The organism is Labrenzia sp. THAF82, from assembly GCF_009363435.1.
Taxonomy (GTDB): Bacteria; Pseudomonadota; Alphaproteobacteria; order Rhizobiales; family Stappiaceae; genus Roseibium; species Roseibium porphyridii.
The window spans coordinates 57,672-115,154 of the sequence record NZ_CP045354.1 but is presented as its reverse complement, the minus strand read 5'-3'; the positions used below and the strand labels follow the sequence as shown (position 1 = coordinate 115,154).

Sequence of the window (57,483 nt, the reverse complement as noted above, 5' to 3'; positions counted from 1 at the left end):
AGCGCCAGGCAGAACAGCAGCATGATCGTCACTGACAGCATGACAAACCAGCCACGGCTGATGAAATACTGATTGACGATGCTTTCGGCGAAGACCAACAGGCTGTCGGGTGAGATAACGCCCCATATTCCGACGAATGCACAAAGGCTGATGGAAGTTGCCAGTAATATGCGGGAGTTTTTCATGCCGATTCCTCGCCTTGCACTAACCTGCAAGCTAAACGGCTAACACCCGGAACGCAAAAGCGAATCGGCAAAAGCAAAGCGCAGGCAAGGGAGGAGCCTGCCTGCGCTTCGATTTGCCGCCTGGGACGATGTCCTATTCGGCGGCTTCTGTGACCGCCATCGGATTGTTCGGATGGGTGGTCCAGTTGGCGTAGTCCTTTTCGACCATTTTCTTTGTGCGCGGATCGATGCTGCCGGGTTTCATCGCTTCCATGGTGATGCAGTCCTCCACGGGGCACACACTGACGCACAGATTACATCCGACGCATTCCTCGTCGATCACTTCAAACCTGCGCTCACCATTGACCATGTTTGTAATCGCCTGGTGGGAGGTGTCCTCGCAGGCAATGTGACAACGACCGCATTGGATACACAGATCCTGATCGATCTTGGCCTTGGCAATGTAGTTGAGGTTGAGATACTGCCAGTCGGAAACATTCGGCACCGCGCTGCCGATAAACTGATCGACGGATGTATATCCCTTTTGGTCCATCCAGTCGCTCAAACCGTCAATCATGTCTTCTACGACTTTGAAGCCGTAGGTCATGGCCGCTGTGCAAACTTGAACCGATCCAGCTCCAAGCGCCATAAATTCAGCAGCGTCACGCCAGGTCGTGACACCGCCGATCCCGGAAATCGGCAGGCCATGTGTGGACGGGTCTCGCGCGATTTCGGCAACCATGTTCAGAGCAATGGGTTTGACCGCCGGGCCGCAATAGCCGCCATGTGCGCCTTTGCCGTCGACAGTCGGCGCTGGCGACATCACATCAAGGTCCACACCCATGATCGAATTGATGGTGTTGATCAGCGAGACGGCATCTGCGCCCCCGGCCTTGGCCGCCTGCGCAGGTTTGCGGATATCGGTGATGTTGGGCGTCAGCTTGACGATGCAGGGCATTCTGGAATGCTGCTTCACCCACCGGGTTACCATCTCGATATACTCAGGCACCTGGCCAACCGCCGAGCCCATACCACGCTCGCTCATGCCGTGCGGACAGCCGAAGTTGAGCTCCACACCATCCGCGCCGGTGTCCTCGACCTGCTTCAGGATGCTGACCCAGTTCTGCTCTTCACAAGGAACCATCAACGACACGACAAGAGCCCTGTCGGGCCAGTCACGCTTTACCTGCTTGATTTCCCGCAGGTTGACCTCCAGCGGTCGGTCGGTGATCAGCTCGATGTTGTTCAATCCGATGAGCTGCCTGTCCTTGCCGTGAATGGCACCGTAGCGTGGGCCGTTGACATTGACGACGGCAGGGTCTTCGCCGAGCGTTTTCCAGACAACGCCACCCCATCCGGCCTTGAAAGCCCGGACAACGTTGTATTCCTTGTCGGTTGGTGGCGCTGATGCCAGCCAGAACGGGTTCGGCGATTTGATACCGATAAAGTCTGTACGCAAGTCAGCCATAATGGCTCTCCCTCAAATATACGAATGCCGGCGCCGTTCAGGCGCTCAGGGCAGCGTTGATGCTTTCAGCAGCGATTTTGCCGTCTTCAACAGCCGTGACCGTGAGGTCTTCGCCGCCAGAGATGCAGTCACCCCCTGCCCACACATCCGCCAGACTCGTCTGTCGGTCGTCACCGACAACGATCCGGCCCTTCTCAAGGGTTATTGATCCGCCCAGATCCGTTTGAACCAATGTCTGTCCGACGGCCTTGAAAACCATGTCGGCGGGCAACGTGATTGTTTCGCCGGTGCCACCGAAGGAACCGTTCTGGTCCTGGGTCCGCTCCAGTTCAATAGCCGTGATCGCACCATTGGCACCGACTAGTGCCTTGGGTTGGGCCCAGGTCATGATCTTGACGCCGCTTGTCTGCGCAAGATGTTGCTCATATTCAGAAGCGTTCATCCGGTCCTGACCACGGCGATAGGCGATGGTCACGTCCTCAGCGCCAAGCAGCTTGGTCTGCACCGCGATATCGACAGCTGTCATTCCGCCGCCAATGACAACGACCCGGCGTCCAACGGGTAGTTTGGAGAGATCCTTGGCCTGACGAAGGTCCGCAATGTAGCTGACCGCGTCCATCGACCCGGATTTGTCTTCACCTTCAAGACCAAGAGAATTAACGCCGCCAAGGCCGATGCCCAGGAACACGGCATCATAGGAGGCGCGTAGTTCCGAAAGCTCGAGGTTCTCGCCGAGGCGCATCCCGGTCTTTAGCTCGATACCGCCGATCGACAGAATGAATTCGACCTCCCGCGCGGCAAAGTTATCGACCGACTTATAGGACGCAATGCCGAATTCGTTCAGGCCGCCTGCCTTTTCTCGCGCGTCGAAAAGGGTCACATCGTGACCGTGAACCGCAAGCCTGTGGGCACAAGAAAGTCCGGCTGGACCAGCACCCACGACGGCGACTTTTTTTCCGGTGGCAGCGCCGCGGGTAAATGGCGTTGTGTCATTTTCAGCCATGTAGTGGTCGGTTGCGTAGCGCTGAAGCTGGCCGATCTTGACCGGCTTACCTTCTGCCACTTCGCGCACACAAACCTGTTCACACAGCGTTTCAGTCGGACAAACGCGCGCGCACATGCCACCAAGGATATTCTGGTCGAAAATGGTTTTCGCCGAACCCGTCGGATTTCCGGTGGAAATCTGTCGAATGAATTGCGGAATGTCGATGCTTGTCGGACAGGCCTGCATGCAGGGGGCATCGTAGCAAAAATAGCAGCGATCGGCTTCGACCTGGGCTTCATGCGGTTCCAGCAGCGGATGCAGGTCGCTGAAGTTTTCTGCGTAAACGTCCTCAGGCAAGCGCCCGGTGGTGATGTCCGGGCCGGCTTTGGTCTGGGTCATGGAGATCTCCGGAAGGTTGGCGATCAAATTTCAAAGGGGCCTTCTTCGTTGTTTGAGAAGGCTTAGAACTCCATTGGAAAAAAATTTGAACAATTAGTCAAATATTTTTAGAACGATTAAAAACTTGAAGATAAAATTCAGCAATAAAGTTGCCGAAATTACAGTATCTTAGATCAAATTCAGGGCATGACTAAAAATGCGTCATTTGGTCTCTAGGTGCCAAGATGCACGTTTATTGTTTAGGGATTTTGGAAAAAGCGTGCCCAAAACCGCACGGCACAACAGATTTGTCTGCAGCAAAGGCGTCAATTTTCAAAGGACAAGATCCAGGCTGCAAAGCGCTGCTGCCTCAATCGGACAAGTCGAATTTCGCTATCGCTTCAGTTCAGCTCTTGGGAAGCACCGAACGGTCCTTGCCATTCGATACTTTTGAGCTGCTTGTTCAGCGTCGTGGCCAGACTGGTGAAGCCGAGGACGACCAGTGTGATTGGCCAGAACACGGAAGTCACCAGAACGCCGAGAAGGCGACTGGGAGTGCTCAGTCTATTGCCCAGAAGCTCAGCTGAAGAAACAATCAGAAACAGCAGTGTGACGGCACCATATAAAATGGTTCCGGCGAAAAACCCGACCATCATTTGCAAGTCCCACCTTTAGCTATGCAATACCGCGTCCCATGCCCTGTCGCGATATCCTACCCAAACTCATCACACGCGCAATATTTGGTGTAAATGTGGCAGTCTCGCCTAAAGGTTGGATAAGTCGAATACCTTTTGTTCGCTCTGGATTGCGGGGATAACTGCCCCCAGATGACGCTAGCGCCAAAGCCAAACGGGAAAGCGGAAGATCTCAAAGCACGTCAACGGGTCTATTCCGGATACCATAACTTGGCCTTCTCGGCACCACGCTCGATGATGACGTGCCCGTTGGCGAACACCCGATAACCGTGGCTCCAATCACCATCCGGCCATTTGACCCGGACATTGGCGCGTTCTGCAACACCGAGACCAAAATGTACAAAGCCCATCTGGCCAGATGCATGACCTGCCCCGATTTGTATGTCCTTGACCACAGTCCGGTTGCCGGTCTTGACACTGATCTTGGCACCAACGGCCCTTGCGTTCGGCTGCCCGGGCTGCCGAATGTCGACGGCGAGCCAGTTTCCAAGCGGCTTGGGAGTGTCGACTGAGCCCTGACCCAGATTGCGGAACAAGCTAACGGGTGCGGCACGGTTCACGACAATCAGGTCGAGCAAACCGTCGGAATTGAAATCGGCCAGGCCTGCCCCGCGGCCCCTTCGGTCAAGGCCGATGCCCGCCTGATCGCCGACCTCGGTAAATTTGCCGTTCCATTGGCCAATCAGCAGATTGTCCGGGTCATAGGCAGCGAAGTCAGGCATGGCCTCGACGTTGCCCTTGGCAATGTAAAGATCCCAGAGCCCGTCATTGTTGACGTCCTGAAACTCCGAATGCCAACCGGTAGATGGTTTCAGGTCGTCTCCGGCATAGGGCCTGTGGGCAGTCACGCCGAGGTCGAAGGCGATATCCTGGTAAACGGGAACGGTTTCGTCGTCTTCACCATCGAGCTTCTGCAGCTTGGTGTCACCCATGCTTGTCAGGGCATATTCCGGGAACCCGTCTACGTCCAGGTCGATGGACGCAATGCCCATGCCCCAGATTTTCAGATGCTGCCATCCGTCTGCCCGCCGGAACGGCCGTGGAGGCCGTCCGGGAGGCACCGACCAGAGCTGCTCTTCACCGCCTCGGTAATAGTGTCGGTCATTCGATATTCTCAACGCGGTTTCGCCGGATCGGTTCCAGTCGGTAAAGAGAATTGAAAGTGTGCAGAAGCCGGGCGAAAGGCGATTGGCCTCAGAGTATTTCACGCTGCCATCAGCTGCGCTTTCCGGTCGAAAGAGAAAGTTGTCATGGCAGGTTCCCCAGGGTGAACCCGGAGCGGACCGATCCACATAGTTGCCAAAAGCAAGAGTTGGAAAATCCTGTTCTGCTTCGTAGGTGGCCGAGAAGGCAGTTGTCCATTCGCGCCCACCGTCAAAACCAAGGGCCCTGTTTGCAACCTCGAACCGGCAGTCGCCCTTGCCCTCCAGGAGCAGGTTTTCACCAAGTCGAAGCAGGACAAGGTCCAAAGTGTCGTCATTGTTGAAATCGAGCGGATAGGCACCGAGCACTTTGCTCGCCTGCTTGGCGGTCAAGCCGCTTTTAACCGGAACAAACTTCAAGGCTCCGGCGGTCTGACTTTCATTTCGAAACAGTGCAGCTGGATTTTTGCCCCCGGCGATAAATAGATCAGGGCTACGGTCACCGTTGCAGTCGAAAATGGCCGTGCCGCCACCGACAAAAAACTCCCACGCGCCGTCATAAGTGTGGTCGATACCGGCCGACTGTGCTTCTTCTGAAAAGACTGGAACGGGCGCAAGAGATGATGGGCGTTCTTCTGCGCCAGCTCCGATGAATGATCCGGAAGCCGCGTTTGCCAGAGCGCAGAGCGCAAGAGAAAGGCTCAATCGGGTCATTCGGCGATCTCCAGACTGCGCAGGAATGCAATTACAGCCTGCCGCTCGGCCTCCTCAAGGGTCTCATAGCTCTTCCGGCTTTCTGTGGCCTCGCCGCCATGGGCGCGGATCACTTCGTTCAGCGTCGTCAGATCACCGCGGTGTCCATATGGTGCCGTGCTGCCTATGCCCCAAAGTTCGGCGGTAATGAAGACATCCCGCGCGACGAAACGCTGCGCAAGAAGTTCGTTGCCAAACGTGTCGTTGGCCGCGTCCGCGATCTTATGACGTTTCAAATCGCCGTAAAGTGGCACCAGAACACGACCGTTTTCATCCCTTGGCAACGCCTGAACCCAGTCCAGAGTGGCCAGATCAAGCGCAAGCGGCGTCGCCATATCGCTTTGTCTCAGTGTCCCGGCAGTATCGATTGGTCCCGGATCATGAAATACAAGGCTATCGAGCGGTAAAGCGGGAATATGGCAGGAGGCACATCCGATATCTGCAAAGACCTTTTCACCTTTGTCGGCTGCCTCTTGCCAGACATCCGGCAGGTTTTCCTTGCGAGTTGGTGCTGGCAGCGTTGCCTGGAAAGCAACCAGGGCTGATATCTGTCCAGGCGACATTTCGTCAGCAAAGCCGTCCAGGTCGTGATCGTCCGTGCCCGTCCAGGTGCTACCGAAACGCTCACTTGGCTGTATCCCGTGGTGAGCGTTCATGGCGTTCACCGTAAACTGCCGGAGAGACGAGAATACCCCCTTCTGGCTGAAGGGCCGAAGGGTCAGATCATCGTCGATGCCTTCAAGGCCGGAAACATCCAGTGTGCCGTCAGGAAATGCGGTCAACGTGCCGAAGGTGACGCCCTTGGATACAAGGTCGATCTCCTCGGCTTGCCCGCTTTTGCGGGCCTCTGCCAGAACAGACTTTCTTTGAGCCCGCAATTCTGCGGTCATTTCACGCGCAAGCAGCTCAATCAGTCCCGCACCCTGCAACGCATTGGTGTTGCGTTCGTTGGAAAACTGCGGGTCGATCGTATCGAAGTCAGCGCTTTCAAAGCCCTCCGATACAAAGACATTTGCGGTAAATGACCCGGCACCGCCCGTCACCGGCTCATTGTGGCAGGAGGCACAGGCATTGGCGTCGGGCCCAGCCAAACGCTGAAACGCCAAATGCGAGCGCCTGCGCACCTTGGTTGGAACAATCGCGCCGGTGGCGTCCGGGCGTCCTGCGCCGTCAAGCGTGGTGAATTTGGCGGAAAACAGGCTTTCACCCAGGGGCAGCAGTATCTCAAGAGGATCCTGACCGGATGCGGCCAGTGCATCGATATCGACATCCTCCTGAATTGCCCTTTCGCTCCACGGCAGAACATCGGGGTCCGCGACCGCAGTGCTGGCCATCATGGTCGTCAGAACGGTTGCCGGTAGTGTGAGCTTTTTGGCGTACGTCATGCGGACACCTTCTTCCCAGAACTTGCCGCACGCTCTCCTGGCAGCGAATCTGTCCCCAGAAAGTCCTTGTCGAGCCGTTCCATGGACTGAGCGATAAGGCCACTGCGGATAAAATCTTCATTCCAGGGCATGACGTCGAGCGAAAAGTTGTTCCTCAGATCGGCCACAAGTGCTTCCTCGAGCCCTTCCCACATGCCCTTTTCCATGAATGAAAACGCACGCATTGCCGCACCGGTCAGAACCACCCGTTTCGGATCGATCATGGCAATCACCCGGGCAAGACCGTAACCCAGAACGCGGCCAGCCTCATGAAAGGCTGTGCGGGCGTCGTCGTCTCCAGAACTTGCGAGCTCTATCAGCCTTGCAAGACCACTGACGCCTGCATCAATGGTGATCGGATCGGTGGTTTCCGGCATGTGGGACGCTGCGCGAACCAGCGCATAGTCGGAAAGGTAGGCCTCAAGGCATCCCCTTTTGCCGCACCGGCAAAGAGCACCGCCCGGAATGTGGTTGGCGTGGCCGAATTCGGCCGCGGTGCCGCTTGCGCCGGAAAACAGCTGATTGTTGAGGTAGAGCCCCATTCCGACACCGTAGTCCAGCATGATCACCGCAAATGTGCCGCTATAGCGGTTGGGATCGGACCAGTGGAGCGCTTCGGTGATCATGTTGGTGTCGTTGGAGATGTAGCAGTCGGCACCAAAGGCTGTGCGCAGGGGGTCGACCACGGGGATTTTTCTACCCGCGAATGCAGGGCTCCACGACACAATTCCGCTTTCTGTTTCCACAACCCCTTGGGCGGCAACTCCGATTTCCCTGACACGCGACGGGCCGACACCGGCCTCCTGCAGAAAATCTCTGATGGCATCCACAAGCGTCTTGGGGAAACTCTGCGCGTCTGCGGTCGCACTGTCGAAATAGGCACGTTTGTCTTGCGTGACTTCTCCGGCAAAATTGACCAGAGACATGTCGATATGGTTCACCGACAAGCGCACGCCTACGGTGTAAACCGCATCGGGATTGAGTTTCAGCAAGGTGCGTGGACGGCCACGCGCCTGATGTGTTTTGGGCTCCTCACTTTCCAGACTGAGGATCAATCCCTGGTCCAGCAAGTCAGAGGTAATGGCCGTGACAGTCGCCGGACTGAGGCGTGTCATATGGCCGAGATCGATCCGTGCCATGGGACCGTTCCGGCGCAGGGCCTGAAGTACAATACTACGATTTTGCCGCCGGATCTGATCCCGGTCCGCCTTGCGTGTCATGCTCGCTCAGCTCTTCCCAAGGTGTTTCCTCTGCCCGGGTTTCTCCCGGTTTTTCTGCCCTCATGCGTCATTTTTTGATCTCTCGGAGCAGAGTTTTGCAAAACCATGTTGACAGGAGCGGCGCTTTACTGCAACTTTTTTTCGGACACCAAAAAAAATAACAACAAGGTTGTCCTAAATGAAGACGCCACAATCGGCGTTAGCGACATTGACGCATTTTAGGCGTGGCCGACCGACGTGGGCCGTGCCAACTGGAGGAAACATCGCGATGCGTAAAATCACCACTTTGCTGGCGGGCGCTCTGCTGTCCGCGACCGCTCTGACTGCCGCCAATGCAGACGACGTTGTTGTCGGCGTGAGCTGGTCCAACTTCCAGGAAGAGCGCTGGAAAACAGACGAAGCAGCCATCAAGGGCGCTTTGGATGCTGCTGGCGCGAAATACATCTCCGCCGATGCGCAGAGCTCTTCCGCAAAGCAGCTGTCTGACGTTGAAGCCCTGATTGCTCAGGGCGCGACCGCACTGATCATCCTGGCTCAGGATGCGCAGGCGATCGGCCCGGCTGTTCAGGCTGCAGCTGACGAAGGTATCCCGGTCGTGGGCTATGACCGCCTGATCGACGACCCGCGCGCTTTTTATCTGACTTTCGACAACGTCGAAGTTGGCCGTATGCAGGCTGCTGAAGTTCTGGCTGCTGCGCCGAAAGGCAACTACGTCATGATCAAGGGCTCCCCGACTGACCCGAATGCGGACTTCCTCCGCGGTGGTCAGCAGGAAGTTCTGCAGGCAGCTATCGACTCCGGCGACGTGAAGATCGTTGGCGAGGCCTACACCGACGGTTGGCTTCCGGCGAATGCTCAGCGGAACATGGAACAGATCCTGACGGCAAACGACAACAAGGTTGACGCCGTTGTTGCTTCCAATGACGGCACCGCAGGTGGTGTTGTCGCAGCTCTGACAGCTCAGGGCATGGAAGGCATCCCGGTCTCCGGTCAGGACGGCGACCACGCCGCACTGAACCGTGTTGCCAAGGGCACTCAAACGGTTTCCGTTTGGAAAGACGCTCGTGAGCTCGGCAAGGCTGCCGGTGAAATCGCAGTGTCGCTCGCTAACGGCACCGAAATGAGCGGTGTTGACGGTGCAGCCGCATGGTCGTCTCCGTCCGGTTCCGAGCTGACAGCCAAATTCCTGGCTCCGCTGCCGATCACCAAGGACAACTTGAGCGCTGTTGTAGATGCAGGCTGGATCACCAAGGACGACCTCTGCCAGGGCGTTTCCGGTGGCCCGGCACCTTGTAACTAATAACAGTACGCCAAACGCGCGGCCCCGGTTAAACTAACCGGGGCCTCTTCACAGGGATCGCTTGAAACAGAGCATTCCACGGGATGGGCCACCCGATGCGAAAGCGTAATGGGCTCCAAGCAGGAGTAACCTCTATGTCCGACACTGCACTGTCGGGGTCCAAAGGCCCGACAGCACGAAACATCTTTGCCGCGTTGCAGCTCGATACTCGGCTGCTTGGCATGATCGGCGCGTTCATTGTCCTTTGTCTTGCGTTCAATGTGTTCACGGACGGCCGGTTTCTTACACCGCGTAACATCTTCAACCTGACGATCCAGACCGTATCCGTGGCCATCATGGCGACCGGCATGGTGTTCGTCATCGTCACCCGACACATCGATTTGTCCGTCGGCTCCCTGCTTGCAACCGTCGCGGCGGTCATGGCGGTCGTGCAGACAGACATCCTGCCGCCAATCCTCGGGCTGGGTCATCCAGGTATCTGGATCCTGGCGATCGTGATCGGCGTGGTCGTCGGTGCCACCATCGGTGCCTTTCAGGGATGGATGATCGGTTATCTGGGCATCCCGGCTTTCATCGTCACGCTCGGCGGCCTTCTGGTCTGGCGAAATGTGGCATGGTTCATCACCTCCGGCCAGACAATCGGTCCGCTCGATGAAACCTTCACGATGATCGGCGGCATCGGCGGCACGATGGGCGAAACCGCATCGTGGATCTTCGGACTGTTGGCCGTTGCTGCTGCAATTTGGCTGCAGGTGGCATCCAGGCGCCGCAAGTCCGCGCACGGATTTCCGGTGAAACCCGCATGGGCCGAAGCCACGATGGGGGCGATCACAACGATTGCGATCCTCGGTTTCGTCTGGATCCTGAATTCCTACGACATTCCAAAGGCGCGCCTGAAGCGGATCTTCGAAGCCAATGGCGAGACCCTCCCTGAAGGGCTCACAATGGGCTACGGCATCCCCTATTCGGTGCTGCTTTTGATCGTGGTTGCGGTGGTGATGACCATCGTTGCGCGTCGAACCCGGCTCGGACGCTATATCTTTGCAACGGGTGGAAACCCGGATGCAGCCGAGTTGTCGGGCATCAACACCCGGTTCCTGACAGTCAAGGTCTTCGCGCTTATGGGCGGTCTCGCCGCTCTGGCGGGTGCGGTTGCAGCAGCACGCCTCGGCTTTTCGACCAACGATATCGGCACGCTCGATGAGCTTCGTGTCATTGCAGCAGCCGTAATTGGTGGAACCGCGCTGGCGGGTGGTGTCGGGACGATCTACGGCGCGATCCTGGGGGCATTGATCATGCAATCATTGCAATCGGGAATGGCCATGGTCGGCGTCGATGCACCGCTTCAGAACATCGTGGTCGGAACCGTCCTGGTTCTCGCGGTTCTGGTCGACATCATCTATCGCAAGCGCACGGGGGACTGATCAATGGACGCACCTCTCGTAGAACTGAAAGACATGTGCATCTCCTTTGGCGGTGTGCGCGCGGTGGACCATGTGTCTGTCGATCTTTACCCGGGCGAAGTCGTTGGTCTTCTGGGCCACAACGGCGCCGGCAAGTCCACACTGATCAAGATGCTGTCGGGTGCTTACAAGTCCGACAGCGGCGAGATCCGCATCAATGGCAAGGAAGTTCATATTCATTCGCCGCGGGACGCGCGCGCGCAAAACATCGAGACCATCTACCAGACGCTGGCTTTGGCGGACAATCTCGATGCAGCGTCGAACATGTTCCTCGGCCGCGAACTGACATCGCCGCTCGGCTTTGTCGATGACGATGCGATGGAAGCCGAAACCCGCAAGATCATGGGGCGTCTCAATCCGAATTTCAAAAAGTTCCATGCGCCGGTGAAGGCTCTTTCTGGCGGTCAGCGTCAGTCTGTGGCAATTGCCCGTGCGGTCTACTTCAACGCCAAGATCCTGATCATGGACGAACCGACGGCAGCGCTCGGGGTTCATGAAACGCAAATGGTTGCGGAGTTGATCCAGGAACTGAAGAAGCAGGGTCTGGGCATCTTCCTGATCAGCCACGACATTCATGATGTCTTTCAGCTGTGTGACCGGATTGCCGTCATGAAAAACGGCCAACTGGTCGGGACAGCCAAAACGACGGATGTCACCGATGACGACGTGCTTGGCATGATCATCCTCGGCAAATGCCCCTCCGGCGCGACACCGGGCCCTGGTGCCCTTGTCGATGACACGGTGGTCGGATAAACCAACAGGACCCGCGATCATGGTGTCGCGGGTCCATGGTCTTCGCGCATGCGCCGGTCACTCCGGTCGGCCAGGCGCGAGATACGTCGTGCCGATACCCGGTCCGGGGATTCGGCCTTCTTTTTGATGCAGTTTGAGGAACGCACCTCATGTATATCGGTCTCGATATCGGCACAAGCTCGGTCAAAGCCATTCTTCTTGATGAGGACCAGTCTCTGGTTGCCTCGGCAACGTCGGACCTGACCGTTGAGCGTCCGCATCCCGGTTGGTCGGAGCAGGACCCGGACAGCTGGTGGACAGCGTGTGAAAACGTTCTTGATGCCTTGAAGGCTGAAGCTCCAGAGGCGCTGGCTGCAGTGAAGGGCATCGGCCTTTCCGGTCATATGCACGGGGCAACTTTGCTGGATGACGCCGGCAAACCGCTCAGGCCCTGCATCCTCTGGAACGATGGCCGTTCAAGCAAGCAGTGTGCAGAACTGCAGGACGCTGAGCCGAAATTCTTGTCGCTTGGCGGCAACCTGGTCATGCCGGGCTTTACCGCACCGAAACTTCAATGGGTGCGTGAAAACGAAACTGAGATCTTTGCACGAACCGCCAAAGTGCTGCTGCCGAAAGACTATGTCCGGTTCAGACTGACCGGTGAATACGCGGGGGACATGTCGGACAGCGCAGGGACGCTTTGGCTGGATGTTGCAAAGCGGGATTGGAGCGACGACCTTCTTGCAGCAACAGGTCTGACACGCGCTCACATGCCACGGCTTGTGGAAGGCTCATCACCATCCGGCGTGCTGAAGCCGGATCTTTGCGCCCGCTGGGGTATTGAAAAAGCTCCTGTCGTTGCGGGCGGTGGTGGCGACAACGCAGCCTCCGCATGTGGAGTAGGGGCCGTCGAACCAGGGTCGGCCTTTGTATCGCTGGGGACGTCGGGCGTTCTCTTCGTTACAAATGACCGGTTTTCACCAAATGTTGCAGGCGCAGTTCACGCATTTTGCCATGCCGTACCGGACACGTGGCACCAGATGGGAGTGATCCTGTCGGCAACCGACAGTCTGAATTGGCTGGCGGGTGTCTTGAAAAAGACACCAGCGGCACTGACCGGTGAACTTTCGAAAGTGTCGGCGCCTTCGGCGGTTTCATTCCTGCCCTATCTGGGCGGTGAGCGGACGCCGCATAATGACGTCGACATCCGTGCGGGGTTTTTCGGGATCTCGCATGACACCGGCGATGCAGAACTGACCCATGCAGTGCTCGATGGTGTTGCCTTCGCTTTGAAGGATTGCCTTGAGGCCTTGAGTGTCGCAGGCACGCGTGTCGACCGGCTGCTGGCGGTGGGCGGTGGATCGCGCTCCGATACCTGGCTGGAAATCATTGCCAGCCTGTTGAACGTGACCGTGGACGTTCCGGTCGACGGAGATTTTGGCGGATCGCTCGGGGCTGCACGCCTTGGCCAAGCAGCTGCTCTTGGGACGACGGAGGGTATTTTTTCAAAGCCATCCATCAAGGCCAGCATAGAGCCCCGTCCCGCACTGACAGAATCATACGCTGAGGCCTATGGGCGCTGGCGCAAGCTTTATCCGGCTCTGAAGCAGTCCGGTTTCTGAAATTCCAAGGAGATTTGATTATGAGCACTGGGTTTTTTGGCGATTTGCAGCCGATTCAATATGCCGGTTCGTCGAGCAGCGATCCGCTGACATACCGCCATTACAACAAGGACGAAATCGTTCTGGGCAAGCGCATGGAAGACCATTTGCGCCTCGCGGTTTGCTACTGGCACAATTTCTGTTGGCCCGGGTCCGATCCATTCGGCGGCGAAACCTTCATGAGAGCCTGGATGACTGCCGGCGGCGACCCGATGGATCAGGCCCGGCTGAAGGCTGATGTTGCGTTTGAGATGTTCCAGATCCTGGGCATGCCGTTCTTCACATTCCATGACCGGGATATCGCTCCTGAAGGCAAGACGCTCGCCGAGAGCAATGCCAACGTAAACGCGATTGCCGATATCTTTGAAAAGAAAATGGCCGATACCGGCATCGGCCTGTTGTGGGGAACGGCGAACATGTTCTCCAACCGCAGGTTCATGAGCGGCGCTGCCACGAACCCGGACCCGGATGTCTTCGCTTACGCGGCGGCGCAGGTGAAGAACGCCATGGACGTAACCCAACGCCTCAACGGTGCCAACTATGTCCTTTGGGGTGGGCGCGAGGGCTATGAAACCCTGCTCAACACCAACATCAAGCAAGAGCTTGATCAGCTCGGCCGGTTCCTCAACATGGTGGTCGAGTACAAACACAAGATCGGCTTCAAAGGCGCTATCCTGATTGAACCAAAACCTCAGGAACCGTCCAAACACCAGTACGACTATGATGTCGCGACCGTCTATGGCTTCCTGAAGGCCTATGGGCTGGAAAACGAAGTCAAGATGAACATCGAACAGGGCCATGCGATCCTGGCCGGTCATTCCTTCGAACACGAACTGCATATGGCGCGTTCACTCGGCATTTTCGGATCCGTGGATATGAACCGGAACGATTATCAGTGTGGCTGGGACACCGATCATTTCGGCATGAACGTTCCTGAGCTGGCACTGGCCTATTATGAAATCCTGTTGGCTGGCGGGTTTACCAGCGGCGGTACGAATTTCGATGCCAAACTGCGACGTCAGTCGCTTGATCCAGTTGATCTGATCCAGGCGCATGTCGGCTCTGCAGACGCAATTGCGCGTGGCTTGAAGGCGGCAGCCGAAATGATCGAGGACGGTCGGATGAAAGGCTTCGTCGATGACCGCTATGCCGGTTGGCAAAAGCCGGAAAACGCCGAAATACTTAAGGGCGGTTCTTCTCTTGAAGCTCTGGCTGAAAGGGTGCACACCAGCGATCTGGAGCCTCAGCCGAAATCCGGCAAGCAGGAATATCTGGAAAGCCTCGCCAATCTGTTTGTCTAAGAGAACGGCACATTTCTGCGCTGGTCAGTCGGTCCGGCCAGCGCAGTCTTCAACAGGCGACCGCTGACGGCGGCAACGTTCGGAACAATATCGAACGCTTTCCCACGTCTTCACCCATTTTCTGCGCCACGAGAACGGGCGACCGCAGAAAGCGCATAGCTTTTCGGGCAGGTCGCCTTTCTTGCGCATCTTCATACGCCGTCTCCAAAGAGGTCCGATTGCCTCGGATCCTTCCGGCGGGTGTTGCGGCGGCGCGCACTCTGTCCGCGCATTGGAATCCCGCTTTTTCGACTGCCATGTTTCGATTGGATATCGGCGGCCTTTCCTCGAAAGGCATAGCCCTTGCGAACGGCCCAGACTTTTTCCCGTGCTTCCTTTGCTGCGCTCAGGTGATCAACCACAGGAAACGGATATGTTTTGTCGAGCACTTTGGATGCGTTGTCCGCTTTCCAGGGCTCATGAACAAAGGCTGGATCAATTTGGGCCAGTTCAGGCACCCAGCGTCGAACAAAGTCGCCGGTGGGATCCTGATCTTGTCCCTGTTTCACCGGATTGTAGATCCTGATCGTATTGATGCCGGTCGTCCCGGATTGCATCTGCACTTGCGGCCAGTGGATACCCGGCTCGTAGTCTGTAAACAGTCTGGCGAGATGGAGCCCCGGAGCTCTCCAGTCAAGCCAAAGGTGATAACTGGCAACTGCCATCAGCATGGCTCGCATGCGGAAATTCATCCAGCCGGTTTGATGAAGCGCACGCATGCATGCGTCGACAAAAGGTAGGCCGGATTCACCGGTTTGCCAGGCCCTCAGACGTGTCTGGTCCGGCTCCCTTGATCTCAGTCCGTCATAGGCGCGATGCAGGTTGTCAAATTCCAGACGTGGCTCGTCTTCCAGTTTCTGCATGAAGTGGCAATGCCAGTGGAGGCGTCCGGAAAAGGAGCGCATGGCACCCTGCCACGTGCTTTTGCCAGGTTCGTTTGAGTGCTTCAGGTTGCGCTGTCGGTCCCATGTTGCCTGTGCGACTTCACGCATGGAAAGCGTTCCGAACGCAAGGTGCGGGGACAGGCGGGAGCAAGCATCAAAGGCCTTGACCGGTGTCGCCATTGCAGCGCGATAGGGTTTTCCGCGCTTGAAAAGGAAGCTCTCCAGTGTGTCCAGAGCAGCCTTTCTACCGCCAATTTGTCGTCCTTTGCACGGGTCTGGCGAAAGGCCAATCTCACTTGCTGTCGGCACATGTCCGGGATCAATGCCGGACAAGGTTTTGAGACAGGGCGTTTCAATAGGCTCGACGGCCATGAAAGTGTCCCAGCGATTTGCCCATCCGTCTCTGGACTCAAGGCGGCGAATGACACCGGTTTGTCGACATTCAGTCCAGACGATCCCGTTTGTGCGGCACCAGTCAGCAACCTGTTTGTCCCTCTGATAGGTCCAGCCGTTTCCCGTCTCCTCGTGAGACCAAAGACCCGCGATTGATGTCTGTTGCAAAAGTCGGGTCAAAACATCAGTCACAGCGCCAACGCGAACGATCAACGGCTGGCCTTGCAACGCAAGATCTTCCTTAAGGCCTTCAAGGCATTCCTGTAGAAATGAATACTGCCGTGCGGAAAAATCCGGCTGGGTCCAAAGTGAAGGCTCAACGACATATAGCGGCAGGACCTGGCCTCTCAGCACAGCACGTTTTAGTGGTTCATGATCCTGTATTCGCAGATCTCTTTTGAACCAGACAACTTGAACTGAAGGTGACACTGTTGAGCAGACCCGACGATTGACCTTGTTATCTTTACGCCGCGCACTGCATTCGGATTTGCGGAGCGCGTCCTTACATCCAGTCGAGCATCTGAGTGCCGTCGGGGTCCGACAGGGAATGCAGGCGATTGGCAGCATGGCGTGCAAATCTGTGAGTGACTGATTTGCGCGTCGCGGCAGCGAGTTTGTGTTCAGGCGCATTGCGCAGGATTTCGGCGCCATAGCCGTCGGAAACAATCAGCCCCGCTTCATCCGGAAAAATGTCCAGCGGGACGTCAGGATGAGTTGCAAAAAAAAGACGGTCGCAGTGCTCCCGATAGTCTGGCCATTTGCTGTCTGCTCGGAAGTCGGCGATCGAGGATTTGACTTCGACAATCCATATTTCGTGTTTTGGTCCGAGCGCAATCAGATCAGCGCGACGGGAAGAGGCAAGCGTGACTTCTGCAAGCGAAGCGAAGTTGAGCTGCCGGAGCAAACGCGCCGTCCCGCGCCAAACCTTGAGCGCTGTGTCGGACTGACGCCCGTCTTTCAATGGATCGTCGAGTTGTAGCCTGCCTGGGGATTGCCCAATATCGTTATTCATTCTAATTTTGTTCCATGTTTGTTCGATTTTTTCAAGGGTCATTGAGAAGTTGCACAAACGATGGAGTTGACCTGACGTGAGAAATTGCGTGTCCTAGAAGTCGTTTCGGGCGGCACACACACGGAGGTGTCGACCGATTGGATATGCCAAACCGGGAGGGAACTGGCGCTTGCGAAAACTATTGAATGTTGTCTTTCTGGCGAGCCTGTTTGCTGCCCTCTCGTCTGCAGCGCATGCAGGCAAGGGAGATCGTCTTTTCCAGGTGCCCAAATCCGCCCCGCTTTTGCAGGGCAAGACGCTTGATTTGAGATTTGCTGAATTTGCCCAGGGGATCTGGGTTCGTGAACTGGAAAATTGCCCTGTGCCGCGTGTTGACCGAAGCGAACCGGGATCCGCCCTGGTGATCTATCGGGGATTGCTGGAAACGCCGGGCAGGATTTGCCAGGTCTATGGGGCCGAGCGCGCCGGTCGCATGACACAACGTGCCGCAATCAACTGCCTTTTGAACGATGGTGGTGAATCCATCGAGCTGGTGACCGTCCAGCCACGTGGCACGGATGGGTTGCTCGTACAGGAAGGCGAAAAAGTGCCTGTTCACTTCAGATTTTGCCGTAAGATCATCCCGATCCTGCAGTCTCAAAAAAGCAACTGACCCTGAAACTAGATCTCGGGTCCCGACCAGACGGCTGATCGAGCCGGTTTCTTGGGCGTGCGCGATTCCGCGATATGAGCCGTCAAAGGATCGAGCGCGCACAGGGCGTCGTATTGGCTCAAGAACACCTGACCAGTCAGGTGATCCAGAAAATCGGTGCGCTTCAATCGATCCATGACCGGACCTTTGACTTCCGACAGATGAAACGTGACGTCCGAATCCCAGAGCCTGAGATTGATTTCTTCAAGGCTTTCAAGCGCACTGGCATCAACGGCATTCACTGCGGGACACATCAGAACCACATGATCGATATCCGGATTTTCTGCCACAAGGGCATAGGCCCGATCTTCCAGATACCGTGAATTGGCGAAAAAGAGGCTTTCATCGACCCGCAATGTCAGAACACTGTCTCCGGTAATCACCTTGTGTCTGTCGATATTACGAAAGTGTTCGGTGCCAGGAACGATTCCGACAATCGCGGTGTGGGGCCGGCTGGAACGATAAAGATAAAGCGCTATCGACAGGCCGACGCCTGTCACCACGCCCTGTTCGACACCAAAAAACAGAGTGACAAGGATGGTGGCCGCCATGGCTGCGAAGTCGCTCTTGGAATAGGCGTAGGTGCGTCGAATGGCACCAAAATCAACAAGCGATAGAACGGCGACGATGATTGTGGCTGCAAGTGTGGCCTGTGGCAGAAAGGTCAAAAGCGGCGTCAGAAACAGCGTCGCAAGCGCGATGCCGACGGCCGTGAATGCGCCGGCTGCAGGTGTTGCGGCACCAGCATCGAAATTGACCACCGAGCGCGCGAAACCGCCGGTGACCGGGTAGCCGCCGGAGACCGCTGAAGCAATGTTGGACGCACCAAGGCCGATCAGTTCCTGATCCGGTTCGATACGTTGGCGTTTCTTGGCCGCAAGGGTCTGTGCGACAGAAACCGACTCCACGAAACCGATGACCGAAATCAGGAGCGCAGGCCCGGCCATGGCCAGCCAAAGGTCACTGTCAAAGGATGGCAGTTGCGGTACCGGCAAACCGGAGGGAATATCGCCAACAATCCTGACACCGCGCTCACCCAATTCAAATGCCGCAGAAAGGATCGTCGTTGCAGCGACCGCTGCCACTGGCCCGGCCTTGGTTAGGATGTCGGCCAGAAAAGGCTTCAGCCCAATACCGAGCAACATCTTTTTCAGGCTTTTCCTGACCCAGAACAGAAACCCTGTCGCGCTGAACCCGATAGCGAAAGTGATCCAGTTGACCTCATTGAGGTGAGACACAATCGACAGAACAATGTCGTATAACGTGTGGCCATGTGCTTGAACACCGAGAAGATGTTTCAGCTGGCTGGAAGCAATCAGAAGGCCTGAGGCGGTTATGAAGCCCGAGATGACCGGGTGACTGAGGAGGTTGGCCAGAAATCCGAGGCGAAACAGCCCCATGAGCACAAGCATCAGACCCGAGACAAACGCCAGCACGATAGCCGCGCCCAGATATTCCGGCGTACCCTGCTGAGCAAATTCACCCACCGCGGAAGCAGTCATGAGCGACACGACGGCAACGGGGCCGACGGCCAATGCCCGGCTGGTGCCGAAAATTGCATAGGCGACCAAAGGAAGAATGGAAGCGTAGAGCCCGACCTCCGGGGGAAGTCCCGCGAGCAGCGCATAGGCCAACGACTGCGGGATCAGCATGATCGTCACGATCACCGCGGCAACCAGGTCGCTGGTCGCCGTCTCCCTGTCGTAGCGGCTGCCCCAGTCAAGTATGGGCAAATAACGCTGAAACCGGATCATCTTGTGCCTTTTCGAGAGCAAAACGAGCCGGAAATCCGGCCCGAAGGAGGTTGGGAAAGAACTCTTCGACTGCGGTCAGGCAGCACTGACCTTTTCAGGTTTTGCCATCCATTCCTTGCCACGCAACATGGCGCGCCAATAGACGGGTGGCAAAATGCGTTCTTTCAAGAGCCATGCAGTCCGCGTTGGCCTGGTCCCGTCCACCAGCCAACGCGGAAAGCTCGGCAACAGCGTTCCGCCATAACCGAACTCGGCAAGTACAATCTTGCCGCGCTCAACCGTTAGCGGACAGGATCCATAACCGTCATACTGTGCCGTGGCGCTGTGTCCTTGTATGTCGGAAACGATGTTCTCTGCCACAACGGGTGCCTGCTTGCGCGCAGCTGCAGCGGTTTTGGCATTTGGTGCATTCATGACATCACCCAGAGACCAGATATTCTCGAACGTCTTGTGCCTGAGTGTCGACTGGTCGACGTCGATCCAGCCTGCCGCGTCGGCGAGAGGTGATACCCGGACAAAATCCGGTGCGACTTGGGGTGGGGTCACATGGATCATGTCAAACTCGACATCAATCTGCCTGGGCACCGCATCGGGGACCTTGACCTCGAAAACAGCTTTCTTGGAGGGCCCGTCGATGGCAATCAGGTTGTGAAAGAAATTCAGGTCAGCGCCGTAAAGCTCTATGTATTCCATCAAGGCGGGAACGTAGTCCTTGACCCCGAACAGTGCACCACCGGCATTCATGAACTGAATATCGATCTTGCCGAGCCGTCCTGACTTGTTCCAGTGATCTGCTGACAGATACATCGCCTTTTGCGGCGCACCGGCACATTTGATCGGCATGGGTGGCTGCGTGAAGACGGCACGGCCTTCCTGCATTTTTTGAACCAGCTGCCAGGTGTAAGGGGCCATGTCGTAGCGATAATTCGATGTGACACCGTTCTTGCCGAGCGTGTCGACCAGCCCTTCGACCTTGTGCCAATCGAGTTTGAGGCCTGGGCAAACTACGAGGCGGCTGTATTTCACAACGCGGCAACCATCGAGTAGGATGGCATTGTCTTTCGGTTCGAAAGCTGCAACCGCCGACTTGATCCAGTGCACGCCTTTCGGAATGAGTGAGCCCATGGTCCGGGCCGTATCGGAAGCTTGGAAAATACCGCCACCGACCATGGTCCATCCGGGCTGGTAGTAGTGCACATCAGCCGGATCAATTATGGCGATGTCCAGATCGGATTTTCTGGAGAGGAGGCTGGAAGCAACCGAAATGCCCGCCGCTCCGCCGCCGACAACCACGACATCGAACCTGGCATCTTCCACTGCATCCGTCGGCGTCCGTCCGCCATTGGCGATCCGACGCACAACACCTGCCATGTCGTAACCGGCAGCCTTTGTCTGGGCCAGAATATCGGCCAATGGCAGCGTTTCAGCCTGCGACAAGGACCAAAGTGTTGCCGAGCGGGTGCCTGTGCGGCAATAGGCCAGAATCGGCTTTGGCAATTCCTCCATCAATTTGCCGAAGTCGTCCGCATCCTCGTCTCGCACCTTGCCCGCAACAATAGGCAGATAACGTGCCTCGAGACCGAGCTTCATCGCGGCGGCCTCGATTTCCTCAAAGACCGGTTGATCCGCGCCTTCCCCGTCGGGTCTGTTACAGATAACGGATCGAAATCCCTGCTGTGCGATTTCTGCCAGGTCTTGCGGGCGGATTTGCGGTGCTACCGAAATACGTTCATTGATGGGGTTCATGGATTGCCGCCTCCTGCCGGCACCGACCAAAAATCGTCAGCTCACATCAGCCCGCATCCCCACGTTCCGGGGAAGCAGGCTGGCACTTTGTTCTTTTCCGGGTTTCAAAGACCGTTTACCGGCACCTTCAGGAAGGTTTTGCCATTGTCTTCCGACGGGGGAAGCTGTCCGGCACGCATATTCACCTGAAGTGAGGGAATAATGAGCTTCGGCATGTCCAATACGGCGTCGCGTTCCGTCCGGAACTTGACGAATTCGGATTTCGACTTGCCGCCACCGACATGAATGTTGTGTTCTTTTTCGTCTCCAACGGTCGTTTCCCACTGGATGTCCCGGCCATTCGGGCCGTAGTCGTGGCACATGAACAAACGCATCGCGTCCGGCAGAGCCAGCAGCTTTTGAATGGAATCGTAAAGCATTGCGGCATCGCCACCGGGAAAGTCAGCGCGAGCGGATCCGCCATCCGGCATGAACAGCGTGTCGCCAACAAAGGCCGCGTCGCCCATGACGTGAACCATGCAGGCGGGCGTATGGCCGGGCGTGTAAATCACGAACGCAGTAAGTTCACCGATCTGATAGGTATCGCCGTCCTTGAACAGCTTGTCGAACTGGCTTCCGTCACGCTGGAACTCGGTGCCTTCGTTGAACACCTTTCCGAAGGTTTCCTGAACCACCGTGATTTTTTCACCGATACCCAATTTTCCGCCGAGCTTTTGCTGAATGTAGGGAGCGGCTGAAAGATGATCCGCGTGTACGTGCGTCTCGATCAACCATTCCAGTTTCAGGTCTTTTTCCTGGATATAGGCGATGATCTCGTCGGCATGATCGTATGTGATCCGCCCCGCCGCGTAGTCGATATCCATAACGCTGTCGACAACGGCGCAGGCATTGGTGGCCGGGTCCTTGACCACATAGCTGATCGTATTTGTGGCCGGGTCAAAGAAAGCTTTGACTTCCGGTTTGCTGGTCATGTCGACCGGGTAATTCGATGTGCTCATCTTCATCTCCCTATATCTTGGTGCTGCCTGGATCAGGCTTGCGCCGTGTCTGATCGATAACGTGTTGAGATTGCCCATCTTGCTGCCAGCATGCCTGCGATGATCGCAGCGAATGTCAGCAAGGGTTCCATCAGTCCAATTCCCAGGACCGGCACCAGACCGCCGGGGCAGAAGCCGCTCAATCCCCAGCCAATTCCGAAAATTGCCGAGCCGCCGACAAGTCTGGTGTCCAGATCCTGCTTTGTTGGAAGCGCGAATGCCTGGGCCAGAAGCGGTTGTTGCATGCGGAAAATCAGCCGATAGCCGATAGCTGTCACAAGCAGGGCGCCCCCCATCACGAAGGCAAGGCTCGGATCCCAGGTTCCGGCGACATCGAAGAAGTTCAGAACCTTGGCCGGGTTGCCCATCCCGGAAATCAGAATGCCGCATCCAAAGAGGAGGCCGAAAGCGAATGCAAAGAGAAGTCTCATTTCGTCAGCCTCCGAAAACGTGTCTGGTCAGATAAACGGTGATTGCTGCTGTCATCATGAAGGTCATGGTCGCAACGATTGAACGGCCGGACAGCCTGGACATTCCGCACACACCGTGCCCGCTGGTGCACCCGGAACCGAATGTTGTGCCGACACCTGTCAGAAAGCCGCCGACGACCAAAAGCAGTGGAGAGGACGGTATTGAGATTTCCGGAAGCTGACCGCTGAGACCAAGAAAGATCAGAGGGCTTGCAACCATGCCCGCCAGAAAGGCCGCTCGCCACGCCCAATCCTTGTTGAGCTGCGTTGTCAGGAAACCGCTGACGATGCCATTGATGCCGGCAATTCGGCCGTGAACTGCCATAAGAGCAACAGCGGCAAGACCAATCAGGACGCCGCCGCCGAAGCTGAGTAAGGGTGTGAATTCGGTCATGATGAGCCTTTTGTTACCATATGTTCGAATATATGAATATAATAAGAAAGTAGCAAGGGCCTTCGGTATCAACCAACTGCGGACCTGGCGAAAAAGAACAATCTGGCGAGATGCAGGATTTTGCGGCAACCTGCCGTGAATGCTGTTTAACGGCTGATGGACGACCTGGGGAAGGGGCGCAAATGAAGATCAATCTGGCTTTGTCGGCCGCATATATTCTTGTCTTGAGCTTGGCCGGTGGCAACATGGCCTTGGCCGCGGATGATGACATCAAGGTCTCTTTGAAACTCTTCGGCAAGGAAGATATCGAACAGGGAATTGATCCTTGCCGTTTTTCGCTTTGGCAAGATGACAGGGACCCGGAAACTGACCGATACGCATTTCTGTTTCATGCCAACGCGATAAATGATGGATATCAGGGCCCGGCCCGTATCAAGGCAGGAGAAACTGTTCACGCGCTCTACCAGCTGGCGGAGGGTGGTGAGAGCATCAACGGTCTTTCTTCGCACTACCTCTATGCCACCGAAGACCGGGAAATCCGCGTGCATGTCGAGATTGGTGACGCGGGACTTTCTGGCGAACTTTATCGAATCAAAGATGCCGATATGACCGTCATTCAGAAAGGCAAGGTCCCGTTTGTTGCCAGCGCAAAAGGTCATCTGGGGTGTTTGCAGCCGCGCACGCAATCGGCCAAGGCAGCGCCGGTTCGCGAACCTGAAACGCGCGTGCCGGGACCGCCGAATGGCATTCCGATCGGGCGTCAGACAATTCTGGATGACATGTCTCAATTGCCACCGGAAGCTGTTCAGCTTGTGCGTGAAAATGCCGGTGATGAATGCGATGTCGACGGGTTTCACGCCTGGGTGGAGCACGGTATGTCATCAATGATTACTATCTACTCTGGGAAGTGCCCTGCATCTCGGCTGCCTATCAAGCCGCGACAGCGCTCGTGATCACGCAAAACCCGCCACAAGGCTGGGGCAATCTTCTGACCCTGCCCAATCCGCCTGGTGAAAACGGCGAAATCTATCAGGCCATGAATGCGGATATTCTCGGTCCGAAGGGGTTCATCCGCACGACCAGCCTCAATCGTGGTGTTGGCGATTGCGGCAGCTATCGTGTCCACCGGTTGATAGATGCACCGGGTGAGGTTCTGGAGCTCGAGCTTTTGGAATTCAGAGAGAAGTCCGACTGCGACGGTATAGAAATGGCTCCGAAGGACTGGCCGCTTATTTTTCAGGCGTACTGACACGCTTGGCCGAACCGGCTGGTTGTTCAGCCAGCACGACTTCGGTTCCGTCCACACGTTTGCGGGTCATTGCGCCCGACACCAGGAGCGCGGGATTGTCGGCAGGGTCCGGGATATGTAGATCGGTCCTAGGGCCTGAAAACTCACCCATCGGCCGCAAAATGTCTTCATGCACGACACTGCCGACGAACAACGGGCTGATCTGGCCTGCATCAAGGATTTCGTAGCGGCTTGGCCAGAGGCGAAGCACCCACCGGCCGCTTTCTGTTCCCGTGTCGTCATTGCGTATCAGAACAAGATCAGGCTGGCGCCCATTTTGGGTCCGCGGCAGAATAGGGAGTGAGTCGGGTGGCGTCTTGCCTTCAACGAAACCGCCTGCGGTTGTCAGGGACCATTTCGGCGGTTGCTGCCAGCCATGCTTTTCCGCAGCAGTTGCGAAGGATCCCAGCGGACCCGAATACTGGATGACCAAGGGCTCTTCCCTGTCGCCGTTCAATTCGATCCGATTGGCTGGCAGGGCCATCCAGCCGCCCTCACGCCAACTGGTGGCGGTCATGATTTCCTTGTGGTCGCGCGGTTGATAGGTCACAAGCGCCTGATCGAAGCTTGTCGACAGATGCCAACCGCCAAAAACCGTCAGTGTGAGAACCACGAGGGAGCCTATCGTCAACTGGCCGATTTTCTCATTGTGAATTGGTCCGAATACAAACGCGAACGCAGACACCATGGCTGTTCCGAACAGCAGGCCCGCCAACACATCGGACATCCAATGCGCGCCGAGATAGACGCGTGAAAAGCCGATCGTGATGACGAAGGCGGCGGTAATGGTGAATATGGCGGCTTTTGCCCATCGATTGAGGTCATGAGCGGCCAGGACGGCGCAAATGCCGAATAGAACGGCGTTGAGCGTGGCATGGCCGCTTGGAAAGCTGTAGGCGTCGGCCCCACTGTAGAGTTCGATCGGTCTTGAACGGTGCAAAAGCAGTTTGAACAAAGGCACGAACATCGCGGTGCCCGCCATTGCGATGACAAAACCGATGCCGCGCCGCCAGGCTTTTCGAACAAAGAGATATCCTGCGACGACAACCGCGACAGCTGTCACCACGATCCCGTCGCCGAGCGTCGTCATGAACACCATGATCTTGTCGCCGGCAGGCGTGCGTAGGCTGTCGAATAGGTTCAAAATCGCCAGGTCTGCGCGCACCAACGGCTCGCCTGGAGCAACTTCGCTCACGACCCAGAAAAATGCCGGCATGCTGATCAGCAGCAACAAGGCCGAGGCAAGCATGCCGCTTGACCGTGGGTGCGCTGGGTCAAAGTTTCGTGCGATCCATTGTGACGCCGGGTTCCCGTGCCTTGCGAACCAGTTGACGATTGCCGCATGGGCATTGGGAAAAAGGGGCAGGATAATCAGGATCAGCCAACGGCCCAGCATGACGGCCAGGAAAATGATCACCAGCAGGACACCGAGCACGAGCGCAAGACGACCGCTGATTTCACCGATCGCACTCAGAGCGGACCCTGCAATGATACCGGGCCCCAGATGCGCCGCTGCCCAGGCAAATGCAGACGTGACGTTCACGACGGTAAAGCGGGAGAAATTCATGCCTGCCATTCCGGCAATGCCGGGAACCACCGATTTTACGCCCGGCACGAAGCGGCCGATGAAGACACTTTTGCCGCCATGCTGTTTGAAGAACGCCTCACCGCTGTCGAGCATGTGGGTATAATTTCGAAGCGGCCACATGCTTCTGATCTTGTCTTTGAACTTCCAGCCAATCCAATATGAAATGGCATCGCCTGCCGTCGCGCCGAGTGTTGTCCATATGAAGATCGGCACCGGATCCAGGTTGCCGAGCCCTATCAGAGTTCCTGCTCCCACAAGAACGACAGTCGTCGGCACGAACAAACCGATGATGAACAGCGCTTCACCCATGGCGGCCAGAAAACAGATTATGCCGGCCAGAGATGGGTTTTCAGCTATGAACGTCAGAACTGGATCAAGAAATTCGGTCACAGAAATCTGTCTGTTGGATCAGGTATCAAAATCAATTGCAGAAACTGCCCGACCTTGCTTTTCAGGCAGCATCAACTGTTGCTTCATATAAGCGCACATGCGTTCATCCAATAGCGAAAAATCGGTTTGTCATGTCGCGCGGCGCTCTGACATGAAACAAAGTTATATACTTTCAGGTGCTCAACGATGCGTGCGCCATGCTTTTTCTGGAGGCTTTGATGTTTGAATCGGCACGTTTACCGCAGAAAATGACAAAGAAGACTTTCAAGAAAATGGAGCCGGAGATTCGCGAGGCCTTGCTGTCAGCTCAGCTGCCGGTTGTTGAAAAGCAGTCTTTTTCCACGCTGATTCTGGTCGATGGTCTGGACGGCGCAGGTAAGGGTGAGGCGGTCGCCAGGCTCTATGGTTGGATGGACGCACGTCACCTTGTTTGCAATGCTTACGGTGAGCCGATGGACGAAGCGCGATTGCGTCCGCCTCTTTGGCGTTACTGGCGCGATCTTCCGGCCAAGGGTGAAACAGCCATCGTCTTCGGCAGCTGGTACCAGTCGATCCTGCGCGATCTGATTTACAAGAAGATCGACGAAGACGCTTTCGAAAAGGCGCTGGTGCGAATCCGCCGCTTTGAAGAGATGCTGTCAAACGAAGATGTGCTCATCCTCAAATTCTGGTTCTACCTGCCGAAAAAAGAGCAGGAAAAACGTCTCTCTTCGATTCCGAAGAAGCATGCCGCCCGTCATGTTCTCGCTGATTGGGCAGCGCTCAAGCACCACAAGAAAGCCAGTGAAGCAGGTGAAAAGATCATCCTTGAAACCTCCAAGGGATATGCACCCTGGTTCGTGATCCCCTCCCAAGATCCCGAATATCGGGATGTCGCCTTGGCTCAAACCGTTGCCCGGTCAATGAAGCTGAAAATCGAAGACGGTGAGCCCCGATCTGTGGCAGCTCCGCCGGTCGTTGGCGGCCTGACACGCGAAACAGCAGTCGACACAATTGACCTGACCGAATCGCTCGAAAAGGCCGAATATGTAGAACACCGGGAACGCTACCAGAAGATCCTGTCGGAACTTTCGGACCGCAAGGCGATGACTAAAACGGGCGTGGTTCTTGTCTTTCAAGGCAACGATGCAGCCGGCAAGGGCGGGGCCATCCGTCGTGTGATCCGTCCGCTGGACCCGCGTATCTACAAAGTCCATCCTATTTCGGCTCCCACCGATGAGGAAAAGGCGCGTCCTTATCTTTGGCGGTTCTGGCGTCGCTTGCCGCGCAAGGGTCATTTCGCAATCTTTGACCGGTCCTGGTACGAGCGCGTTCTGGTTGAACGTGTCGAGGGATTTGCCGGTCATGAAGACTGGTTGCGGGCCTACAATGAAATCAATGAATTCGAACAGGAGCTGACGGATTTCGGGTTTATCGTCTGCAAATTCTGGCTGGCGATCTCTGAGGATGAGCAGTTGCGCCGTTTCAAGGCGCGGGAAGATACGGCCTACAAGCAGCACAAGATCACCGACGAGGATTGGCGCAACAGATTGAAATGGGATCAATATGCGATTGCGGCAGGTGATATGGTCGACCGGACGTCCACGCACTATGCCCCTTGGACACTTGTCTCATCAGAAGACAAGCGCCACGCCCGGGTCAAAGTTCTCAAGACAATTTGTGAACGGCTGGAAGACCGGCTTGAGGCCTGACCAGTTGGGCGTGCGTTGCATTTGGGAATTTTCGGAGACCAGCAAGGGAACGATCGAACTGCACGAATAGGGTCAAAGCGACTGCGCCAGATAGTCCATGGCTGCCTGTGCACCACCTTTGCCGTGCGGAATTCCAAGTCTTTGGAAACCGAGTTCCACGGCCGAAAGCGTGCCAAGCAGCATGACCGCATTGACATGACCCATATGCGCGATCCGGATACCTTTCCCGGACAAGTCTCCTATGGTGCCGCCAACAGTCACACCGCAGACCTCCTTGGTGAAATCGCGCAACGCGGCTGCATTTCCTTCACCAATCTTCAGCACCGTGACGCTGTTGGAGCGGGCATTCGACTCGCTGACGTTGAAGCTGACGGCGCCACCTTCCGACCACACCTCAATCGCTCGGCGCGTCGCTTCACCTAGAAGTGCATGCCTGCGCCAGGCTTTTTCCAGACCTTCTTCAAAAAGGAGCTCCAGAGCCTTTCGGAATCCGAACAGGAGGTGCTCTGGTGGGGTGCCGCAGTATTTCTGGTAGTGTTCTGCTCCCTGACGGAATGTCCAGTCAGTGTAGTTTGTCCTGAGGTCCGCGGTCTTGTGCGCCTCGTCTGCTTTCGAACCAGCGGCAACAAAGGACAGCCCGGGAGGGCACATCAGACCTTTTTGGGATCCGGTGAGTGCCACATCGACGCCCCAGGCATCCATTTCAAACGGCATGCAGCCAAGCGATGCAATGGTATCGACCATGAAAAGAGCGGGGTGTCCGGCGGCATCAATTGCTTGCCTCAGTGCCGCGATGTCATTCCAGACACCAGACGCCGTGTCGACTTGCACCACCAGTACGGCCCGAATTTCGTGCGACTTGTCCATGGCAAGACGGTTCTCAAGGAGTTTGGGATCGACGCTCTTCTCCCAAGACCCCGGCAGGACTTCGACATTCAGCCCATTGATCTGCCCGGCCTCGCCCCAGCCGAGTGCAAAACGACCGGACTCCAGAACCAATACCTTGTCGCCCCGACGAAGTGTGTTGCACAGGGCAGCATCCCAGGCTCCATGGCCGTTGGAAGCGTAAATGTAGGTCTTGCCTTTGGTTCGGAATGTTTCCTTGAGCTTGGCAAGGCAATAATCTGTGGTTTCCAACAGAGGACCTTCGTAAATGTCCACGGCGGGGCGGTGCATGGCGCGCAGCACCTCGTCGGGCACATTCGTTGGACCGGGGATCATCAAAAACTCTTTGCCATTGCGCAGCGTCACGGGGAGATCCTTGTTTTTCCAGTGGAGATCAGAACGGACTTGTCGTAGGGATTGGTATGTAGCCGGATGCCAAAATTGTCGCTACGGACCGATCCGTCAAGACTGCAACACCTCTGGGACTGAACGTCGAATGTCGGCTCAATCGCTACCTTGCTGCAATTGCGAACAAGTGGATGGAGCAATTGTGATAGGAGCATCTCGACGGAGCAAATTGCGTCCGCGAGCCCCGTCAGGGTTTAACACACTGAAAAAACAATTGATTAGATAGCTGGTTGAAATAATGAAGGAGGCTGCGCCCTGCGGTTGAACAGAAAACACCTTGTCTCCGTAAAGCAATTTCTTCAAGTTACAACCGGTCGGTATCGTCAGTTAGGCGTTGCAGCATGATCCTGGTGAATGAAGGTGAAAGCCCTGTTATTCTGTGCCTGCCTCACAGCGGTACGGACATGCCCGAAGCTGTGTCAAAACGGCTGAATGCAACTGGACGTCTGCAGGCCGATTTGTCCTGGCAGCTGGACCGCGTTTTTGACTTTCACCATATCTTGAACGTAACGGTGATCCGTTCGACTGTGTCTCGATATGTGATCGATCTGGACAAGGCCGTTGAAAATGGTGACGGCGAACATTGTCCCGTCACGACACTTGATGGAAAACGGATTTATCAGGAAGGTGAGGAACCTGGTCCAACCGAGATCGAGCAACGTGAACTGTTGTTTTATGAGCCGTTCCACAAGGCTTTGAGACACCAACTGGATCGGTTGATGAAGAAGCATGGCAAGGTCATTCTTCTGGATTGCCAATCCATGCGCTCCCATATCAAGGGCGTTACCGGCAAAGGTCTGCCGCTGGTCAGCGTCGGCAGCATGGACGGCAAATCGACCGACCCCGACCTGCGCAATCTTCTGGTGGGGTCGTTTCAAGGGCTTCCAGGCTTCACAATCAGCGTTGACGAACACGCAAAAGGTGGCTTGATAACGCGCACTTTAGGGCAGCCGGATCATGGTGTGCACGCCATGTCGCTCCTTCTGGCTCAACGGGCCTACCTGCGACATGAATCCCCGCCATTTGAACCTGACAAGACCCGCGTTGAACGTTTGCGTGAAGTACTCCAGGACATGTTGACCAGACTGATCGACTGGACTGCACTTCCGGACAAAAATGGGAATGAGGCAAGTTCCGGCGAAGTCAGCCAAGAACCGGAGGCTGACAGCGATCCATCTGGCGAGATGTCTGACGATGAGGTCGTTGCACCAAATGCTGAAGAGACGGAGCATCGTCAGGAAGCAGAAATCGAGGTGGATCCGGTAGATGCCTCGCAGTCGACTTCAAATGACAGTGACGAACCGGAAAGCGGCGTATCCGACGAACTGCCGGAAAAACCGCTTCTGGTTGCTGAATAGCACCGTCACTCCGCCAAACGATTGAGGCAGACCAACGAACCATCGCCGTTGCACTGATCAGCGCCTTTCCGGCTCTCAATCGTTGCATGCTTCAGCTCGCATCCTTGAGTGAAGGGGAATGAAGCATTCCTCGAAGCAATCTGCGTATCGGAGCATCCGGCAAGACGCCGATGGCAAAGTTTAGATGTTCGACGTCGTTAGAAGAAAGCCTGCAGGCCGGTCTGTGCCCGACCGAGGATCAGCGCATGGATGTCATGCGTTCCTTCATAGGTGTTCACCGTTTCCAGGTTCTGTGCATGGCGCATGACATGATACTCTTCCTGGATACCGTTGCCGCCGTGCATGTCGCGAGCCTGACGGGCAATATCCAGCGCCTTGCCGCAATTGTTGCGCTTGATGAGCGAGATCATCTCCGGAGCAACATTGCCAGCGTCGAACAGACGACCGACGCGGAGCGCTGCCTGAAGGCCGAGCGTTATCTCGGTCTGCATATCCGCTAGTTTTTTCTGAAAAAGCTGTGTCTGGGCCAGCGGTCTGCCAAACTGTTCCCTATCGAGGCCATATTGCAAGGCACGGGTCCAACAGTCTTCAGCTGCGCCCATGGAACCCCACGCAATGCCGTAGCGAGCCCGATTCAAGCAACCAAACGGCCCTTTCAGACCCGAAACATTCGGCAACAGGGCATCTTCGCCAACGTCTACGCCGTCCATGACGATTTCGCCCGTGATCGAAGCGCGCAGGGAGAGTTTGCCGCCGACTTTCGGAGCGCTGAGGCCTTTCGTGCCCTTGTCGAGCACAAATCCGCGGATGGCGCCGTCATGTGCTTCAGACTTTGCCCACACAACAAAGACATCGGCGATCGGAGCGTTGGAGATCCACATTTTGGTGCCAGTCAACCGGTAACCGCCATCTGTCTTTTCCGCACGCGTGCGCATACCGGCAGGGTCTGAACCGGCGTCAGGTTCGGTTAGGCCGAAACATCCAACATATTCGCCGGTGGCAAGCTTTGGCAGGTATTTCTGCCGCTGTTCTTCCGAACCATAAGCGTAGATTGGATACATGACCAACGATGATTGAACGCTCATCATGGATCGGTAACCGCTGTCGACACGTTCAATTTCCCGCGCGACAACACCATAAGAAACGTAAGATGCCCCCGCGCAACCGTAGTCTTCCGGTAACGTTACGCCGAGCAGGCCAAGTTCACCCATTTCATTGAAGATTTCCCGGTCGGTCTTTTCTTCCCGGTAGGCCTCAATGATGCGCGGCTGAAGTTTGTCTTGCGCAAAGGCGCGCGCCGTGTCCTGGATCAGCTGTTCATCTTCGTTTAGCTGGCTTCTCAGCTGGAACGGATCCTGCCAATCGAATGTGCCGCCGCCTGCTGGCGAGGATTTAATTTGAGCCGGTGCATTCATGACTGTGTTCTCCCGCGGGGCTGTCGAGGCTTCTGAATTCGGTGTCTCGTACCGGTGTTCATTCTGTTTCCTCTGGTTTTAGTGCAGTTTCGTTTGCAGAAAAGCGAAACCTGCTCCATCATTCATGACAAAATGGAATGATCTGAAGGCAATTGCTATGCGCCGTGCATTCGTCCCGACTGCCGATACGCTGATCGCCTTTGAATGCGCAGCTCGACATTTGAGTTTCACGCGTGCCGCAGAAGAGCTGCACCTGACACAGGGCGCGATCTCAAAACAGGTGCGCCAACTGGAAGACAGACTTGGCGTGGAGCTGTTTCGCCGTGTGCGGCAGCGCATAGTGCTGACTGACGCCGGCCGGCTTTATCTGCACGACATCCGCGGCGCCCTGGAGCAGATGACTGCTGCCACGCGCCAGGTCATGTCCTATGCCGGTAGCGCAGACGTCCTGAACCTTGCCGTTCTGCCGACCTTCGGCACACGATGGCTTGCTCCCCGGCTCGCAGGCTTTGCGCGCCGTTATCCGGATGCCGGATTGAACTTGAGTGTTCGCCTGCAGCCTTTCGATTTTAGTGAAGAACCGTTCGATGGAGCAATTCATCATGGAGATCCGGTCTGGGCCGGAGCGATCGCCGAACACTTGTTCGACGAAGAGGTTATTCCGGTTGCGTCCCGGGCATTTCGGGACAGGCACGAGATTCGGTCGCCCATGGACCTTGTCCGCGTGCCGCGACTGCAACTGGCGACGAGACCGTTTGCCTGGAGGCAATGGTTCGAACTTGCCGGTGTGGAAACCGATGCAGCGTTCCAAGGCGCGCGTTTCGAACAGTTTGTCATGATCTCGGAGGCCGCCATCCATCATGCGGGTGCTGCGCTCATTCCCCGCTTTTTCGTCGAGGCGGAACTCTCTTCCGGCCGTCTGGTGCGCCTGTTCGACCTTTCTGTGCAGCAACAAAGTGCTTATTATTTTGTCTATCCGGAAGGGCGCACCATGCGACCGGTTGTTTCCGCATTTCGCCAATGGTTGATGGAAGAAGCCCGTGCTGCGCGTACCGCACGGGACACCATGCTCCCTGGCTGACCTTCAAAGACGGCTATGCTTGCGAATGTTCCGGGCACGACGTTGCCGCCGCGTCTCAACGGTCGGAGTGCTGCACCTTGAAACTGGACTGCCGCTTGATCTGGCTCGAAACATCTCCACATGCGCCGTGCAATCGGTTATCTGAACCGGATCTGAAGACATCACCGCGAACACCCGGGCAGAAAGGACAGAACCTTGGACAAACAGCATCTGCGTCTGATCCTAAACGGTAAATCTGCTGGCCGGAGCGACGTACGTTCTGCTGTTGAGGCGGTGCGGGCCATGGGACACGAGGTATCCGTTCGGGTCACCTTCGAAGCCGGAGATTTCACCCGGTTGGCTCAGGAAGCCCTCAGGGATCATGAAGATCAAAAGATCGACACGCTGGTCAGTGGTGGCGGCGATGGAACGCTTCACGAGGTAGTGGATGCCGTTCTGCACAGCGTGCCGGAGGGTGAAAGCCCCCCTTTCGCCTTTGCCGTTTTGCCACTTGGTACCGCCAATGATTTTGCACGGCACATTCGCCTTGACCCTTCAGACATCACTTCCTGTTTGCGATTTGCCGCCAGGGCCAGCGCCAAACCGATGGATATCGGAGAGGTCAACGGTTGTTCCTTCGTCAATATGGCAACTGGAGGGTTCGGCACGCAGGTCACGGCACAGACCGATCCCAACCTGAAGCGCGTGCTGGGCGGGGCTGCCTATCTATTTACCGGTCTCAACCGCTTTTCCGAGCTAGCAGCCTGCCAGGCACGGATCGAGGCAGAAGGGTTTGAGTGGGAAGGCGCTTTTCTTGCGCTTGCCATCGGCAACGGCCGCCGCGCCGGAGGCGGCATTCGCCTCTGCCCCCGTGCCAAACTGGATGACGGTTTCCTCGACCTGACAATCCTGCCTTTCCCAAAATCGGGAAAGGCCATCGACCTCCTCCAAACTCTCCTCGACAGAGGAGCTGACGATCTGACGCATGGTCTAATCATGCGAAGAGTTCGCCATGTTCAGATCGAAACCGAAAAATCAGTCCAGTTCAATCTCGACGGCGAACCCAGAAATGGACAGTCCTGGCAGATTGCGATAAGGCATCACTGCATCGACATGAGGCGGTGAGGTTCTCTCATCGTTGCAACCCGTGTTGGAGGGTTTGAGCAACTAATGCAGAATGAAGAATCGGTTCTATACGGTCCGATTGAACAATGAAAAAGAAGAAGAAACCGGCGGTATGGACGAGTATCAACTTAAGAATTTCTTGAAATTCGTGCCAGTTAGGTTGGGCCTTGTTCCAAGAAAACGACTGTTTGTTCATATTCCCAAAAATGGTGGAATGGCGATCAGGCACGCCGCAGAACTGCAAAGATGTTTGATCATAGCCAACCGAAGAAGATTGGTTAGCAAGAACTATGCAGATGGCCTCAAGGAACACATGTCGAAAAAGGGCGCGACGCCAGCCTATGAACACGCCCGCTATCGCGATATTGATGTTTGTGTCAGACAAGCGTGCCGCGCATTTGCCATTGTCCGAAACCCGTGGTCCAGAACGGTATCTCGTTTTAAGTTTGCGCTACAGACGCGCAATAATGGTGCCGGAAAGGCAGACTACAACAAATCCACTTTTGAGAGGTTCTTAGCGGAGCGCTACTCTTTTGGTACGGAGCCATATTATTGGCACAGAGCAATCCGAAGTTGGTATCCACAACGAGACTATGTCGTCGATGAAAATGAAAGAATTGTGCCTGACATCCTTCGCCAAGAATATTTGGGTGACGAACTTGGGCGTTATTTAGGCCTGAAATCTAGTCTGAAACGCAGAAACATCAGCACAGGTGCGCAGACCGATTATCGTGAAATCTATACACGCGAAACGCTGCAAATTGTTGCAGACTGGTACGCCGTCGACATTGAATTGTTCGGATTCGATTTCGATACACCAGCGACCAGAAACCTCTTTTTTGCCGGCTAGGTGCGATCAATGATCGATCAGTCAACCGGAACGTTGATCCAGCATCGTATTATGGAAGCATTCGGAGCGCTCGATGCCGACGCGCTTATCATTCCGGCCGACGGTGTCGTTGCAGTGATACTAGCGTTCAATGAAGCTCTCCGTTTCCCATTTTTTCTAAAACACTATCGCGAACTCGGCATTCGTCACTTCGTTGTAGTCGATAACATGTCGAATGACGGCACGTCAGACTTCCTTGCGGCCCAATCAGATGTGAGTGTTATTCGAACTGAAAAACCCTACAGCGAATACAAATCGGTTTGGCGGCAGTTGCTATGTGAACGGTATTTGCTTGGGCGTTGGACGCTGTTCCCAGACGTTGATGAACTTTTGGTCTATCCTGGTTGGCCCGGGCGGAAGATTGATGATCTGGTCAGCTCATTGGACAATCGGCAATTTCAAGCACTTTTTTGTCCAATGGTCGACATGTATCCCAAGGGCCCGCTGAAGCAATTTAGCTATAAAGCCGGTGATAGCTTTCTTGACGGGTGCTCATATTTTGACCCCAAGGGATATCGATACAATCCACTTAAAGGAAGCCACGGTAAGCGTTACAAGACGCCCGCGCGGCATATTTTTGGAGGAACTCGTGAAAGGCTGTTTCACCAGAATGCGAAACGGCGAAAGACTTGGCTGGACAAGGGACTCCTTTCCCTCATTTTTTCGATCCGCACACGGGCTCCAGAAAGCGATCTAGGACGAAGGTGCGATCAATTTCTGTTCAAGTTGGTGAAGAGCGCCGTACCGGATACGGCTGCGGTACAGAGCAAAGTCCCACTTCTGAAATGGGATCATGGCTACATGTTCTCCGGCGGGGTTCATGGAATTGACAAGAAGATCAGCATTGCACCTGAGTGGGGTGTTCTTCTGCATTTCAAGTATTTGGACGATTTCCAGAGTAAGGTTACAGAAGCACTGGAGAGAAAGCAACATACTGACAATGCGGGTCACTATCGGGACTACAAAACCCAACTGAACAGGCTTATGAATGAAGGATTGTTTATCAGCGGAAGTAAGAAATTCACTGGAGTAGACTCGCTCATTGAATGCGGGCTCATGCGCGATATCGGTGGTTAATTATCGCCATCACTTTCGATCATCGTATTAACTGTTAAATGATTTGTTCCTGAACAGTGCGCAAATTCGTCGATGGCCGACCTCGATCAGTTCGAAATCTCGAGCTAGTAAATAGTTGATTACTGGAACAAGTGTGCTTTCCTGTCTAACGCCTCGTTCAAATCCAAGATCGGCAGTAATATACTCGATTTTGTCTAAATTTTCCCCTATTCCATTCAATATTTCGGGCTCGGCACCTTCGGCTTCAAGTTTGAGGAGTTTGATTTTTCTATCTATGTATTGTTCTAGGCGCCGGCTCTGTACGACAACCATCTCATCATAATCCGGTGGCTCTATCAGGCTTGAATCGGCACCTTGGGAACTGACATAGAATGTCATCTCCCCGTCGCGATCCCAAAGTCCGACATTGTGGGCGACGCCCGGTTTTACATTTACCTGGAGACACGCAAATTCGTTCGGACTTGGCTCAAAACCGAAATAATCGACTTTGAGTTTATTGATCTCGAACCAGAGCTTAAAATCACCAACATTCGCACCGCAATCAAAAACGCAGTCTCCATCTTTGAAATCAATTTTCGAAAGAAAGTAGGCGGCTCCCAAGTTGTTCGCACGTGTTATAAGTCCGTTTGCGTAGGCAAGATGCCCTTGTCGTTCATGACAAAAGTTGTACGAGAAGTCGGGTAGAGTTTCATCGCGAACCGTATAAAAACATCCATTCCACTCTACGCGAACTGTCAGGTTCAGTTGACGGGCCTTTTTGTTGAACTGAACAGCATACGCTTCTCCACGAGCCTTCAGAATACTTTTTGTTAGGTGCCTAAGGCGACGATTTTTGAATTTTTGGATAATTTTCACGAAAGAGCTTCCACGGCTGTAGCGCGGCTTAGAACGCCTTCAAGTTTTTTGATCAGGGCTCTATTATCAAGGTACTGGACTGAGTGCTCCCTAGACTGCTTGGCGATCCGGCAAACATCGATTTCATCCTGTAGTGCGGATTTGATCAATCCCTGGAAACCGGCTTGATCCAACTCGTCGACTAAAAAGCCAGTTTCTCCATCGGTCACCAATTCTGGAATTCCGGCGTGCCGCGTTGAAAGCACCACGCAACCGCACGCCAAGGCCTCTTGAATTGCCGTAGGAGCTCCTTCGCCGTCGCCATTGGAGCCAGTTACCGAGTGTTGCAGAAAGAATTCGGACTTTCGTAGGTAATTCATCACTATGTCATGCGGTTGTTCGCCCAGAAATTGAACCTGATCTTCCATGTCATGCTCTTTGACAATCGCTAGACACTGTGTAAGCATCCGACCACCACCAATTATTGTTAGCCTCGCTCTCGGGTGTGTTTTTGCTTCGCGGCAAAAAGCCCCAACGGTGATGTCTGGCCGTTTTTTCTCGATGAGGCTTCCTACCGCTAAAAATGTGCCCTTGTTCTTTTGGCCGGGAACAAATTCGTCAGTGTTGACTCCGCTTGGAATGACGTGACTGTTAGGGTTTCTGATCCCGTACTGGGCGAGGTTGTTAAGAAGGTAGCGAGAAACGAAGAATGCTCCTTTTAGCTTTGGGACTGTACGCGCCAAGAACCGGCGTTCTTTTGCTGAGCTGAGGCGCGCTGTTGCATCATAGCCGCGGAAATAAGAATAGATCGGTATTCCCGTGCCGCTAATGCTTTCAGCCACTTCCGAGCCGATACAACCGAATTCGCAGAGCACGACATCGATCTTTTCAGCCTGAAGAAAGTTGATTATAGCAGAGCGTTCCGAACCATAGATGCCCCGGATTGGTAGTTTTCGGCGTTTTCTGACGAACGTCCCCAGCTTCACTTGAAGCTTGTGCCATGGAGATCTTGCGACATTGGTTCTAACAAGCAGATTGCGAGTGGAGCCCTGATTGCCTATCTCTTCAGTACAGCAGACACTTGCGCTACCTTCGAAAAGGTTTTCAATATGAAAGTTCACAAAGGTATGATGGGCTTCTCTATAGGCCGCGGTAAAAATGCAAATCTTTGTCAAATCGGTATCCTCTGACCGTTCACCAGCTTCGCTCTGTTAGGAAGAAGCGGCGTCTTTCATGAAAACTGTCCGATCACCAAATTTTAAAAATGGATTTCTTCTTCTTTCGAACCGCTCTAGTATTTGTAGATTGTGCAGAATTTGAGCGGGTAAATCCGAAGCCAATCTTTTGGTTTTCTTTTACTTGAAATTCCTGTGCATCCAAGTACTCCCGAATAACAGATTTGTATTGGTTGTTTTTGATATCTGCCTTCAGGTTTAGAAACTCCTGTACGACTGCTAGGTCAAGAAATGGGTAGCGCGCTTCCATGCCGAAGGAACCTGCGACCATTTCTTCCTTCGCAAGATAAGCGGCCTGAGTGCTTCCGTAGAAGGAGGACCAGGGAAAACGTCCGAGCAGACTGTTAGGGAACATGCCGCCAAAGTTGCTGTGCGCAAAGTATTTTCGTCCACCGTGGCCGTAGTCGGAATAGATTTCGTCGGCCCCGCTCCCAGAAAGATAAACTAGCGCGCCGTCATTTTTTGCCCTCATGCAGACGCCTGCGAGTATGAGTGCCGCGTTGTCTCTGTGGATACTTTTGCCCGAACTGAAGCTTTCGCCAGAATCGTTGACTATGTTGTATGGCTGATCTTCGACGTAGTTTTCAATCCATTCACGGAGTTCTTCTAGTTTTAGTTCAGTTTCATGGATTCTAATCGCTTGATTTCCTGAACGTTCCACCGCCTCGATCCGCCAATTGACAATGTCGGGATCTTCGCGCCCTTCAACAGTGACAGTCATAAAGCTTTTCTTTTGAGCGATCAGGGATGCAGTGATCGCCCCACTATCGTAACCGCTAGACATGCCAACAAAAGCTTTTCCACGCATGTGTTTGACGCGTTTTGCGACAGCCTGATCGAAGGCTGCCATCCAGTCGCTTGAGTCTGATTTGTATTGGGCGATGTTGAAGGTATAGATTTGGCGTTCAACAATTCTCGAGCCGTCGAGGCTCATTTCGATAAGGTGGTTGGGTTTAAGCTGTCTAATCTCATCAAAACCCAGAACTTCCAGGGGGTCTCGATAGCTAGCGAATCCAAATTCATCACCATGAGCGCCAAAAAACAAGGGTTTCGTTCCAAAACAGTCTCTTGCAACGGACACCAATTTATCTTTAAAGTCAGCGATAATTATCGCAAATTCGCCATCTAATTTGGCGAAGCATTCCGAGCCAAACTCTAAGTATAGATCAAAAAGGTAGTGAGCTTCACTGGCGTATTCTTCCGGACAATTGTATATTTCTCCATTGAACATTACGATTATGGTTTCGTCTTCGGATATATACGGCTGGGGAACATAGTTTCCCCGCATTGAGAGCAGGTTGTGGCAAAAGAACATGCCGCCAATTGTGTTACTTTGGGTATAGTCCGGGCCGCGCAAAGTCATAATCCGATTGAAGTCGGACGAAGTTGGGGCGATTGTTGAGAAAATAAAGCTGCACATCTGGGGCTGATTTTTACCTTTGCGCAGTGTGAACTGGTTGTGTGAAGTCGGAATCTATTAGTCGAGTTGAATATACCCCGACAAATCACAGATCTTAGGGGTATCCGCAATTGCGCCTCTGGCTCATAATTTGCACAGCTGCAATTCCGAAGCAAGCACACAATCCTGGGTGAAGTCTGGTGTTTGTGAGTGGGGGCGTGTAAAGCCGATCCAAGCTTGGTTTTTTCGCAGCGTTATTGCGAATGAAGGTCAGGGTAATCCACGGCTGACACGGCACAATACTTGGACCAAATGACACATTACGACAAGACTGTAGTGCTTTGCCATGTGCGCGACTTGGACTGCGTGCAGGACTTTCTACGCGACGGCTATCGGATCGCTGCCGGCACTGCGCATATTGCACACGAGTTGCGAATCCGACGAGTTGACTATCTTTGTTTGAGTAACTTCGTGTCCGATGATCTTCTCTCTGAAAACCTCGATCAGGCATGGCGTGTGCTGGAAGCCGTCTGCGGCAAGACCGAAGGGTCTTGGCCAGCAGATCTCAGATCGGCAGTGCTGACAAAGGTAGCGAAGGCTTTGCTTGCGTTCTATTTCAGGGAGCGTCTCAGGAATCGTCTTGAAACCGAAATCTATTACACAGCAGGCGATGCGCTCGATAGGTATCTACCAATTGAAAAGCCTGTACCTCTCTCTGCAGCTCCAGCAGCACCAGAATATAATCTGAGTGCTATCGAAGGGCCTGGAGTGATCTGGGGCCGGGAATACAGGCTGGACTTTCGCTCGCTGAGTGGCAAACAGTTACCCCTTTCTGAGGAGGGGCTGATAAACATTGCCATCAAACCATCACCTGGCAAGAAATCGGTGTCCTTGCATCGCATAGCGCTTCGGAGCGCTTGGAAACAAAGAACGTTTCGACCTAGCTTTGAAGTGGCGCTGGACGTGCCGAAAGCCCTTGTGCCCGACTGTGTGGAGCGACTCGACTTGTCGAACGTTGGTCTTTCCGCAACAGAGTATGATTATGTGCTGCAGACTATCCAGCAAGCGGCGACGGGTTTTTCATCGTATCGTGCTGCAATGGCGGGATTTCTGAAAAGGAACGGTTTGCCAAGGAGCGCCATTCTAAACCACGTTCGCGACGAAGGGTTGGCAGGCTTTGCGTCTGCCTTACACGAAACAAATGTCGAATGCCGTTTGTACAGTCACGGCGCGCTAATGTCCTATGGGAATACGCCTCGGCACAAGATTGTCGATACGATTGGCGCAGGCCACTTTAACAGCGCTCCTTCTATGTCTCACTTGGTGCCGCGTTCACCGCTTCAGGTTCAAAAATCCGACAACCGGCAAATGGTTGAGAAACTTCCACATGTCACCGTGCTTGCGAACGTGCCGACTGAAAATGGATCCACCTTCAAATTGTACTATGCGCCAAACTTCCTTCCCTGGCCGCAGAACCTTTGGGGTATATCGCCAAGTTGTTTCGACACGGTCCGGTGCATCGAAAAGTTCTGTGCAGTCGTTGCCGACATATCTCAAATCGAGTTATTTTTGCGGATTAAAACAACCACCAGAGACACAGCACAAAAGGGTCGATTTTTCGAAAATAGGGGACTCTACCCGCAAGATGTCCAGCATGTCCTGGACCCTTCCAATGGCATCATTGATGCGTCTTTCGGTTCGCACAAAACGTATTTGGAAAATGCGGATTTGGTTGTGACTGAGGGGCTAACATCTGTTATGTTTGACGCTCTTGAAGGCCGCAAACCCGTCCTTCTGCTTAACCGTTCAGCTCTTGTCGTGCCCTCGATGCCTGCCTGGTCGATCAAAGATCTGCTGGAAAGCGATGGGCGTGCGGCGGTTTATGCCGCTAGCCTCGACGACCCCTTGCGTAAAGTGATCGAAACGATACATCGCAAGCATAAAGGGCGACCATTGGTGGATAAAGAATTGGAGCGATACGTTTGGCTGCCATGACATCGACCAGCCAAGTCAGCGGTTTGTATTGAGCGCATCCACATACTTCAGAAAAACCTCATTTTCCATCGATGGTTGCCAGTCTCTCGAACTCGGATGCGATGTCCTGCCAGGTCCAACCGAAAACGAAGTCCTGAGCGAGCAGACCGATCCTGTTACGAAGTTCATTGTCTGTGACAAAATCGTCCATGCGTTTCGCCAAACCTTGAACGTCACCTTGCTCTAGCAGAAAACCAGTTTTGCCGTTGCGGATGGCATCTTCGTTACCGCAGTTCAGACTGCCGATTGTCGGCACAGCCAACAAACCCGCTTCCAAGTGAACAAAACCAAAACCTTCGAATGCATCGCCAACATTCTCTGAGGGCAGCAGATTAGCAATGGATGTCGCTACGATATGATTTTTTTCGTCCTCTGACACAAAGCCAGAGAATGTGATGTGATCGCTAATATCCGCATTGGCAACATAATCCATTACTTTCTTGACATAGCTATCATTGTGCGACTGCTCACCCACCACTACTAGGCGAACATCTTGCCCCTTCCTTATCAGTATCTCTAATGACTTTATGGCACTCATTACGCCTTTGCGAGGTTTCAGGCCGCCGACGACGCAGAAGTGGTTTTCAGCCAGTTGCTGGGTGGGTCGAGATATAGGACTGGGCAGAGCTGCAAGTGGCACAACATGAACTTTCTCAGAAATCTGAGGTAGTCGCGCCGACAGTCTTGCCTTTGTATAGTTGCTGACGGATATGATCGAGGCCGCAGCGCTGTATGCTTGCCGGTAAAGTTTTGATTTTTTGCAATCCAAGCATCGGATTGCATAGGTCCCGTGGATTACTAGCATCAATCGTTTTTTGAAGAGGATTGATGCGAAAGCACAAACTGGAGCGGAAAGCTCATCGGCGGCAACAATTATATCGGCTGCACGCCACCGGTGCCAATTTCTGAGCAGATCAACTATCAAGTCGCGCCTACGTACATTGAGGCGTCTATTGGATCTGATTTGAAAATCACTATTTTCGAGGTCTGTTTTAGAACTCAGATTGCTAATCGCTAGCTTAGTTTCGATATTCGCTCGTTGTGAAAGTGCCATGCGGAGCATCGAGCAGTATTTGCCCCAACCGTCTCTTTGATCTGCACGTGTTCCTACGATCAGGATATTCACACTCAAACCTTAACTTCGATGATCATTGCTGCAGAAAAAACTGAAGGCCAAACCGTTTTGAAGAATGGAATACCTTCATAACAGCAGATCGTTGATCGTTCTTCCAAGTCGAGCTGACGAAGCCACCACTTCATGTCACTGAGAGTCCAGAAGCGGAGATGTTCTCCTGGATGTGCTCGCCATTGCATTGGAAAGCGACCGAACAAAAGTCTTATTCGATAGGGGAAATAACCAGTGTTTGGGACGCTAAAAAAAACTGACTTATTTGTCTTTGAGATTGTCAGTTTGAGTATTTTTTCAGGATTAGGAAGATGTTCTAGAATCTCGCAAAGAAGTACGTGGTCATATCGTGAAAGCTCTCCAAAAAAGTTAGGATCAGATAGATCCATTTTTATTGGTTTAAACCCATTTTTTTTCAAGTAGTTAAGGCAAATCTCAGAGTTTTCCGTTGGAGTAGCTTGAACATTTTTGTTGTCTTGGATGTATTTAAGAATCTTCCCTTCGCCGCTAGCGATATCAAGGAGCGTTGAACCATCTTCGATACGTTCGGTCATCCATTCGGCGCGAAAAGACTGAAACGAATTGAGCGAATGGTCGAATTGTCCACCCTTTCGAATTTCCCAATAAGTATCGCTATTTTCAGAAATTTTGTTCATTTCTGGGGTGTAAAAAATAAGTCTAACTATCTCTCGAATAGTTTTTTTGATTTTTCTACGATACGTCTTCAATTTGTTGGGCATTTCGTCTTTTGTCTGAGGGAATGATGAATCAATTCTTGCGGTGGTGATCTTCGCTTTATAACAAGTCCGGAGAAAAGCGCTTTATTGCATTTTTCTTTGTGCTCCAATCATAAGTGTTGACAGGAAAGAAATTTGTTGGAATTGCCGCTGATTTTTGAGATCCCGCATAATGAGGCCCCAATAGGGTTTTTATCCTTGAGCTGGACTTTGCAGCAGCGTTTGCGTATTTGCCGTCCTCATCCGAAAGGAGAAGCGCGATTTGATCGTAAGTGGTCCTTTTGAGTATGAGCAAGCTGCGTCGGTTGTTGCTAACGGGTAGCATAATAGATGTTCGAAAAAACGTTGGCCAGTCTGGCCTATAAAATCCGGCGGAAGTTGGATCTCAAACTAATCAGTCTAAGTGGCATTCAACTCACGACCGATTTGCAGGATGTGCCCAAGGGCGTGCGGAAGCAGCTTTTTCAAAAAAGATATGAAAGCGAAGAATTGGAGCTGGTTCGCATGGCGTTGGAGCCTTCCGATCGCGTGCTGGAAGTTGGTGCCGGGATCGGGTTTATCGGAATCGCCTGCGCACAAATCTGCGGTGCCGACAGTATTTTGTCTTACGAACCGAACCCAGCGATGAAACGTGTCATTGAGAAGAACTATGCGCTGAATGGGCTGGAGCCGAATTTGCGCTGCAAAGTTCTGGCTGTTGAGGCGGGCGAGATTGAGTTCTTTTTTGATGAAAGCGTCTTGTCCTCATCATTGATCGACCGACAACATGGCGGTGCCACGCGCGTTCAGGCAGATGCCATTTCCACAGTGATCGAGGAATATGCACCATCGGTGATTGTGATGGATGCTGAAGGCGCTGAAATCGATCTTCTCCGGACATGCAATCTAGATGAGGTCAAAAAAATCATCATCGAGATGCATCCACATATCGTCGGGGCAGAGAAAATCGACGCACTGCGCAAGTATCTTTCCGACAAAGGCTTTTCGGAGATCAAGGCTCTGCGGAAATGCTATTATTATGATAGGTTGACCTGATTTTCAGGCTATGAAAGTCGCTAAATTTCCGAATTTAGCCGTTCATCATACTTGGCGACTATGCCAGTTTCTGAGTACTCACGCTCAAGCCAAGCTGCGCCTGCTTCCTTCACGTTTTGAGCTAGGTGTTTTTCGCAAAGCATGCGTTCTATGGACTCAACCAGTCCATCCACATCCCCACAGGGACTGAGCAGTCCCGTCTTCCCATGTTCGATCAACCAGCTCGGGCCGGGTGAAGCGGTGGCAACGACGGGTAAGCCGGCGTTCCAGCCTTCCAGGACGACGTTGCCGAGGGGTTCTTCGTCCGTGGGACAGAGAAGAATATCGGCGGCCTTCAAGAAAGAGGCCGGATCGCGCTGCCAACCAAGGAAATGGACCCGGTCTGTGACGCCGCGCTTTTTGGCGAGTTCCTTCATGTCGTCCAAAAGCTCACCATCGCCGATCAGCCAGGCGTGGACAGTCTCTGGAAGTCTCGCGACAGCTTCAATGGCAAGGTCGAACCGCTTGCGTTGCACGAAGCGGCCCAAATGGATCAGCACGGTCGCATTGTTCGGCGTGTTGTAATCCGCTCGGTTCACGGGCTGGAGGTTTTCCGGCAGCGGGTCGACAAAGTTGCTGATCACGTGTGCCCGTTCCTCGGGCCAGCCCATTTCTACAGCCTGACGGATGATCTCAGGCGTGTTGCCAATGAGTTGCTCCACATTGCCGTATGTGTGAAAGCCGTCCGGCCAGTCGCCAAGACGCAGGAACGTGCGCATGTCTGGGCCGGGCTTCGGCAGCCATTTGCTTGCGGGGCTCATCCAGCCCATGGTCACGCGCGCTCCGAAGCCTTTGATCTGACGCGCGATGTTCCAGCGAATGACATGGCGCTTGATGTGTGATCGGCTGAACGTCAGCTCGCGCACCTGGCAGTGTTCTGCGAGTTCGTCCCGCCAGGGCCGATCCTTGCGAACGAAGGCGATCTGTTCGACGCCCCGTTTGGCAAATGCCCGCGTGAGGCGCACGAAGAACCTCTCCGCACCGCCGTCAACGCCAAGGTGAATATGGGCAAGCTTCTTCAGTTGCAGCGGCGCATCAGTGGCCATCGATCACATCATAATAGTTGTGGGCACGGCCAAGCAGGCCACGCAAATTGCCGGACCCTTTCATCAACCGGATCAGGCCATAATAGTAAAGTTTTTCACCACGCTTCTTGGCAAAGGGTTTCAATAAGAAGCCAACAAGTGTTGCCAGCGACCCAAGGAACATGCGTCTGAAGCTTTTGGGGATGAAATGCAGCGCTGCTTTCGGCCGTCCTTCGCGCAATACTATGTTGAATGCGCCGGAGGTTGCAGCCATGTGCATGCGGCTGAGAAGCCGCCCGGTGGTGACACGTGAAGCTGGAATGTCTTCTTCCACAAAGGCATCGTCCACCCAGATCATTTTGACACCGGCTGCGTGTGTGCGGCGAAAAAAGTCGATGTCCTCGCTGCCGAATGTCAGGCGTTCGTCAAAGCGAAGGCCAAGGCCGCTGTTGGCGACAATGCGAGCGCTCATCAATATGTTGTTGGTCGGTGCCTCTGTTATTTCCGTACCGGTCGGCCGTGGCTTGAGCAGCTGCGACTTCCACCAGTGCGGCGCAGGTTTTTCGTAGATCCGGCGAACCGGACCATTGGCGACCTCAGCATCAAACGCCGTGCAAGCGGATAGCAGTTTTTCGATCCAGTCCGGTTCGGCACGTTCATCGTCATCGATGAGGGCAATCCAGTCTGGTTCCTGCTCAAGTGCAGCTTCCAGGGCGCTGTTGCGCGCGAACGGAATGCCTTTGCGTTTCTCGGCAGAAAAATGGACAGGCACGCTAAGTTTTTCCCGCACTTCTTCTGCCGTGTTGCCGGTAAAATGCGGCTTGGTTTCGTTTTCAACGACAACCACCGACAATTCGGTCCCCGCCGGCCTGACCAGCCTTTCAAGGCTTTCAAGGCAGGACATCAGCATCTTGGGCCGCTGCGCGGTGCAAACGGCAATGACCAGTTTCTGGGTCATGAGAAAAGCGCGATCATTCCATCAGGGTTGGATGTGTTCGGGCAGGGTTTGGCGTAACTGGTGACCGCTGTCAAAGGGTTTCCGGTCTTCGCCCCTTTCTATGTGCTCCAAGCCGCGCTAGGTTTCATGTTTAACCCTTTAAAAGCACCGCGAAAATCGTGGGCGTGTTCTGGGAGGAAACACATGAAGGGCATGATGATGCACCGTCCGCTGAAAATCGCGGACCTCATCACGTTCGCAGCGGAAAATCACCCGTCTGCAGAGCTCGTTTCCGTGCGGACCGAAGGTGATATCCATCGGACGACCTACCGGGAAACTGCCGGCCGGATTGCACAGCTTGCGCATGCTTTGAAAGCGCTTGGTGTGACAGAAGGAGACCGGGTGGCAACGCTCGCCTGGAACGGTTATCGGCATTTTGAGCTTTACTACGCCATATCCGGATCAGGTGCTGTTTGCCACACCATAAATCCGAGGCTGTCGGCCGAACAGATGACCTACATTGTCGGTCATGCCCAGGATCGGGTTCTCTTTGTGGACCTGACCTTTGTGCCGATTGTTGAAAAGCTGCGCGCGCATCTGCCGGACAATCTGCAAATCGTCGTGATGACAGACCGGGCGCACATGCCTGAGACAACACTTCAAGGCGCGCTTTGCTATGAAGAGCTTCTGGACGGACAACCGCAGGAAATCGACTGGCCGGACTTTCCAGAAGATCAAGCTGCCGGTCTTTGTTATACCTCCGGCACAACGGGAAATCCAAAAGGCACGCTGTTTTCGCACCGTTCAACGGTCTTGCATGCGTTAAGTCTGTGCGTGACGATCCCCAAGGTCTTGCGCGAAGGCGTTCGTATTCTGCCTGTCGTTCCCCTGTTTCATGTCAATGCCTGGGGGCTTCCCTATGCAGCGCCTCTGGCAGGCGCCAGCCTTATTTTTCCAGGTGGGGCGCTCGATGGCAAAAGCCTGTTCGATCTGATGGATGGTGAAAAGGTTGTGTCGGCCTGGGGTGTGCCGACGGTTTGGCTCGGGCTCTTGAACGAGATCAACCAGCGCGGTCACTTACCGGACAGATTCTCGGATATTGTGGTGGGCGGGTCCGCCGCCTCCCGGTCCTTGATTGAGGCCTTTGAACAAAAAAACGTCAACGTCTGTCATGCCTGGGGAATGACGGAGATGAGTCCGCTGGGCACGCAGTGCAATCTGCCGCCGTCCATGGATGAAATGCCGCTTGATCGGCGCGTCGACCGAAAACAGTCTCAGGGCAGGCGTGTATTCGGGGTTGATCTCAAAATCGTTGACGACAATGGCAATCGTCTGCCGCATGACGGCTCAACTCCCGGCCATCTTTATGTGAGGGGCAACACGATCACCTCCGGATATTTTGAAAACGAAGAAGCGTCCAAACCTGTTTTTGACGCCGAAGGCTGGTTTTGCACTGGCGACATTGCATCCATTGATCCCGATGGTTTCTTGCAGATTACCGATCGTTCCAAGGATTTGATCAAGTCGGGCGGTGAATGGATCAGTTCGCTGGATCTTGAAAACATCGTCATGTCGCATCCTGGCATCGCCAACTGTGCCGTTATTGCTGTGCCCGACCCGAAATGGGATGAGCGCCCGATGCTTATTGTGCAAGCCCGTGAGGACGCGCAGCCTCAAAAACAGGATATCTTGGACCGGCTCGCCGAACGTGTCGCCAAATGGCAGCTGCCGGACGATGTCGTATTTGTGGATGCACTTCCGCTAACCGCAACAGGCAAGGTCTCAAAACTCACGTTGAGAAAACACTATTCTGAGGAGACGTCATGAGGCCTGACAGCGTGTTCGGCCTGGAAGGACGGATTGCTCTTGTTACCGGCGGGGCAACAGGCATCGGCAGAATGGCTGCCGAAGGACTGATAGCCGCCGGTGCAAAGGTTTTTATCGCCAGCCGCAAGGAAGAAGCGTGCACGGCGGAAGCCGATGCTTTGAATGCGCTGGGGTATTCAGGAAAGGCAATCGGATTTGGTGGAGATGTCTCGAGCGAAGAAGGCATTGACGCACTTGTAAAACTGCTCGGCGACAGAACGGACAGGCTGAACATTTTGATGAATAATGCGGGCACCAGTTGGGGCACGCCGCTGGGAGCGTTCCCCTATCACGCCTGGGACCGGGTGATGCGGGTCAATGTCACCGGCCTTTTCCATCTAACGCAATCGCTGCTTCCGCTGCTGGAAGCCTCTGCAAACGACGACGATCCTGCGCGCGTTGTCAATGTGGGTTCCGTGATGGGCGAAACGGCGCACGGTGACAGGGCCTACAGCTATGCGGCTTCCAAGGCGGCTGTACATCATTTGACGCGTATCCTGGCCAAGGAACTTGCCGAAAAGCGCATCACGGTGAATGCGCTGGCGCCCGGTCCTTTCATCAGCAACATGACGGCATTCGCCACTGCGGACGAGGAAATCCGCAACCGGGTCGGGGCGCAGGTCCCGCTGGGCCGTGTCGGGCGGCCGGAGGATATTGCCGCGGCATTGCAGTATCTGTGCGGGCCAGGCGGCTCTTACGTGACCGGGGCTATTCTGCCGATCAGCGGCGGCATCAATGTCGAAACGGGCCCGGACCTTTTCCAGGAGGCGTATGAGTGACTGGAATGTTGTCCGCTCAGGCACTCACGATCGAGGAACTGGAAGAAAAGATCGGTCAGGAAGTCGGTGTTTCCAACTGGCAGCAGATCGATCAAGCGACGATTGATGCTTTCGCAAGTTTCACGAACGATCACCAGTTCATCCATGTCGATCCGGAAAGAGCGGAGAAAACACCCTTTGGTGGAACAATTGCGCATGGCTTTCTCACGCTCTCGCTGCTCTCCTCAATGGCGCAGGAAGCGCAACCGAAAATCATCGGTTCGCAGATCGGCATTAACTACGGATTCGACAAGGTCCGCTTTCTGACACCAGTTCGTAGTGGAGACAGCGTGCGCGGACGGTTTGTGCTTGCCGGATTGTCACGGTCAAAGACCGGCGAAATCGATGTTGTTTGGGATGCCACAGTGGAGATTGCAAACGCCCGGCGCCCGGCGCTGGTCGCGAGTTGGCTCAATCGGTTCTACCTCACGAAGGATCCGGAGGTCGCAGCATGCTGAAGGACCGGCGATTGCCAGCTGTGCTGCAAAACTTGCGATTGCCTGCAGTGGCAGCCCCTCTTTTCATTGTGTCCTGTCCCGAGTTGGTTGTTGCACAATGCACATCGGGCATTGTCGGTAGCTTCCCGGCTTTGAATGCACGGGATGAGCCGGGAGGGCCGGTGATGCTCGAGGTCTGGCTTCAAAAGATCACCGAAGCACTGGACCGACACAATCAGGCGAACCCCGACCGTCCCGCAGCGCCATTTGCAGTCAACCAGATTGTTCACCGGTCCAATGAACGATTGGCAAGAGATGTTGAAATCTGTGCGCGCTGGAAGGTGCCGATCTGGATCACCTCCATGGGCGCGCGTGTGGAGGTTAACGACGCCGCCCATTCTTGTGGTGGCATTGCCTTGCACGACGTTATCAACAACACCTACGCGCGCAAGGCAGTCGACAAGGGAGCCGATGGTCTGATCGCGGTTTGCGCGGGTGCCGGCGGTCATGGCGGGCCTCAATCGCCATTTGCGCTCGTGCGGGAAATTCGAGAGTGGTTCGACGGCCCGTTGCTCTTGGGCGGCGCTGTCTCGACCGGCGAAGCGCTTTTGGCGGCAAAGGTCCTGGGTGCTGATTTGGGTTACGTCGGATCGCCGTTTGTGGCGACAGACGAAGCCAATGCCGAACAGGACTACAAGGACATGATGGTGTCCGGCGGCGCAGAAGACGTAATGACGTCAAAGCTCTTCACCGGGCATCCTGCAAACTACCTGAAAGAGTCCATTCGGAAAGTGGGGCTCGATCCGGAAGCGCTTCCCGGATCCTGGGAAGTCAGCGTGATGCCCGATGACAGCGAGCTGCCCAAAGCCTGGCGCGAGATCTGGGGTGCGGGACAGGGCATCGGCTCGATAAAGTCCGTCGGTCCTGCGTCTGAAGTGGTCGACAGGCTGGAGACGGAGTTTCTCGCCGCCCTGGCCCGGTTGCGTGCAGATTTGATGTGAGGGAGAGAGATATTGACCAACATGGATCTGGGTATCTCTGACCGGGTGCGCCCGTTGATCGAAAACGTTCGGCTAATGGTTGAAACCGAAATTGCGCCACTCGATCAGGAATATCATGAAGAGGTCGGTCGCCATCCGAGCGGCAACCGTTTTTTGATGACAGAGCGGCAACTGGAAATCCTCGACCATCTGAAAGCTTTGGCGAAACAACGTGGACTTTGGAATTTCTGGCTCACCGACAGCGAGCGAGGTTTCGGGCTGACGACGGTGGAATATGCTTATCTGGCAGAAGAGATGGGAAAAGCCGGAATCGCGGCAGAAGTATTCAACTGCAACGCACCCGATACCGGCAACATGGAGGTTCTGGAACGATATGGTTCCGACGCTCACAAACTGCGTTGGCTGAAGCCGCTGCTGGAAGGGGAGATACGGTCGGCTTATCTGATGACAGAACCAAACGTCGCTTCCTCCGACGCCGTCAATGTGGCGCTTGAGGCGGTGCACGACGGTGAAGCGTGGGTGCTCAATGGCGAAAAATGGTGGGCGACGGGCGCAGGCGACCCGCGATGCAGCCTCTATATCGTAATGGCCAAAACCGATCCGGAAGCACAAAAGCACTCCCGTCATTCCATGTTTCTTGTGCCCGCTGATGCAGCGGGCATTGAAATCCTGCGCCCCATGCGGGTCTTTGGGGCGGACGACGCCCCTCACGGCCATATGCATATTCGTTTTACCGATGTGCGGGTGCCTGAAACCGATCTGGTCCTGGGACAGGGGCGCGGCTTTGAAGTGGCGCAGGGGCGTCTAGGTCCGGGCCGAATTCATCATTGCATGCGGGCGATTGGTCAAGCAGAAAAGGCTCTGGAACTTTTGTGCAAACGTGCCTTGGGACGCGAAGCCTTTGGCAAGAAACTGGTTGATCTGGGCGCGAATTACGACATCATCGCCAATGCGCGCATGGAAATCGAAATGGCCAGGCTATTGTGCCTGAAGGCGGCCTGGAAGATGGATACGGAAGGCACCCGTGCGGCCCAACCCTGGATCAGTCAGATCAAGGTTGTCGCGCCCTTGATGGCGCTCAAAGTTGTCGATGAAGCCATGCAGATGCACGGCGCTGCCGGCATCAGCCAGGATTTTCCGCTCGCCGGCATGTGGACCAATCTGAGGACATTGCGATTTGCCGACGGTCCGGATGCTGTTCATCGCCGTCAGGTTGCCCGAGCGGAATTGAAGAAACACACCAACAGCAAGGTGTGACCGGTGTCAGGCATGGAAAGTGACCTGGATATCGATGCAGCTGCCCTCTGGCTGGAGCAGCATTTGCCAGGCTTTGCGGGTCCGGTCCAGGCAGAAAAGTTCAATCGCGGGCAATCCAATCCGACGTTTCACCTCAAAGCGTCGTCTGGACACTATGTCTTGCGCCGAAAACCTCCAGGTGAGCTGCTCAAGTCGGCCCATGCTGTTGATCGTGAATTCAGGGTCCAAAGAGCGCTTGCCGGATCGGATGTGCCGGTCGCGAACATGCATATTCTGTGCGAGGATCGCGACATTATCGGCTCAGCTTTCTACGTGATGGAATGTGTCAGGGGGCGAAATTTCGACGATCCGCGTTTGCCGGAGCTGGATCGTGAAACCCGGGCTGGTATTTATGGTGAGATGAATCGGGTTCTGGCCGCCATACACACAATTGATTTGTCGGCGCGCGGCCTTTCGGACTTCGGCCCTGAAGGAAACTATTACCGTCGGCAGATCGACCGGTGGAGCAAGCAGTATCGTGCCAGCGAGACAGAACCCATTGCCGCGATGGACGCGTTGATGAGCTGGTTGGACAACAACGTTCCGGACGACGATGGAATCCGGACGCTGGTCCATGGCGACTATCGCATCGACAATCTGTTGTTTGATGAAAATGGTTCTGCCTGTGTTGCAGTTCTTGATTGGGAGCTCTCGACGATCGGGCACCCGTTTGCCGATCTGGCGGCATTGATCATGCAATGGCAGCGTCCGCCCGGTGTGGAAGGGCGCGGTCTTGAAGGCGTTGACAGGTCAGCATTGGGCCTGCCGGAGGATCAGGCCTTCATCGACAGGTATTGCGAACGCATGGGATTGCCTGGCATCCCCGGTTTTGGCTTCTACCTTGCCTTCTGCTTTTTCCGGATGGGGGCCATCTTGCAAGGTGTCAAGAAACGGGCGTTGGACGGCAACGCCTCCAACCCGGCACTTGGACTGAAACTCGGGGCCAGTGTCCCGGATTATGCGTCTGGTGGTCTTGCAGCTGCTCGGACTGTCTGAGGGAGGGGGAGCCCGCCTCCTCAGGCCTTGCCGTTCATCTCCGCGAAAGTGCCACCGTCTATTGCCAGTTTGCGGAGAAGCTCCGGTACCTGCCAATAATAGCTGTCTTCCAGCGCATAGGCCTCAATCCGTTTGACGATTTCTGCCGCTCCTATCTGGTCTGCCGTGTGCATTGGGCCGCCGCGGAAACGCGGAAAGCCATATCCGAACAGAAACACGGCATCAATGTCGATAGGGCGCAGGGCGATACCTTCTTCCAAAACCCGGGTTGCTTCCAGGATCATCGCGGTCATGAAGCGGTCGGTGATTTCCTCAGCCTCAAACGGGCGTGGCGTCACACCGGCCTTGCCGCGTTCCGCGTCAATGATTGCAAGCGCATCCGGGTTGGGGTGTGGACCTTCGGGCCCGTAGAGATAGAAACCCTTTCCGGTTTTACGGCCAAACCACCCTTTTTCGCAAAGACTGTCGGCAATCGGGATGTATCTTTCCTCGGACGGACGTGTTGCCGCGCGACGTTTGTTGGCTGCCCAGCTGATATCAAGGCCTGCAAGATCGGCAACCTGGTAGGGGCCCATGGCAAAACCGAAACCGGTCATGGCCTTGTCGATCGCGTCAGGTGCAGCGCCATCCATCATCATGTAATCGGCCGCTTTCTTGTAAAACGTCATGATGCGGTTGCCGATAAAGCCGTCACAAACACCCGAACGTACGGCAATTTTCTTGAGTTTCTTGGCAAGGGAGAAACCCGTTGCAGCCGTCTCGGCACTTGTCTTGTCGGCGACGACGATTTCCATCAGTCGCATGATGTGGGCCGGTGAAAAGAAATGCAGTCCGAGAACGCTTTCAGGTCGACGGGTCGCGGCAGCAATCTGGTTGATATCGAGATAGGAGGTGTTGGAGGCCAGAACGGCCCCAGGTTTTGCGACGTCGTCGAGCCTTCCGAAGATGTCCTGCTTTACGCTCATGTCTTCAAACGCGGCTTCAATGACCATATCGGCATTGCTGAGGGCTGCGTAGTCGGTGTCGGTTTTAAGTTTCTCCGCAAGGATCTTGTCTCGCGCCTCGGCTGAAAGCTTGCCGCGTTTGACCGCGCCTTCAAGATTTCCGGCAATCGTCGTTCTGGCTCGCTCGAGCCCGGCTCCATCTCGTTCTGTCAGTGTGACCGGAAACCCTGCAAGCAGCGCGGCGGTCGCAATGCCTGAGCCCATGGTGCCACCACCAATCACGCCAATTTCGGTGATCTCTGATGGTGTCGCAGCGGCTTCCGGAACCTTTGCGACGGCGCGTTCTGCGAAAAAGGCATGGATGAACCCGGCGCGTTGGGGACTGTCCATGCATTGATTGTAAAGCCGTCGCTCTTCCTTGAGCCCCTGTTCAATTGGCAGCAGGCAAGCGGCGATGGCATCGACGCATTTGTGCGGCGAAAACAAGTGAGGCTGTCGTTTGCGAAGGGTTTCGCGTATGTCATCAAGAGCCCTGTCGTCTGCTTCAACGGCCAACGTTCCTGTTTTCCTGGTTTTGAGAATATTGCCGACAATCTCTTCAGCAGCTTGCAAAGCAACTTCGTGCGGGTCTCCGTCCTGAATTCGGTCGATGAGCCCGATTTCGAGAGCTTCATCGGCTGAAATGGGTTTGCCGCTGGTCACAAGGTTCAAGGCCGCGCCGATACCGGCCAGACGAGGGGCGCGTTGGGTGCCCCCTGCGCCTGGCAGGATGCCGAGATTGACCTCCGGAAAGCCAACCCTTGTCCCTTTCAGCGCAACGCGCGCATGACAGGAAAGCGCGACTTCCAGGCCGCCACCCAGAGTGGTTCCATGGAGAATACAGGCGATCGGCACCGGACTGTTTTCGAGAATGTTGCAGACTTCGGGCAGCCAGGGGTCTTGAGGCGGTTTGCCGAACTCTCTGATGTCAGCACCTGCGATGAAAGTCCGGCCCTGGCCGTAAATGGCGATTGCCTCTATGTCCGGCTCGTTTTGAAGCGTTGCAAGTGCTTGACAAAGACCTGACCTCACGGCGTGCGAGGCCGCGTTCACCGGTGGATTGTGGATGGCAATCAGAGCGGTCTGTCCATGCCGCTCGATTGAAACAACGTCATTCACACCGGTCTGCGAACCTGACTGCATAAATACCTCCCGTCGCCGCTCACCCGAACGGCTTTTGGCGGGATTGTCGGTCCCGCGTGAAACTTGTCAAGTTGACCAAAGGGAATCGCTTAAGTTGCTGCAGGCTTTGGCGAAGCTTTGGGTGAGAAGGCGCATCGGTCCGGTTTCAGATCCAGCAATGGTGTGCCGTCGAGACAATCAAGACCCCGCACAACCAAGGTTGCTCCGTCAACTGATACGAGTTTCGCCAGGACCGTACCTATCGGATTGGGTCTTACTGGAGATCTGAGGGCAAACGTGCCGAAAACACTGTCACTATGGCCCGGATTCTGTACCACGAGGTCACGCCGCGCCTTGTCGAGCCAATAAAGGATTTCGATCCGGTCGTAGTCCTCAATGCCTTTCAGTGCCGGAACCCAAGGCTCAAAGATCTCGATCCGGCATTCCGGTCCATCGATCTTTCCCTGCCTTGGACAGTCCTTGCGATCGCTCCAGGGTGTGTGGATTTTACCGATGAAACGAAGTCGGGCATCATCGGGGGCGGTCGTGGGAACCATGATTTCGTGGGGACGGACGTCGCTCATCTTGTATTGCCTGTTTGTTATGCCGACAGCCAGCGCACGGTACCCGTCTCTTCAAGGGAATACCCGCCAAGCGCTTCAGACTTGTCTTGAAAGTCCTGCGAGCGTGCAAATGCGAAAAGCGTCTGAACAGGCGCGGTGAAATAAGAGCGCCTGTCGATGAGAAGATCAAATCGTTCGTCGATCAGCGGTATGAAAGCAAGCTTGAATTGCCGAGCCATGGACTGGAGCCCAAGGGCGGCGTCTGCCTCCCCGGCAGCCACCATGGCCGCAGCTTCGTTTTCCGTGTGAGCGTAATCCTTGCTGCAGGCAAGGTCGTTTTCACTCAGTCCTTCATCGTCAAGAAGTCTGGAGAACAGCAATGCAGCGCCTGCCCCTGGTTGCCGCATGGCAAACCGCTTGCCCCTTAAGCTGGCGATGGACGGAACACTGGCTTCGTCGTCGGTCGAAACAAGAAGACCACGTTTTCGTACAGCCCAGGCGATCAGAACGGTGTCGGAAACGCCAAGTGTCTCCACCGAACCAATGTTCCAGCCATTCTCTTCCGGCAGATGAATGCCTGCGAGCGCGGCTGTGCCGGCCTCGAATTTTGTCAGGCCGTCTCGGCTTCCGTTGCACAGCGTTGCCAAACCGCATCCGCAAGCCCGGATTGCCCAATCCAAAAGGGGGTCATGAGATCCTGCCAGCACATCAGGCCGCACAGCAGGCTTGATTTCGCCGGATCCTTCGATCCAGGCATGAAGTTCGGCAGATGGAAACAGAAGTTTCCCGGTGATCCGCCGGTGGGGAATTTCATCTGCAGCTGCAAGATCATAGACCTTGCGCTCTTTGACCCGCAACAGGTCGGCCACTTCCTTGGTGGTCAAGAACTGGGGGGCGGAGGGTTCGTTTTCCGGCAACATCTGTCCTGCTTTTTGTCGGAACACTAACGGTCAATCAGCGCATCGCACAAGCCTAGCAGCGAAGGCAGCCTGTGTTGTGAGGTTGCGCAGCTCAGACCTTGCGCGGCACCGAGCTGAGCTTTTAAAGGCAAGAATGGGTCTTTGCCGAGAAAATTTTCCTGATTTGCGCAAAAAACGGAGAAATGTGTTTTTCTCAAGCGGTTATCGCGAGAGGAATTGTCACGCCAAATTGGTCTTGGTAATGATTTCTTCATGAAGGCAAAAAAGGCCTCGCTAAAAAAGCGGCAATAGCCTCCGGGGGTAACAAGAACAATATGGAATACTTTCTTCAGCAGCTGATCAATGGCGTGACGCTGGGTTCGATCTATGGCCTGATCGCCATCGGCTACACGATGGTGTACGGCATCATTGGAATGATCAACTTTGCTCATGGTGATATTTTCATGGTCGGCGCGTTTATCGCGCTGATTTTTATTGTAACCCTCGGCATTACGGCATCCTTGCCCGTGGCGCTTTTGATTCTGGCACTGATCGGTGTCCTGATCGTATCCATGGCGCTGACGGCTGCCTGGGGTTGGACAGTTGAACGCATTGCCTATCGGCCCTTGCGCGGCTCGTTCCGCCTGGCGCCGCTGATCACCGCGATTGGCGCATCCATTGCTCTGCAAAACTTCGTCCAGATCTCTCAAGGCGCACGTAACAAGCCTCTGCAGCCGTTGATTTCCGGCGGTTTTACACTGACTGACGGCGGTGCCGACGGATCCGGGTTCATTGTCCAGCTGTCCTACACCCAGATCCTA

General features: G+C 54.8%; 51 protein-coding genes (2 of these 51 running past the window's edge). 23 read left to right on the top strand and 28 right to left on the bottom strand.

What is annotated here, in order from left to right:
• The 7 genes from FIV00_RS00505 to FIV00_RS00475 all read right to left on the bottom strand — a co-directional run.
• Positions 1–185: the 5' end (the start) of a BCCT family transporter gene (locus FIV00_RS00505; protein ID WP_152498982.1), read on the bottom strand. The gene continues 1,327 nt to the left of window position 1, outside the view; the window shows 185 of its 1,512 coding nt (coding positions 1–185); the start codon lies at positions 183–185; its stop codon lies beyond the left edge, outside the window.
• Between the two features lie 133 nt (positions 186–318).
• Positions 319–1,632: an NAD-dependent dihydropyrimidine dehydrogenase subunit PreA gene (preA, locus tag FIV00_RS00500; RefSeq protein ID WP_152498981.1), complete on the bottom strand. Its 1,314-nt coding sequence runs from the start codon at positions 1,630–1,632 to the stop codon at positions 319–321.
• A gap of 37 nt (positions 1,633–1,669) precedes the next feature.
• The gene (locus tag FIV00_RS00495; protein ID WP_152498980.1) at positions 1,670–3,016 is read right to left on the bottom strand and encodes an NAD(P)-dependent oxidoreductase; all 1,347 of its coding nucleotides are present in this window, start codon (positions 3,014–3,016) and stop codon (positions 1,670–1,672) included.
• Positions 3,017–3,396: 380 nt separating this feature from the next.
• The gene (locus FIV00_RS00490) at positions 3,397–3,651 is read right to left on the bottom strand and encodes a hypothetical protein (RefSeq protein ID WP_152498979.1); all 255 of its coding nucleotides are present in this window, start codon (positions 3,649–3,651) and stop codon (positions 3,397–3,399) included.
• A 230-nt stretch (positions 3,652–3,881) separates the two neighbouring features.
• Positions 3,882–5,546 carry a CRTAC1 family protein gene (locus FIV00_RS00485; RefSeq protein WP_152498978.1) on the bottom strand — a complete coding sequence of 555 codons (1,665 nt, stop codon included), beginning with the start codon at positions 5,544–5,546 and terminating at the stop codon, positions 3,882–3,884.
• Positions 5,543–6,970 (bottom strand): di-heme oxidoredictase family protein, encoded by a 1,428-nt coding sequence (locus FIV00_RS00480; RefSeq protein ID WP_152498977.1) that lies wholly within the window; start codon positions 6,968–6,970, stop codon positions 5,543–5,545. The genes FIV00_RS00485 and FIV00_RS00480 overlap by 4 nt, the downstream gene beginning before the upstream one ends.
• On the bottom strand, positions 6,967–8,229 hold the full coding sequence (locus tag FIV00_RS00475) for an ROK family transcriptional regulator (RefSeq protein ID WP_152498976.1): 1,263 nt from the start codon (positions 8,227–8,229) through the stop codon (positions 6,967–6,969). Before FIV00_RS00475 ends, FIV00_RS00480 begins: the two co-directional genes overlap by 4 nt.
• Positions 8,230–8,497: 268 nt before the next feature.
• Here FIV00_RS00475 and xylF point away from each other — a divergent pair, with 268 nt between their 5' ends.
• From xylF to xylA, 5 genes are all read left to right on the top strand, one after another.
• The gene (xylF, locus tag FIV00_RS00470; protein ID WP_152498975.1) at positions 8,498–9,529 is read left to right on the top strand and encodes a D-xylose ABC transporter substrate-binding protein; all 1,032 of its coding nucleotides are present in this window, start codon (positions 8,498–8,500) and stop codon (positions 9,527–9,529) included.
• A gap of 134 nt (positions 9,530–9,663) precedes the next feature.
• Complete coding sequence (locus tag FIV00_RS00465) at positions 9,664–10,953, top strand: sugar ABC transporter permease (RefSeq protein ID WP_152498974.1); 1,290 nt, start codon at positions 9,664–9,666, stop codon at positions 10,951–10,953.
• Between the two features lie 3 nt (positions 10,954–10,956).
• Positions 10,957–11,745, top strand: coding sequence for an ATP-binding cassette domain-containing protein (locus FIV00_RS00460; RefSeq protein ID WP_152498973.1), 789 nt, complete (start codon positions 10,957–10,959; stop codon positions 11,743–11,745).
• 149 nt (positions 11,746–11,894) lie between these two features.
• Entirely contained in the window at positions 11,895–13,346 is a 1,452-nt protein-coding gene (gene xylB / locus FIV00_RS00455; RefSeq protein ID WP_152498972.1) for a xylulokinase, read from the top strand.
• Positions 13,347–13,366: 20 nt separating this feature from the next.
• Entirely contained in the window at positions 13,367–14,686 is a 1,320-nt protein-coding gene (gene xylA / locus FIV00_RS00450; RefSeq protein ID WP_152498971.1) for a xylose isomerase, read from the top strand.
• Positions 14,687–14,710: 24 nt separating this feature from the next.
• On the opposite strand, the gene FIV00_RS00445 is transcribed toward xylA, so the two are convergent.
• The 3 genes from FIV00_RS00445 to FIV00_RS00435 all read right to left on the bottom strand — a co-directional run bounded on the left by FIV00_RS00445 (position 14,711) and on the right by FIV00_RS00435 (position 17,014).
• A complete protein-coding gene (locus FIV00_RS00445) occupies positions 14,711–14,875 on the bottom strand; it encodes a DUF2256 domain-containing protein (protein WP_152504049.1) in 165 nt (54 codons plus the stop codon).
• A gap of 2 nt (positions 14,876–14,877) precedes the next feature.
• Positions 14,878–16,356: a cryptochrome/deoxyribodipyrimidine photo-lyase family protein gene (locus FIV00_RS00440; protein WP_247649315.1), complete on the bottom strand. Its 1,479-nt coding sequence runs from the start codon at positions 16,354–16,356 to the stop codon at positions 14,878–14,880.
• Between the two features lie 148 nt (positions 16,357–16,504).
• Positions 16,505–17,014 carry an MmcB family DNA repair protein gene (locus FIV00_RS00435; RefSeq protein ID WP_152498969.1) on the bottom strand — a complete coding sequence of 170 codons (510 nt, stop codon included), beginning with the start codon at positions 17,012–17,014 and terminating at the stop codon, positions 16,505–16,507.
• A gap of 169 nt (positions 17,015–17,183) precedes the next feature.
• On the opposite strand from FIV00_RS00435, the gene FIV00_RS00430 reads away from it, so the two are divergent.
• A complete protein-coding gene (locus FIV00_RS00430) occupies positions 17,184–17,666 on the top strand; it encodes a hypothetical protein (RefSeq protein WP_152498968.1) in 483 nt (160 codons plus the stop codon).
• 8 nt (positions 17,667–17,674) lie between these two features.
• Here the strand turns inward: FIV00_RS00430 and FIV00_RS00425 are convergent, their stop codons facing one another.
• From FIV00_RS00425 to FIV00_RS00405, 5 genes are all read right to left on the bottom strand, one after another.
• Complete coding sequence (locus FIV00_RS00425; protein ID WP_173005828.1) at positions 17,675–19,459, bottom strand: SulP family inorganic anion transporter; 1,785 nt, start codon at positions 19,457–19,459, stop codon at positions 17,675–17,677.
• A 75-nt stretch (positions 19,460–19,534) separates the two neighbouring features.
• Entirely contained in the window at positions 19,535–21,205 is a 1,671-nt protein-coding gene (locus FIV00_RS00420; protein WP_152498967.1) for a bifunctional protein tyrosine phosphatase family protein/NAD(P)/FAD-dependent oxidoreductase, read from the bottom strand.
• A 104-nt stretch (positions 21,206–21,309) separates the two neighbouring features.
• Positions 21,310–22,203 (bottom strand): MBL fold metallo-hydrolase, encoded by an 894-nt coding sequence (locus tag FIV00_RS00415; protein WP_152498966.1) that lies wholly within the window; start codon positions 22,201–22,203, stop codon positions 21,310–21,312.
• A gap of 32 nt (positions 22,204–22,235) precedes the next feature.
• Complete coding sequence (locus tag FIV00_RS00410) at positions 22,236–22,673, bottom strand: DUF6691 family protein (RefSeq protein ID WP_152498965.1); 438 nt, start codon at positions 22,671–22,673, stop codon at positions 22,236–22,238.
• 4 nt (positions 22,674–22,677) lie between these two features.
• A complete protein-coding gene (locus FIV00_RS00405) occupies positions 22,678–23,106 on the bottom strand; it encodes a YeeE/YedE family protein (protein ID WP_152498964.1) in 429 nt (142 codons plus the stop codon).
• A gap of 182 nt (positions 23,107–23,288) precedes the next feature.
• Between FIV00_RS00405 and FIV00_RS00400 the strand changes: the two genes are divergently transcribed.
• Both FIV00_RS00400 and FIV00_RS00395 read left to right on the top strand, forming a co-directional pair.
• The gene (locus tag FIV00_RS00400) at positions 23,289–24,059 is read left to right on the top strand and encodes a hypothetical protein (RefSeq protein WP_152498963.1); all 771 of its coding nucleotides are present in this window, start codon (positions 23,289–23,291) and stop codon (positions 24,057–24,059) included.
• Positions 23,942–24,355, top strand: coding sequence for a DUF1176 domain-containing protein (locus tag FIV00_RS00395; protein ID WP_152498962.1), 414 nt, complete (start codon positions 23,942–23,944; stop codon positions 24,353–24,355). Before FIV00_RS00400 ends, FIV00_RS00395 begins: the two co-directional genes overlap by 118 nt.
• Here the strand turns inward: FIV00_RS00395 and FIV00_RS00390 are convergent.
• Positions 24,336–26,372 (bottom strand): bifunctional DedA family/phosphatase PAP2 family protein, encoded by a 2,037-nt coding sequence (locus FIV00_RS00390; protein WP_152498961.1) that lies wholly within the window; start codon positions 26,370–26,372, stop codon positions 24,336–24,338. The genes FIV00_RS00395 and FIV00_RS00390 overlap by 20 nt on opposite strands.
• A gap of 218 nt (positions 26,373–26,590) precedes the next feature.
• Between FIV00_RS00390 and pap the strand changes: the two genes are divergently transcribed.
• Positions 26,591–28,063, top strand: a complete 1,473-nt coding sequence (gene pap, locus FIV00_RS00385; protein ID WP_152498960.1) for a polyphosphate:AMP phosphotransferase — start codon at positions 26,591–26,593, stop codon at positions 28,061–28,063.
• 72 nt (positions 28,064–28,135) lie between these two features.
• On the opposite strand, the gene FIV00_RS00380 is transcribed toward pap, so the two are convergent.
• Positions 28,136–29,314 carry an alanine--glyoxylate aminotransferase family protein gene (locus FIV00_RS00380; protein WP_152498959.1) on the bottom strand — a complete coding sequence of 393 codons (1,179 nt, stop codon included), beginning with the start codon at positions 29,312–29,314 and terminating at the stop codon, positions 28,136–28,138.
• 383 nt (positions 29,315–29,697) lie between these two features.
• Between FIV00_RS00380 and FIV00_RS00375 the strand changes: the two genes are divergently transcribed.
• Complete coding sequence (locus tag FIV00_RS00375; protein WP_152498958.1) at positions 29,698–30,714, top strand: N-formylglutamate amidohydrolase; 1,017 nt, start codon at positions 29,698–29,700, stop codon at positions 30,712–30,714.
• 197 nt (positions 30,715–30,911) lie between these two features.
• Here FIV00_RS00375 and FIV00_RS00370 read toward each other — a convergent pair whose 3' ends face one another.
• Complete coding sequence (locus FIV00_RS00370; RefSeq protein WP_173005826.1) at positions 30,912–32,129, bottom strand: acyl-CoA dehydrogenase; 1,218 nt, start codon at positions 32,127–32,129, stop codon at positions 30,912–30,914.
• Between the two features lie 157 nt (positions 32,130–32,286).
• On the opposite strand from FIV00_RS00370, the gene FIV00_RS00365 reads away from it, so the two are divergent.
• The 4 genes from FIV00_RS00365 to FIV00_RS00350 all read left to right on the top strand — a co-directional run bounded on the left by FIV00_RS00365 (position 32,287) and on the right by FIV00_RS00350 (position 36,280).
• Entirely contained in the window at positions 32,287–33,210 is a 924-nt protein-coding gene (locus FIV00_RS00365) for a LysR substrate-binding domain-containing protein (RefSeq protein ID WP_152498957.1), read from the top strand.
• Between the two features lie 195 nt (positions 33,211–33,405).
• On the top strand, positions 33,406–34,314 hold the full coding sequence (yegS, locus tag FIV00_RS00360; RefSeq protein ID WP_152498956.1) for a lipid kinase YegS: 909 nt from the start codon (positions 33,406–33,408) through the stop codon (positions 34,312–34,314).
• Positions 34,315–34,366: 52 nt separating this feature from the next.
• Positions 34,367–35,164 (top strand): sulfotransferase family 2 domain-containing protein, encoded by a 798-nt coding sequence (locus tag FIV00_RS00355; protein ID WP_152498955.1) that lies wholly within the window; start codon positions 34,367–34,369, stop codon positions 35,162–35,164.
• A gap of 9 nt (positions 35,165–35,173) precedes the next feature.
• Complete coding sequence (locus FIV00_RS00350; RefSeq protein WP_152498954.1) at positions 35,174–36,280, top strand: glycosyltransferase family 2 protein; 1,107 nt, start codon at positions 35,174–35,176, stop codon at positions 36,278–36,280.
• Positions 36,281–36,307: 27 nt separating this feature from the next.
• On the opposite strand, the gene FIV00_RS00345 is transcribed toward FIV00_RS00350, so the two are convergent.
• The 3 genes from FIV00_RS00345 to FIV00_RS00335 form a co-directional block, all read right to left on the bottom strand.
• The gene (locus FIV00_RS00345) at positions 36,308–37,135 is read right to left on the bottom strand and encodes an FkbM family methyltransferase (protein WP_152498953.1); all 828 of its coding nucleotides are present in this window, start codon (positions 37,133–37,135) and stop codon (positions 36,308–36,310) included.
• The gene (locus FIV00_RS00340) at positions 37,132–38,289 is read right to left on the bottom strand and encodes a glycosyltransferase (protein WP_152498952.1); all 1,158 of its coding nucleotides are present in this window, start codon (positions 38,287–38,289) and stop codon (positions 37,132–37,134) included. Before FIV00_RS00340 ends, FIV00_RS00345 begins: the two co-directional genes overlap by 4 nt.
• A gap of 73 nt (positions 38,290–38,362) precedes the next feature.
• Complete coding sequence (locus FIV00_RS00335) at positions 38,363–39,769, bottom strand: asparagine synthase-related protein (RefSeq protein ID WP_152498951.1); 1,407 nt, start codon at positions 39,767–39,769, stop codon at positions 38,363–38,365.
• Between the two features lie 579 nt (positions 39,770–40,348).
• On the opposite strand from FIV00_RS00335, the gene FIV00_RS00330 reads away from it, so the two are divergent.
• Positions 40,349–41,743 carry a hypothetical protein gene (locus FIV00_RS00330; RefSeq protein WP_152498950.1) on the top strand — a complete coding sequence of 465 codons (1,395 nt, stop codon included), beginning with the start codon at positions 40,349–40,351 and terminating at the stop codon, positions 41,741–41,743.
• A 58-nt stretch (positions 41,744–41,801) separates the two neighbouring features.
• Here the strand turns inward: FIV00_RS00330 and FIV00_RS00325 are convergent, their stop codons facing one another.
• Together FIV00_RS00325 and FIV00_RS00320 are read right to left on the bottom strand one after the other, a co-directional pair.
• Positions 41,802–42,908 (bottom strand): glycosyltransferase family 4 protein, encoded by a 1,107-nt coding sequence (locus tag FIV00_RS00325; protein WP_173005823.1) that lies wholly within the window; start codon positions 42,906–42,908, stop codon positions 41,802–41,804.
• 2 nt (positions 42,909–42,910) lie between these two features.
• A complete protein-coding gene (locus tag FIV00_RS00320) occupies positions 42,911–43,648 on the bottom strand; it encodes a class I SAM-dependent methyltransferase (protein ID WP_152498948.1) in 738 nt (245 codons plus the stop codon).
• A 327-nt stretch (positions 43,649–43,975) separates the two neighbouring features.
• Here FIV00_RS00320 and FIV00_RS00315 point away from each other — a divergent pair, with 327 nt between their 5' ends.
• Positions 43,976–44,680, top strand: coding sequence for an FkbM family methyltransferase (locus tag FIV00_RS00315; RefSeq protein WP_152498947.1), 705 nt, complete (start codon positions 43,976–43,978; stop codon positions 44,678–44,680).
• A gap of 20 nt (positions 44,681–44,700) precedes the next feature.
• Here the strand turns inward: FIV00_RS00315 and FIV00_RS00310 are convergent, their stop codons facing one another.
• Positions 44,701–45,765 carry a glycosyltransferase gene (locus tag FIV00_RS00310; RefSeq protein ID WP_152498946.1) on the bottom strand — a complete coding sequence of 355 codons (1,065 nt, stop codon included), beginning with the start codon at positions 45,763–45,765 and terminating at the stop codon, positions 44,701–44,703.
• Complete coding sequence (locus FIV00_RS00305; protein WP_152498945.1) at positions 45,755–46,702, bottom strand: glycosyltransferase family 2 protein; 948 nt, start codon at positions 46,700–46,702, stop codon at positions 45,755–45,757. Before FIV00_RS00305 ends, FIV00_RS00310 begins: the two co-directional genes overlap by 11 nt.
• 183 nt (positions 46,703–46,885) lie before the next feature.
• Here FIV00_RS00305 and FIV00_RS00300 point away from each other — a divergent pair, with 183 nt between their 5' ends.
• From FIV00_RS00300 to FIV00_RS00275, 6 genes are read left to right on the top strand one after another with little or no spacing between them, the layout of a single operon-like run.
• Positions 46,886–48,508 (top strand): long-chain fatty acid--CoA ligase, encoded by a 1,623-nt coding sequence (locus FIV00_RS00300; RefSeq protein ID WP_152498944.1) that lies wholly within the window; start codon positions 46,886–46,888, stop codon positions 48,506–48,508.
• Positions 48,505–49,326, top strand: coding sequence for an SDR family oxidoreductase (locus FIV00_RS00295; RefSeq protein WP_152498943.1), 822 nt, complete (start codon positions 48,505–48,507; stop codon positions 49,324–49,326). The genes FIV00_RS00300 and FIV00_RS00295 overlap by 4 nt, the downstream gene beginning before the upstream one ends.
• Before the next feature lie 5 nt (positions 49,327–49,331).
• Positions 49,332–49,823: a MaoC family dehydratase gene (locus FIV00_RS00290; protein ID WP_173006210.1), complete on the top strand. Its 492-nt coding sequence runs from the start codon at positions 49,332–49,334 to the stop codon at positions 49,821–49,823.
• The gene (locus FIV00_RS00285) at positions 49,817–50,803 is read left to right on the top strand and encodes a nitronate monooxygenase family protein (protein WP_152498942.1); all 987 of its coding nucleotides are present in this window, start codon (positions 49,817–49,819) and stop codon (positions 50,801–50,803) included. The genes FIV00_RS00290 and FIV00_RS00285 overlap by 7 nt, the downstream gene beginning before the upstream one ends.
• Positions 50,804–50,824: 21 nt before the next feature.
• The gene (locus tag FIV00_RS00280) at positions 50,825–52,060 is read left to right on the top strand and encodes an acyl-CoA dehydrogenase family protein (protein ID WP_152504045.1); all 1,236 of its coding nucleotides are present in this window, start codon (positions 50,825–50,827) and stop codon (positions 52,058–52,060) included.
• A gap of 12 nt (positions 52,061–52,072) precedes the next feature.
• Entirely contained in the window at positions 52,073–53,095 is a 1,023-nt protein-coding gene (locus tag FIV00_RS00275; protein WP_152498941.1) for a phosphotransferase family protein, read from the top strand.
• A 20-nt stretch (positions 53,096–53,115) separates the two neighbouring features.
• On the opposite strand, the gene FIV00_RS00270 is transcribed toward FIV00_RS00275, so the two are convergent.
• From FIV00_RS00270 to FIV00_RS00260, 3 genes are all read right to left on the bottom strand, one after another.
• On the bottom strand, positions 53,116–55,221 hold the full coding sequence (locus tag FIV00_RS00270) for a 3-hydroxyacyl-CoA dehydrogenase NAD-binding domain-containing protein (protein WP_152498940.1): 2,106 nt from the start codon (positions 55,219–55,221) through the stop codon (positions 53,116–53,118).
• Between the two features lie 89 nt (positions 55,222–55,310).
• Positions 55,311–55,784, bottom strand: coding sequence for a tRNA (N6-threonylcarbamoyladenosine(37)-N6)-methyltransferase TrmO (gene tsaA / locus FIV00_RS00265; RefSeq protein WP_152498939.1), 474 nt, complete (start codon positions 55,782–55,784; stop codon positions 55,311–55,313).
• A gap of 17 nt (positions 55,785–55,801) precedes the next feature.
• The gene (locus FIV00_RS00260; protein ID WP_152498938.1) at positions 55,802–56,683 is read right to left on the bottom strand and encodes a substrate-binding domain-containing protein; all 882 of its coding nucleotides are present in this window, start codon (positions 56,681–56,683) and stop codon (positions 55,802–55,804) included.
• A 314-nt stretch (positions 56,684–56,997) separates the two neighbouring features.
• Between FIV00_RS00260 and FIV00_RS00255 the strand changes: the two genes are divergently transcribed.
• On the top strand, positions 56,998–57,483 hold the 5' portion of the coding sequence (locus tag FIV00_RS00255) for a branched-chain amino acid ABC transporter permease LivH (protein WP_152498937.1). It continues 450 nt past the right edge of the window; the window shows 486 of its 936 coding nt (coding positions 1–486); it begins with the start codon at positions 56,998–57,000; the stop codon falls past the right edge of the window.

What these genes read in the sequence shown, in the direction of transcription:
- preA (WP_152498981.1), bottom strand. Translation starts at nt 1,632, where the DNA reads ATGGCTGACTTGCGTACAGACTTTATCGGTATCAAATCGCCGAACCCG.
- FIV00_RS00495 (WP_152498980.1), bottom strand. Translation starts at nt 3,016, where the DNA reads ATGACCCAGACCAAAGCCGGCCCGGACATCACCACCGGGCGCTTGCCT.
- FIV00_RS00490 (WP_152498979.1), bottom strand. Translation starts at nt 3,651, where the DNA reads ATGATGGTCGGGTTTTTCGCCGGAACCATTTTATATGGTGCCGTCACA.
- FIV00_RS00485 (WP_152498978.1), bottom strand. Translation starts at nt 5,546, where the DNA reads ATGACCCGATTGAGCCTTTCTCTTGCGCTCTGCGCTCTGGCAAACGCG.
- FIV00_RS00480 (WP_152498977.1), bottom strand. Translation starts at nt 6,970, where the DNA reads ATGACGTACGCCAAAAAGCTCACACTACCGGCAACCGTTCTGACGACC.
- FIV00_RS00475 (WP_152498976.1), bottom strand. Translation starts at nt 8,229, where the DNA reads ATGACACGCAAGGCGGACCGGGATCAGATCCGGCGGCAAAATCGTAGT.
- xylF (WP_152498975.1), top strand. Translation starts at nt 8,498, where the DNA reads ATGCGTAAAATCACCACTTTGCTGGCGGGCGCTCTGCTGTCCGCGACC.
- FIV00_RS00465 (WP_152498974.1), top strand. Translation starts at nt 9,664, where the DNA reads ATGTCCGACACTGCACTGTCGGGGTCCAAAGGCCCGACAGCACGAAAC.
- FIV00_RS00460 (WP_152498973.1), top strand. Translation starts at nt 10,957, where the DNA reads ATGGACGCACCTCTCGTAGAACTGAAAGACATGTGCATCTCCTTTGGC.
- xylB (WP_152498972.1), top strand. Translation starts at nt 11,895, where the DNA reads ATGTATATCGGTCTCGATATCGGCACAAGCTCGGTCAAAGCCATTCTT.
- xylA (WP_152498971.1), top strand. Translation starts at nt 13,367, where the DNA reads ATGAGCACTGGGTTTTTTGGCGATTTGCAGCCGATTCAATATGCCGGT.
- FIV00_RS00445 (WP_152504049.1), bottom strand. Translation starts at nt 14,875, where the DNA reads ATGCGCAAGAAAGGCGACCTGCCCGAAAAGCTATGCGCTTTCTGCGGT.
- FIV00_RS00435 (WP_152498969.1), bottom strand. Translation starts at nt 17,014, where the DNA reads ATGAATAACGATATTGGGCAATCCCCAGGCAGGCTACAACTCGACGAT.
- FIV00_RS00425 (WP_173005828.1), bottom strand. Translation starts at nt 19,459, where the DNA reads ATGATCCGGTTTCAGCGTTATTTGCCCATACTTGACTGGGGCAGCCGC.
- FIV00_RS00420 (WP_152498967.1), bottom strand. Translation starts at nt 21,205, where the DNA reads ATGAACCCCATCAATGAACGTATTTCGGTAGCACCGCAAATCCGCCCG.
- FIV00_RS00415 (WP_152498966.1), bottom strand. Translation starts at nt 22,203, where the DNA reads ATGAGCACATCGAATTACCCGGTCGACATGACCAGCAAACCGGAAGTC.
- FIV00_RS00410 (WP_152498965.1), bottom strand. Translation starts at nt 22,673, where the DNA reads ATGAGACTTCTCTTTGCATTCGCTTTCGGCCTCCTCTTTGGATGCGGC.
- FIV00_RS00405 (WP_152498964.1), bottom strand. Translation starts at nt 23,106, where the DNA reads ATGACCGAATTCACACCCTTACTCAGCTTCGGCGGCGGCGTCCTGATT.
- FIV00_RS00400 (WP_152498963.1), top strand. Translation starts at nt 23,289, where the DNA reads ATGAAGATCAATCTGGCTTTGTCGGCCGCATATATTCTTGTCTTGAGC.
- FIV00_RS00395 (WP_152498962.1), top strand. Translation starts at nt 23,942, where the DNA reads ATGCGATGTCGACGGGTTTCACGCCTGGGTGGAGCACGGTATGTCATC.
- pap (WP_152498960.1), top strand. Translation starts at nt 26,591, where the DNA reads ATGTTTGAATCGGCACGTTTACCGCAGAAAATGACAAAGAAGACTTTC.
- FIV00_RS00375 (WP_152498958.1), top strand. Translation starts at nt 29,698, where the DNA reads ATGATCCTGGTGAATGAAGGTGAAAGCCCTGTTATTCTGTGCCTGCCT.
- FIV00_RS00370 (WP_173005826.1), bottom strand. Translation starts at nt 32,129, where the DNA reads ATGAATGCACCGGCTCAAATTAAATCCTCGCCAGCAGGCGGCGGCACA.
- FIV00_RS00365 (WP_152498957.1), top strand. Translation starts at nt 32,287, where the DNA reads ATGCGCCGTGCATTCGTCCCGACTGCCGATACGCTGATCGCCTTTGAA.
- FIV00_RS00355 (WP_152498955.1), top strand. Translation starts at nt 34,367, where the DNA reads ATGAAGAATCGGTTCTATACGGTCCGATTGAACAATGAAAAAGAAGAA.
- FIV00_RS00350 (WP_152498954.1), top strand. Translation starts at nt 35,174, where the DNA reads ATGATCGATCAGTCAACCGGAACGTTGATCCAGCATCGTATTATGGAA.
- FIV00_RS00335 (WP_152498951.1), bottom strand. Translation starts at nt 39,769, where the DNA reads ATGTGCAGCTTTATTTTCTCAACAATCGCCCCAACTTCGTCCGACTTC.
- FIV00_RS00320 (WP_152498948.1), bottom strand. Translation starts at nt 43,648, where the DNA reads ATGCCCAACAAATTGAAGACGTATCGTAGAAAAATCAAAAAAACTATT.
- FIV00_RS00315 (WP_152498947.1), top strand. Translation starts at nt 43,976, where the DNA reads ATGTTCGAAAAAACGTTGGCCAGTCTGGCCTATAAAATCCGGCGGAAG.
- FIV00_RS00310 (WP_152498946.1), bottom strand. Translation starts at nt 45,765, where the DNA reads ATGGCCACTGATGCGCCGCTGCAACTGAAGAAGCTTGCCCATATTCAC.
- FIV00_RS00305 (WP_152498945.1), bottom strand. Translation starts at nt 46,702, where the DNA reads ATGACCCAGAAACTGGTCATTGCCGTTTGCACCGCGCAGCGGCCCAAG.
- FIV00_RS00300 (WP_152498944.1), top strand. Translation starts at nt 46,886, where the DNA reads ATGAAGGGCATGATGATGCACCGTCCGCTGAAAATCGCGGACCTCATC.
- FIV00_RS00295 (WP_152498943.1), top strand. Translation starts at nt 48,505, where the DNA reads ATGAGGCCTGACAGCGTGTTCGGCCTGGAAGGACGGATTGCTCTTGTT.
- FIV00_RS00290 (WP_173006210.1), top strand. Translation starts at nt 49,332, where the DNA reads ATGTTGTCCGCTCAGGCACTCACGATCGAGGAACTGGAAGAAAAGATC.
- FIV00_RS00285 (WP_152498942.1), top strand. Translation starts at nt 49,817, where the DNA reads ATGCTGAAGGACCGGCGATTGCCAGCTGTGCTGCAAAACTTGCGATTG.
- FIV00_RS00280 (WP_152504045.1), top strand. Translation starts at nt 50,825, where the DNA reads ATGGATCTGGGTATCTCTGACCGGGTGCGCCCGTTGATCGAAAACGTT.
- FIV00_RS00275 (WP_152498941.1), top strand. Translation starts at nt 52,073, where the DNA reads ATGGAAAGTGACCTGGATATCGATGCAGCTGCCCTCTGGCTGGAGCAG.
- FIV00_RS00270 (WP_152498940.1), bottom strand. Translation starts at nt 55,221, where the DNA reads ATGCAGTCAGGTTCGCAGACCGGTGTGAATGACGTTGTTTCAATCGAG.
- tsaA (WP_152498939.1), bottom strand. Translation starts at nt 55,784, where the DNA reads ATGAGCGACGTCCGTCCCCACGAAATCATGGTTCCCACGACCGCCCCC.
- FIV00_RS00260 (WP_152498938.1), bottom strand. Translation starts at nt 56,683, where the DNA reads ATGTTGCCGGAAAACGAACCCTCCGCCCCCCAGTTCTTGACCACCAAG.